The organism is Mitsuokella sp. oral taxon 131 str. W9106, from assembly GCF_000469545.1.
Taxonomy (GTDB): Bacteria; Bacillota; Negativicutes; order Selenomonadales; family Selenomonadaceae; genus AWVT01.
Genome location: NZ_KI273058.1, coordinates 114,927 through 170,815 on the forward strand (window position 1 = coordinate 114,927; position 55,889 = coordinate 170,815).

Here is a 55,889-nt window from a genome sequence, read left to right on the forward strand (position 1 = left end):
CCGGATGCGATTGCACCGTACCTCGCGGAACACGATGCCGTTCTGCTTGAGAATCATGGCGCGCTCACCGTCGGTGCGACCCTCATCGATGCTTACTATCGGATGGAAACGGTGGAACTTTTTGCCAAAATCAACCTGACCGCCTATATGCTTGGCGGCCCGAAGGAGATTTCGAGGGAGAATATCGACAAGCTCATCGAGCTGCGGAAATACTACGGCATCACAGGCAGGCATCCCGGATACAAGCATTACGCATCGGACAAATAAAGCAGTCAGAGGAGAGTGTACATTTATGAAGTCGGAATTAAACGGGACGGTTTCCCCGCCCATGGAGGCGCAGGATATGCCTGTCGTTTCGAAGGAAAACCGCGTGTATTTCATGCTTTTGGTATCGTGCTTTGCGTTATGGGGACTCCTGAACAACATGACGGATAATCTCGTCCCGTCTTTTGCGAAGATCTTTATGATCAAAGCAGTCGATTCCTCGCTCGTACAGGTTGCATTCTACGGCGCCTATGCCGTGCTTGCGCTTCCTGCCGCCTTTATTATCAAGCGCTACTCGTATCGTGTAGGCGTCCTTGTCGGACTCGGGTTTTACATGGTCGGTGCATTTGGATATATTCCGGCTGCGCTTTTGCAAAGCTATAATCTTTTCCTTGTATCGATCTTCATACTCGCAGGCGGGCTTTCCGTCCTTGAAACGACGTGCAACCCGTTCGTCCTGTCGCTCGGTGCGCAGGAGACGAGCGTGCGGCGGCTCAATTTTGCACAGGCATTCAATCCGCTCGGCTCGATGGCAGGCCTTTTCCTCGCCAAGTACGTCATTCTCGCTCATCTCAATCCCGCCACACTCGATGATCGGCTCGCGATGGGCGCGTCGGAGCTTGCCGCACTTCGCGACAGCGAGTTGTTTTGGGTCTGCGTTCCGTATGTCGGCCTGATCCTCATTGCCTTTGTCATCTGGTGCGTGTTCTTCCGCAGCAAGCTCAGCGACAAGGATGCGGCAGACGAGATGACGGTTGCCGAGGCGCTCAAGAGGCTGCTCTCGATTCCCCGTTACTACTGCGGCGTGATGGCCCAGTTCTTCTATGTCGGCGTGCAGATTGCCGTTTGGACCTGGACGATCAAGTATGCCATGACGAACTTGCATGTCATTGAAGCAGAGGCGGCAAATTTCTACATCTACTCCATCTTCCTTTTCATCGGCTGCCGCTGGCTCTGCACGTATCTCATGAAGTATATCACGCCGGCCAAAATGATGGCGGCGTTCGCCGCAGGCGGCATTGTCTGCAGCATCGGTACCGTCTACCTGCCGATTGACGTTTCCATCTACACGCTGATTGCGATTTCCGGGTGCATGAGCTTGATGTTCCCCACGATTTACGGCATTGCACTGCGCGGGCTTGGCCCAGAGGTCAAGTTCGGCGCGGCAGGGCTTATCATGGCGATCCTTGGCGGCGCGATCATCACGCCGATGATGGGCGGGCTCGTCGACAACAGCACGCTTGCCTTCCTGGTCAGCGGCTTTACGCCGGAGGAAACGGCAATCCGCTCCGCATTCTTCCTCCCTGCGTTCTGCTTTGCCGTCGTTTTCGCCTATGCACTGCGCTTCCGCCATGCACAGGAAGAGTCGTGAAGACAGGCGTAACATATCGAGATGGATGCGATTCGCAGCCGATCGCATTCACGGGGAAAACAACGCACATAAAGACGCATGCTCCATAAGAGCGTGCGCCTTTTTTTGCGTGCCAGTCTTTGTGCGGCACGCATGCCTGGGACGTTCGACCTAGGGAAAGGAGCACACACGCGTAATTCTTGCGGGAAGCGAGGGGATTTGCTATACTATGAAAGTTAGATGGAAGAACTTCGGTTATATTGAATGAAGGATCAGAGAACAAATGCGAAGAACGCGAAAGAGAAAACGTAGTTTTCGACGTGTCAGGCGAGCGGCCATCCTGCTGCTTGTCCTCGCCCTCGTGGCGGCTTGCTGCTATGCAGCATGGCAGAAGGGCGCGTTTCGCTTAGGGGATCCGGCAGGCAAGCAGGACGGCATCACGCATATCATGATCATGGGGGTCGACCGGCGCAGCGACGACGTCGGGCGCAGCGATACCTTGATGGTCGCATCGGTCGATACGGCAAAGGAAAAGGCGGCGCTTCTCTCCATCCCGCGTGACACGCGCGTTGCGATCGAGGGAAATGGGAACGACAAGATCAATCACGCTTACGCGTTCGGCGGGCATAAGCTCACGCAGAAGAGTGTCGAGGGGCTTCTCGGTGTCAAGATCGACCACTACATCCTCATCGACACGAGAGCATTTGAACGCATCATCGATGCGATTGGCGGCATAGATATCAACGTCCGGAAGCGCATGCACTATGAAGATCCGTGGGATGACGACGGGGGGCTTGTCATCGACTTTTACCCCGGCGAACAGCACATGGATGGCAAGAAGGCGATGGAGTACGTGCGCTACCGCGATGGCGAGGGCGATATCGGGCGCATTGGACGCCAGCAGACTTTTATGAAGGCGGTGCTCGCAAAGCTCATTTCGCCCGATATGCTCCCGCGCCTGCCGCAGGTCATCGAGGAGGTCCGCACTTCGATGGAGACGGATATGTCGGCGATGGAGCTTCTCGGCTTTGCCAGGGTCCTGAAGGGCGTACAGGCGCAGGGACTCGAGGCGAAGATGGTGCCCGGAAGCCCCGGCTTCCACGAGGATATCAGCTATTGGCTGCCGGATATCCCCGAACTGCGCGGCCTGCTCGCTTCCGAGATGGGGCGGACGCTCTCGGAGAAGGAGAAGGAACAGGCGCAGAAGGACGAAGACGCGTACTTCGCGGCGCTGCCGAAAGACCTCAAGGTCATCGCACAGAAATCGCAGGGAAGCGCGTCACTCGGCGAAAGCGCGGGGGATGAGCCGGCAGAAAAGCCGATGAGACCGAAGGAGATCTCCGTCATGGTCATCAATTCGAGTGGGATCAACGGTGCGGGAGCAGAGGTCGCAGCAGTGCTGCAGCGCAAGGGATTCATCATTTCGGGGGTCGAGACGGGACGGACGAGTTCGCGCGAGCAGACGACGATCACGACCGCGACGCGCAATACGGATGTATTTTACGGCATGCCGTTCCCGTGCATCATCATGGACGGAGGCAGCTCGAACCAGGCTGTCGTCAACATCGGCCTTGACTACAGGAAAACCGGCAGGAAAGACAGCAAATAGATCGGCAGGAAGGGGAGCGGCGGTTGAGTTCGCTGAAGGCAATCGGCCTCAAGAAGGCATTCGGTATCGAGACGCTTTTTCACGATGTGACGTTTGAAGTCGCGCATGGGGACAAGGTCGGATTTGTCGGCGCAAACGGCGCGGGCAAGACGACGCTCATGCGCTGTCTTTTAGGGCAGGAAGAGCTCGACAGCGGCACGGTGCAATTCGAAGGTGCCGCTTCGATCGGCTACGTCGAGCAGCAGGCGGAGTTCGGAGACGGGACGCTCTACGAGGAGTTTCTCCGCGCCTTCCGCGACGTCATCGCGCTCGGCGCGAAGAAGCGCGAGCTTGAGGTGCGCATCGCAAGCGACCACAGCGAGGAAACGATGGCGGCGTACAGCCGCGTCGCATTTCGGTTCGAGCAGCTCGGCGGCTACGATTACGAGGCGCGCATCCGCCGCGTCGCCTTTGGGCTTGGATTTACAGAAGAGGACTTGGAAAAGGAAGCCAGCTGCTTTTCGGGGGGGCAGAAGACGCGCATCTGTCTCACAAAGGCGCTTTTGCGCGAACCGGATTTCCTTTTCCTCGATGAGCCGACGAATCATCTTGACGTCCGCATGATCGAGTGGCTGGAAGGGTTCCTTCGCGCCTATTCGGGTGGCGTGCTCATCATCTCGCATGACCGCTACTTCCTGGATCGCACCGCGACGCGCATCCTGGAGCTTGCGGGGCGTACGGTCACGAGCTACGAGGGCAACTACACGTACTTCATGAAAGTCAAGACCGAGCGCCGCGCCGCGCTCCAATCCGCCTACGAGAAGCAGCAGGAGCACATCCGAAAGACGGAGGAGTACATCCGCCGCTACAAGGCGGGCATCAAGAGCAAGCAGGCGCGCGGCAGGCAGAGCCAGCTGAACCGCCTTGCGCGCATCGTGCTGCCGCCTGAGGAGGCGGCCTTCAATTCCTTTGCGTTCAGTGCCCCTCCGGCGTGCGCGCAGCGCGTCGCAGAGCTTGAAGACGTCCGTGTCGCGTTTGGCGGGCATACGGTATTCGAGCATCTTTCGCTGTGTATTCGGAACGGGGATGGCGTCGCACTCGTCGGACCGAACGGTGCGGGCAAGACGACGCTCCTTCGCCTGCTCGTCGGCGAGATCGAGCCGCAGGGCGCAGGCCGCGTGAAGATCGGCAGCCGGGTCAAGATCGGCTATTTCTCGCAGCAGCACGAAGGGCTCAACCCAGACCATACCATTCTCGAAGAGCTTCAGTCGGATTTCGGGCTCGGCGAGGAACAGGCGCGCCGTTACCTCGGGGCGTTCCTATTCCACGGCGACGAAGTGCTTCGCCGCATCGGCTCGCTTTCGGGCGGCGAGCAGTCGCGCGTCGCATTTTTGAAACTCATGCTCACGGGCGCGAATTTTCTCGTGCTCGATGAGCCGACAAACCATCTCGACATTCCCGCGCGCGAGGCAGTCGAAGAAGCGCTCATGGCGTACCCCGGCACATTTCTTGCCGTCTCGCATGACCGCTACTTCCTCGACAAAGTCGCGAATTGCACGTTTGAGCTGGAGGGAGGCAGGCTGAAGGAGTATTTCGGCGGCTACAGCTACTATCAAATGAAAAAGGAAGCGGAGCGCGAAGAGGCCGCAGAGGAAGCGGCAGAGCGGAAAGAGGCGGAGCGCGAAAAAGCGGCCAAGGAAAAGGCACGTGAAAAAGAGTGCGCACGGCGGCAGCGGGCAGAGCGCGGCGGAAGCGAGCCGCGCGGGAAAGCGCAGGCGGAAGCAGCGGCGCGCGAGGCGGCGGAAACGAGCCGCATCCAAGGCATGAGCGAAGCGCGGCGCGAGGAAATGATCCAGCGCGCCGAGGCGGAGATCGCCATGGCGGAAGCGGAACTCAAGGGGCTTGAGGTTTCGATAAACGATCCCGCCGTGCAGAAAGACCCTGAAAAGAGCCGTGAGATCGCGGCGGAATACGCGGCAAAGGAGCGGGAAATCGAGCAGCGCTACGCGAGGTGGGAAACGCTGACGGAGGCGTAACGAGTGTTGGCGCAGACCGGGCGGCGTGACGGACGATGAGGAGGGAGCAAATGCCGGACAAGCGAAATGAGCAGACGATCCTCGGATTTGGCGATGAACCCGCGCCCGAGGAGCTTGAAGGCAGCGTTGACAGCGTTGTCTTCACGAATGACGAAGGCAGCTTCTCCGTCTTTCGCCTGCGTCCGGCAGGCGGGAACAGCCGTGTCTCGGTCACGGCGCCGTGCGCTGCGCCGCTCGTGGGGCAACAGGTGCGCCTTGCGGGCACGTGGGTCAATCATCCGCGCTTCGGGCAGCAGTTCAAGGCGCGGTCGCTGCGCGTTGAGGCACCGTCGAGCGCAAAGGGCATCGAGCGCTTCCTCGCCTCGGGGGCAGTGGAGGGAATCGGCCCTGCGATGGCAGCGCGCATCGTAAAGAAGTTCGGCACGGATGCGCTGCGGATCATCGAGGAACAGCCGCATCAGCTCCAAGAGGTTGCGGGCATCGGCAGGAAGACGGCGGAGAAGATCGCCGCATCCTATCGCGCGCAGACGGAGCTGCGTGAGATCATGGTATGGCTTGAGGGACATGGCATATCGGGCACGTTTGCCGCGCGCATCTTCAAGGCCTATTCGTCCTTTTCGCTCGATGTGCTCCAGCATCATCCGTACCAGCTCGCACGCGAAATCGAAGGCATCGGCTTTCAGACGGCGGACGCGATCGCCGCGAGCCTCGGTGTCGCAGGCGATGACACGGAGCGCGTAGCGGCGGGCATTGACTACGCGCTGCAGCAGATCGCGACAAATGGGCATTGCTGCATCCCCGAAGGCCCGCTCGCCGAGAAGGCGGCAAAGCTCCTCGGCGTTCCTGCGGCGCGCGTGCGCGACGTGATACAGGCGCAGCTCGCCGCAAAGCGGCTCGCCGTCGAGTACGAGGGCGCGGACATGCTCATCTACCCATCGCAGCTCTACCGCGCGGAATGTGCCGTCGCCGAAAAGCTCCTCGATTTGCAGAAAAACGCGCATGCCGTCGCGGGCGCGGATCGTGGCGCGGCCCTTGTCGCAAAGTGGGAGCGGAAGACAGGCCTGTCGCTTGCACCAGCACAGCGCGATGCCGTCGCAAGCGTGCTCGAACACGGCGTATTTGTCCTCACGGGCGGACCTGGCACGGGCAAGACGACGGTCGTCCGCGCGATGCTCGACCTCTTGGAGGAAAAGGGGCTTTCGATCCTGCTCGGTGCGCCGACTGGGCGCGCGGCAAAGCGTCTTGCGGAAGCGACGGGGCGAAAGGCGGTGACCGTTCACCGCATGCTCGAAGCGCAGGGCATCCGCGGCACGGTACAGTTCCTGCGCAGCGAGGACGAGCCGCTCGAAACGGACGCTGTTATCCTGGACGAGGTTTCGATGATGGATATTATGCTCATGGCGCACTTTCTCGCCGCCGTTCCGATGGGCTGCCGTGTCGTCTTCGTCGGCGATGTCGATCAGCTTCCTGCCGTCGGCCCCGGCGCTGTCCTGAAGGACATCCTGCGCTCGAAAGCCGTGCCGAGCGTGCGCCTGACGGAAGTCTTTCGCCAGCAGGGCGAGAGCAGCATCGTCATGAATGCGCATGCGATCAATGCAGGACGCGAGCCCGTGGCCGTGCGCGACGTGGGCGCGGAGTTTCAGTTTTGGGAGCTTCCCGATGCCGCGACGACGGCGGAGAAGATCGTCTCGCTCTGTGCGAACTTCCTGCCGCAGAAGGGGTTCTCGCCGCTTTCGGACGTGCAGGTGCTCGCGCCGATGCATCGGCAGGAGTGCGGCGTCGACAATCTCAACCGCCTGCTGCAGGAAGCGCTCAATCCGAAGTCGCAGGCAAAGCCGGAGTACGTCGGTGCCTCGCATACGTTCCGGCTCGGTGATAAGGTCATGCAGACGAAGAACAACTACACGAAGCAGGTATTCAACGGCGATATCGGCTTTATCACGGCACTCGACGCGAGCGGGCTTTCCGTGCGCTTCGGCGAGGGGCTTGTCGTCGGCTACGAGCGCGGCGAGCTAGGCGAGCTGCAGCTCGCCTACGCGATGAGCGTTCATAAGAGCCAAGGCAGTGAGTATCCAGTTATCGTCCTGCCGCTCGTCGCGGGCCATCGCATCATGCTGCAGCGCAATCTCCTCTACACGGCCGTGACGCGCGCCAGGGAGAAGGTCATTCTGCTCGGCTCGCGCGCAGCGCTTCGGACTGCCGTCGAGAACGATCGGACGAAGCGTCGCTATACGCTGCTCGCCGAGCGTCTCGCGCGGAGAAAATGAGGAGGGCGGGCACGTATCGGCGCGCCGGCTTGATTTCTTGCGGTTTCATAGTAAAATAGTAAATTAATAGTGGTAATCATACGAATGAATGGAAAGGGAGGAGAATCCTATGAGATATGCACTTCGCCTGTTTTTCGCCGTCTGCGCCTTGGCTGTGATGCTTGCGGTGCAAATGGGCGCGGCATACGCCGCAGATGGCTGGTATTGGCTCTCGTCCGATGACAAGTACAGCAAGTTCTACGATCCGTCGTCCGTCGTCGTCACACATACGGCTTCTACTTCACGCGGCAAGATCGCGACGGAGATCGCTGCATGGACGAAAACCTCCTACAGCTACGAGGGCGCCAAGGAAACGATCGATGCGTACGGGCTGAAGGCGGTCATTCTCGATCCGTCGCAGTTCGCCTACAGCCTTGCGGAGATCGTCATCAACCCGCAGAACCGCACGCTGCAGTACGCGAAGGAAGAGTTCTGCGATGCTTCCGGCAAGGTGCTTTGGTCGCATGCCGATGGACGCGCCAAGGAGATCACGAGCCAGGAGTTTGACGAGGGATTCTACGATGCCGTTGTGGACCAAGTCTTTGCCATCGGCGAAGCAAAGCGTGCCAAGGCGGATGACCGCTGGATCACGCTTTGGGACAGTGTGGCGCCGGACGGCACGCGCATGCACGTGACCGGCGATACGACGACGATGCGCATGAAAGGCGAAAACCTCATCTTTTGGAAATGGGCGGAGACGAAGGACAGCGCAGGGCACGTCATGGAGATCCAGTTCCAAAAGGCGGCAGTCAACCTCCCGCAGGGAACGGAGCGCATCATAAAGGGGACGCGCTGGACGCCCGCTTCGGGCTGGAAGGACTTGGATGACGACATGGACGGCGCCTATCGCATGATCCCGCCTACGAGCGTCGCGTACAAGGGAATCGAGAAGCTGCGCGCCTATGCAGCAGGCTATTCGATGTGGCTCAACCGCTATAGCATTGAAGATTAAGGAAGTGCCGTATGCCAATTAAGATACCGAACAACCTGCCGGCGGCTCACGTCCTTGAGGGAGAGAATATCTTCGTCATGGATGCGGATCGCGCCTACAGTCAGGACATCCGTCCGCTTCGGCTGATCATCTTGAACCTCATGCCCATCAAGTCGGTTACGGAGACGCAGCTCCTGCGCCTTTTGGGCAATACCTCCCTGCAGGTGGAAGTGGACTTCATCTACACGGAGTCGTATGTGCCGAGCCACACGTCGCATGCGTACCTCACGGAGTTTTACGGCACGTTTGCCGAGGTGCGCCACAAAAAGTACGACGGCATGATCATCACAGGCGCGCCCGTCGAAAACATGGCATTCGAGGAAGTCGCCTACTGGGACGAAGTCGCGGAGATCATGGAGTGGAGCAAGAAACACGTCTATTCCGTCTTCCACATTTGCTGGGGCGCACAGGCGGGGCTCTACTACCACTACGGCATCAAGAAGCACGATGTGCCCCAAAAGATTTTCGGCGTTTACCCGCACCACCTCTGCGTCGAGCACGAGAAGCTCCTGCGCGGATTTGACGATATCTTCTACGTGCCGCACTCGCGCTATACGGAAAACCGGCGTGAGGATATCGAGCGCGTGCCGGAGCTTGCCATACTCGCGGAAGCGGAAGGCGAGGCGGGACCCTATATCATCGCGAACCTCGAGGCGCGCCAATTCTTCATCACGGGGCATGCGGAGTACGACCCGCTGACGCTCAAGCAGGAATACGACCGCGACGAAGCGGCGGGGCTCCATCCGAACATCCCGCAGAACTACTATCCGGATGATGACCCGCGGCAGACCCCCGTCGTCCGCTGGCGTTCCGTTGCGCATCTTCTCTTCGCGAACTGGCTCAATTACTACGTCTATCAGGAAACGCCGTATGAACTCGACAGCCTCTACAAGGAACGCGACTGATCGATTCAGCGGGATTTCATTTGCGTGCGTTACGATAACGTCGTCATTTGATAAGATCCGTTTCCTTGAATACGGTGATGGGACAGGCAGGAGTGATTGGGCATGAAGCGATGGTTCTTTGGTGTGCTGGGAGCAGCCGCAATCCTAGCGGCGATCCTTCCCAAAGGGACGGAGGCTGCGGTGCTTGTGCCCGAGTACATCTACGAGTGGGTGCAGTCGACCGCGCGCCAGAGCTACTACTTCAACAAGGCGCAAATGCACTACGGCGTCAAGGACGGCATCGTCGATCTCAATATACTTGTCGTGCCGACGCTGCGCACTTACGACGCCATCCAAATACAGGATGTCGTCTCAAAAAGGCGGTGGAAGCAGCTCTCCCTCGACGGCTACGACGGCCTCGTCGGAGCAGCAGAGTATCTGACGCTGAACCTCAAGGAGGGAACCGTGCGCATCACGCAGCACGACGACCTCGATCAGGACTGGGGCACGATCTTTTCCGACAAGCGCAGCGACGAAGAGCCCATAAGGCTCGCGAATCTTTCCGATAAGGACGTCGACGGCAAGTTCTATCAAGCGATCATCGCGTATGCGAATGCCCATCAGATCGAGATCGCTTCCCGCACGAATGGAACGCTTACGGAAGCGGACAAGAAGATACTCGAAGCGAAGCGCAAGGAATGGAGCAAGGCGCAGTATGAGAAGGATCATCCTGAGGAAGGGAACCAGCACGGCGCGAAGGATAAGAAGGATAACAAGAAGAAAAACCGAACCTAGAAAAACCGAACCTAAAAGAAGGACTGCCGCATGGGAGCAGTCCTTCTTCTATTGGAAAATCAATGGTCGTAAAGCAGCACCACATGACCGCAATTTCGCGTCTCCTTCATCGCGATGACGCGCTGGTTGCGCGAGCCGCGGAAGTGGAGCGTGAGGTCGCGCTCGGCTTCGCGGTAGTCGCCGTCGACGAGGACGTCCACGGAAGCGAGCAGTGCGTCCGTCGCCGCATCGCCTTTTGCGCGCAGTTCCTCGAAGGTGAATCCCGTGTAGCACCATACGTCAAGGCCTGCCGCATGGAGCTTTTTGGCGAGGACGGCGAGCGGTGCAGCTTGCAGGAACGGCTCGCCACCGCTGAACGTCACGCCGGTGAGCAGCGGATTCTTCCGAATTTGGGCGAAGAGCGAATCGACCGTTTCCGCCCTGCCGCCCGTGAGCGGCTGCGTCTCTTCGTTCTGGCAGCCGGGACAGTGGCGCGGGCAGCCCTGCACGAAGATCGTAAAGCGCACGCCGTCGCCGTCAACGACGGACTCGTCGACGACGCCCGCAACCTGTAGGGTTTCATTCATGGGGAGTACCTCGATAGACAGAAAGAGAGCCGTTGCCGTGGAGGGACAGGCAGCGGCTCGCAAGGGGTTGGCGATCGGTGCGGGTCAGTGGAGCCCGTGCTTGACGCGCTCGTGTTCTTCAGCCTGCTTCGCATCGTTCCAACGGTCGACGGTTCCGACGAGATAGCCTGTGATGCGGCGGATGCGCTCGAATTTCTGCGGCTGGAGCACGTACTCGATCGCGATCTTCCCATTCTCGGCCGGGGAGAGATCGAGACTGCTGACACGCTCGTTCGTCTTCTGCTCGACGCAGTCGATATAGCTTGCGATTTCCTGCTCGGAAATATGGGAAAGCCCGTTTACGGTCACGTTGATGCCGTTTACTACCATTGTGGTCACCTGTCCTTGTCCAAAATAGGGGAGGCGCTGCGCCTCCTTGTAGCCTGCATGTTTAAGCACGGATGCGACACGGATGCGATCTGCATCGCCTCGGCTAAACTCGAATCGATTATACAATATCTACTGATACCGAGTCAAGGGCACTACCATATCTTGCACTTCTGATTAGGCGTTATCCACAGGATACTATGAATAAATATCGATAATATGAATTTTTATTCTTCTCGACAAGGAGGGAAGAAGCGGTTCGCTCCCGCTGTGCAAGGCATGGGAATCCAATTGGGGAAAAAGTAATGAATAAAGATTTTCCGTAAAATCTTATCCACAGGAATGCGTGGACAACTTATTCCTTTTCCTGATTTTCCTGGATGACCGTGCGGACGGGATAGGGGATCTCGATGCCCTCGCTGCGGTAGCGCTTGATGAGCGCCTTGATGAACTCATGCTTCAAGCGGAACTGACGGTCGAAAAGGCTCGAATGCATGACGACGTTGAAGTTGATGCTCGAGTCGGCAAGCGTGTGGAAGGAGACGGCAGGCTCGGTCTTGACGTCCTCGTCCGTGCGCGCGAGCACCTCGCGCGCGACCTCAAGCGTCACGCGCTCGACCTTGTCGAGGTCGCTGTCGTAGGAGACGCCGACGGGAACGCTGATGATGATGTCGCGGCGCGGCATCGAGAAGTTCGTGATGTTCGACGAGGCGATTTTCTGGTTTGGGATGACGATCATGTTGCCGCCGCCGACGGGGATGATCGTCGTGAAGCGCCAGGTAATGTCCGTGACGCGCCCTTCCTCGCCCGTGCTCAGGCGGATGTAATCGTCGAGGCGGATCTGCTTCGAGAGGATGAGGTGCAGCCCGGCGAAGATGTTGGCGAGCGTCTCCTGCAGCGCGAGCGCGACGGCCATGCCGCCGACGCCCATCGCGGTGAGGATTGGCGCGACGGAGATGCCGTAGTACTGTAGGATGATGAGCACGCCCATCGCGTAGATGACGACGGTCAGGATGGTCGAGAGCAGCGTCGTCTTCGGCAGGTTCTCGCCACTCTTTTCGATCTGCCGCTCGATGACGCTGCCTACCGTGCGCGAGGTGACGCGTGTGATGGAGAGCACGATGACGGTGAACAGGATATAGGAAAACAGGCGGGCGAGGGAGTCGGGGATGTCGATCGTGTTGACGATCCAGTAGAGACCCGTGACGAGCGCGAGCGAGACGGGCACGCCGCGCAGGGCATTGATGAAAATGAAGCGCCAAGTGCCCTCTTCTATTTTCAAATGTTTCTTGATGCGGCGGTTGATGAGCTTGTCCACCGTGATGCCGGCTATGAGCGCACCGATCAGGATGCACAGCGGCAGGAGCATCTCCTCGGTGAGGTGCGCCCAGTCAATCCAGTCAATCTGTGGCAAGGGGATTCCTCCTTTCGCATGGGTTGAATTTACGGTCATTTCATTATACTATAGAACCGATAGAATGGAATAGCTTTTGCAGGAGGGATTTTTGTGACGGCAGTATTGCGCGAGGGTCCGCGCCTTCGGCTTCGAAAGGCGGATTTTGACGATTTGGATTTCATCATGGACTTGCAGCACGATGCGGAGAACAGCCCCTACATCGTCGCATTTGATCGGGACTTTCATACGAAAGTCATGGAGATCGGCAAGGCGTCGATGGACGTCATCGTCGAGGAAAAGGCGACGGGCGACCGCGTCGGCTACTTTCTCGTCAACGGACTCACGAATGAGGCGCACGAGATGGAGTGGACGCATGTCATCATGGCGAAAAAGGGCATGGGCTACGGGCATGAGGCGATGAAGCTCCTGAAGGCGTGGGCATTTGAGGACAAGAAATTCCACCGCGTTTGGCTCGACTGCAAGGACTACAATGCACGCGCGCTTCACCTCTACGAATCGGAGGGCATGGTGCGCGAGGGGCTTATCCGCGAGACGCTCCTGACAAATGGCGTCTACGAAAACCTTGTCGTGCTCGGCATCCTTGACCGCGAGTACGAGCAACGCAAGCGAGAGGGGAAAGAACTCTGAGAAGGCACGACAGGAGCAGCGCACGTAGGTATCGAATGGCTCAGATAGCGCATCGGCGCAAGGGACGATATCGGCGTGCCATGAACGCAATGAAAAGAAATCAGGCAAGTTTCGCGCGATGGGATGCGCGGGCAAGGAAGGACAGCATGGAAAAGATCAAGCGTGTATTCGTTATCGTACTCGACAGTCTCGGCATCGGCGCGGAGCCCGATGCGGCTGATTTTGGGGACGGCCCCGCATGCCATACGCTCAAGTCGATCGTTGGCTCAAAGCAATACAGCACACCGAATTTGCAGCAGATCGGCCTGTTCAATATCGACGGCGTCGGCTGCGGCACGCCGGCAGCGGATCCTATCGGATCCTTCGCGCGCCTGCGCGAGCTTTCGCGCGGCAAGGACACGACGACGGGGCATTGGGAGATGGCGGGCGTCGTCTCCGAGCGTCCGATGCCGACGTATCCAAACGGCTTCCCGCCGGAGGTCATCGCAAAGCTCGAGGCGGCATTTGGGAAGAAGATCCTCTGCAACAGGCCGTATTCCGGCACGCAGGTCATTTTGGACTACGGGCGCGAGCAGGAGGAGACGGGCGGGCTTATCGTCTACACATCAGCGGACAGCGTGCTGCAGATCGCGGCAAACGAGGCGGATGTGCCCGTCGAGACGCTCTACGGCTACTGCCGCAAGGCGCGTGCGATCATGCAGGGCGAGCACGGCGTCGGACGCATCATCGCGCGGCCCTACATCGGCCAGTACCCGGACTACGAGCGCACGCCGCGCCGCCACGATTTCTCGCTCGACCCGACGGGCGACACGATGCTTGACGCGCTCGCGCGAAAAGGGCTCGCGACGATCGGCGTCGGAAAGATCGCGGACATCTTTGCGGGGCGCTCCGTGAGCCGCAGCCTTGGCATCAACCGTGACAATGCCGACGGTATGAGAAAGACGCTTGCGCTCATGGACGAGGCTTTCACGGGGCTCGCGTTCGTCAATCTCGTCGACTTCGACATGGCGTACGGGCATCGGCGCGACATCGACGGCTACGCGGCGGCGATGACGGAGTTCGATGCGCAGTTCGGCGCGATGATGGAGAAGATGCAGGCGGGCGACGTCGTCATGATCACGGGGGACCACGGCTGTGATCCCGGCGCGCCCGGCACGGACCATACGCGCGAGTACGTGCCGCTTCTCGTTTACGGCAAGCCGATCAAGCAGGGCGCGAATCTCGGCACGTATCCGACGTTCGCGATGCTCGGTGCGACCGTCGCGGACATGTTCGGCGCACCGCTCACGACGAAGGGCGAGAGCCTGCTGCCGCGCCTCTTGGCGGAATGAACCGGCAAGGCGGCTGCATAGGGATGCACGGATTTGACGAATAGACGGATAGACGGATAAAGGAAGGGTTCCCCGATGCGGATGTACGATCTCATCACGAAGAAAAAACATGGAAAAGCGCTTAGCGAAGCAGAAATTTCATACATGATTGACGGCTATGTGAAAGACGCGATCCCCGACTACCAAATGGCAGCGATGCTCATGGCGATCTGTTTCTCCGGCATGACGGAGGAAGAGACGACGGCGCTGACGAAGGCGATGGCGGCGTCGGGCGACACGATGGATCTTTCCGCCATTGCGGGCGTGAAGGTAGACAAGCATTCGACGGGCGGCGTCGGCGACAAGACGACGCTCATCTGCGCACCGATCGTCGCTGCATGCGGCGCGAAGGTCGCGAAGATGAGCGGGCGCGGGCTCGGACACACGGGCGGCACGATCGATAAGCTTGAATCGATCCCCGGCTTTAAGGCGGTGATCCCGCAGGAGAAGTTCTTCGAAACGGTGCGCGCCTGTGGGCTCTCACTCATCGGGCAAACGGGAAACCTTGCGCCCGCCGACAAAAAGCTCTACGCGCTGCGCGACGTGACGGCGACGGTCGACAGCCTGCCGCTCATCGCGTCTTCCATCATGAGCAAGAAGCTCGCGGCAGGGAGCGACGCGATCCTTTTGGACGTCAAGACGGGTTCGGGCGCATTCATGAAGACGGAAGCGGATGCGATCGCGCTCGCGCGTGCGATGGTCGCGATCGGCGAGGGCGCAGGAAAGCGCACGGTCGCGCTCGTGACCGATATGGACGTGCCGCTCGGCCGTGCGATCGGCAACAGCCTTGAGGTTGCCGAGTCCATCGCCGTCCTGAAGGGCGAGGGACCGAAGGATCTCACGGAAGTATCGCTCACACTCGCGGCGCACATGCTCTTCCTTGCGGGAAGAGGCGATCTCGCAGCGTGCCGCAGGGCGGCGGAGGAGTCGGTTGCGAAGGGAACGGCGCTCGATCGCCTCTGCGCGATGGTGCGCGCACAAGGCGGCGATGACGCCGTGCTTCGAGACCCCTCGAAGTTCCCCGAGGCAATGGCCATGACGGAGATCCGCGCGAACGATTCCGGCTACATCACCGCGATGGATGCGGAGAAGATCGGCGAGACGGCCGTCGTCCTCGGCGCGGGGCGCGAGCGCAAGGACAGCGTCATCCATCCCGCCGCCGGCATCGTGCTTCGCAAAAAGTACGGTGAGCGCGTCGAAAAGGGAGAGAGCATCGCTGCGCTCTACACGGACAACACGATGGCATTCCGTGAGGCGGAGCGCATGTACCGAAGCGCGGTTGGGATCGGCGCGGAGGCGCCCGCAAGACGCCCGCTCATCTACGCGCAGGTCACAAAGGACGGTGTCGCGCGCTTTGAGGAGGCGGGCGCATGACAGACGAGAGACTCATTGAGGCCGCGCGGTCGTATCGCGAGCACGCCTACGTGCCGTATTCGCATTTCGCGGTCGGTGCAGCAGTGCTCGCAGCGGACGGCAGGGTGTTCGGCGGCTGCAACGTCGAGAACGCGAGCTATCCACTCACGAACTGCGCCGAACGCACGGCAATCCAAAAAGCAGTCTCAGAGGGGGCGCGGGAGCTTTGTGCCATCGCCGTCATCGCCGATACGGATGCGCCCTGCGCCCCGTGCGGCGCGTGCCGGCAGGTCATCGCGGAGTTCGGCATCGAACGCGTCGTCATGGCGAACTTGAACGGGGCGGTGCGCACGGTGCGCGCGGCGGAACTTTTGCCGTTCGCCTTTTCTGGGCGCGATCTCTGATGCGCCGAGCGAACGGACCATCGTTTTTGATTCGATCCCGTTCCGATTTCCAGGAGGGATTTCCATGTTTCTGTTTATGAATATGATCGGCATTTTCGTCTTTTTGGGCATCGCCGTCCTCTTTTCCAAGAAGCGCCATGAGATTCGATGGCGCAGCGCCTGCGTGCTCTTTGTTTTGAATCTTGTGCTCGCGGGATTCCTCATGGGATTTGAGGCGGGGAGACGCTGCGTCCGCTTGGCGGCGGACGGCTTCCATGCACTCATTCAGATTGCCTTTTCGGGCATCGCGTTCGTCTTTCCCGACTGGGTGAACGTTCCGCAGATGAATTTTTTTACGGCGGTACTGCTGCCGATTCTCTTCATCGTGCCGCTCTTCGATATCCTGACGTACTTTGGCATCCTGCCATTTCTGATTCGCTGGGTCGGCAAGGGCCTTTCCTGCATCACGGGAGCACCGAAGTTCGAAGCGTTTTTTTCGATCGAGATGATGTTTCTCGGCAACTCGGAAGCGCTGGCCGTCTCGAAGTTCCAGCTTTCGCGCATGAAGGCGGATCGGTGCCTTACGGTCGGGCTCATGTCGATGAGCTGTGTCACGGCGCCCGTCGTCGCATCCTACACGCAGCTGATGCCGCCTGCCTACGTGCTCGCGGCGATTCCGCTGAACGTCGTCAATGCGCTGCTCGTCTCGTCGATCCTTCACCCCGTGAAGATCGCACCGGAAGAGGATATCGCCGTGACGATTCGCACAGACGATGCGGAATGCGAGCCATTCTTCTCGTACCTCGCGAACTCCATCCTCAGTGCGGGCAGGCTTGTGCTCATCATTGGCGCGAACGTCATCGCGTTCGTCGCGCTCGCGAAATTCCTCGACGTATGCCTCGGTGCGGTCTATGCGGGGCTCTCGCTCGAAACCATTCTCGGCTGCATCTTGTTCCCGTTCGCATGGCTCATGGGGCTAAGCGCGAGTGAGGCATTTCAGATTGCACAGTACATGGGCGAAAAGCTCATCACGAACGAATTTGTCGTCATGCTTAGCCTGAAGGACGTCATCCATACGTACAGCCCGCACGTGCAGGCCGTGCTGACCGTCTTTTTGACCTCGTTTGCCAACCTCACGACGATCGGCATCCTGCTCGGCACGTTCCGCACACTTGTCGACACGAGCCGGCATGAGCTCATCGCACGGAACGTCGCCTATCTCGCACTCGCAGGCCTCCTGGTATCGCTTCTTTCGGCAGCTATGGCGGGACTTTTCGTGTGGTGAGGAGAAGGGGTGCAATGCACGTCATATAAAGGGGGAAGAAATTCGGCTCAGAAGCTCGAAGCATGGATTACGGCTGATGCGCAGCTTCTGCGCAGGAAGCTGCGCAAAGAGATGGACGCCTTGGACTGCGAGGGTCTCGAGGTGGGAAACAGGGAGGACGTCATACTCGCTGCAGACGTCTTCATCCTATGCAAATCTGGTGAAAACGCCATGCTTGAGGGATTGACACCGACTGGCTATTGATGATATAATCCATCCTGTTGCGGGCGGCTGTTGGCGTGCGCATAAAATTGAATTACCTTTATGGGTAGAGCATTTGGAGAGTTGTCCGAGTGGTTGAAGGAGCACGCCTGGAAAGCGTGTGTACGGTGATACTGTACCGAGAGTTCGAATCTCTCACTCTCCGCCATGACATGACACGCCTGTTACGAGGTAGCAGGCGTTTTCCTTTTGCTGCATTTTACAGATGGGTTCGTACGTAATATACGGTATATACTGTCCTTGGTCTCAGGTACGTTTTAGGAAGGATGTTTTCATGGGAAAGCAAGAACAGCAGGCGAATTGGATCGGAAGGTTTCGCGCCTTCTTGCCTGCGCTCGTCATCACGCTCCTTTGCTCCTTGCTCGGCAAGGAGCTTGCGGGGCTTCCTGGGCTTTCGCTCGTCGGCCACTTGGTGCTCGCGCTGCTCCTCGGCATGCTCGTCCAGCTCGTGCGCGCCATCAAGGCGTCGGCGCGCGCGAGCGGCACGGGCTTTATTGCGAATAAGTTCCTGCGCGCGGGCATCATTCTGCTTGGCTTCAAGCTCAATTTGGCCCTGCTCCTCCACGAGGGGCTGAAGGGACTCGAAGCGGCGGTCTTCATGGTGACGGTCATGCTGGTCCTGAACTACGCGCTCGCGCGTCTCTTCAAGGTCGACCATACGCTCGCGATGCTTACGGCATGCGGCTGCAGCATATGCGGCGCGGCAGCGGTCATGGGCGTTTCGGCGCCCTTGAAGGCAAAGGCGGACCAGTCTGTCCTCGCCGTCGCGATCGTCGCGATCCTCGGCACGCTCTTCACGCTCGTCGAGGTTGGGCTGCTGCCCGTGCTGCACTTTACGAACGCACAGTTCGGCACGATGGCGGGGTTAAGCCTGCATGAGATCGCGCACGCTGTCGCAGCGGGAGGCAGTGCGGGACAGGCTGGCACGGATTCCGCGATCATTGCGAAACTCTCTCGCGTGCTGCTCCTCGCGCCCGTTGCGCTCATCATCGGTCTCATCGAAATGAGACGCAGCGCGAAGGCAGAGGGCGGCAAGCTCTCCGTTCCCATCCCGTACTTCATGGGGGGATTTATTCTCGCGAGCGCCGTCGGCTCGTATCTCGGTCTTTCAGCGGATTTTTTAGGCACTCTTGTGAATCTTGCCTATCTCTTGCTTGGGATGGCTATGGCAGCGCTTGGCATCAACGTCAATTTCGACGTCATCGCGAAGAGCGGCGCGCGCCCCTTTGCGAGTGCGGCAATCTGCTCCTGCATCATGCTCGCTCTCGCCTATGCGGTTGTGAGCCATTTCTTCTAAGGCGGCCGCATGCATTACGGGGGATCGCAAGTTGACGGGCCTAGGCAAAGATGGTAAGATGTGGGCAGTTTCAAGAGGGACGTTTTGACCGAAAGAGAGAGGCGTGAAGGCAGTCGTCTCGCGCGCCGTGATGGCATGGAAGCTGCGTTTGGCGCGCATAAGGGGAAATGGAAATGCGGCCTGCTTGGCCCGATGCGCCGATGGACGGTCCGCCTGCGCTGCCTGATCGGCCGTTTGCCGCGACGTGAAGTTGACGAATCGCCTTGGAAATGATAAGATAGCAATAGGTTCAAGAAGGAGTTTTGAAATCAAAAGTTCCTTTTCCAGGTCGGGCTGCAGTGTTCGGGTCTTGCGCAATGGGATCTCATGAACCACGTCAGGTCCGGAAGGAAGCAGCGTTAAGTGAATCGTCTCATGTGCCGTGAGGGTGCCTGGGGACTGCGGTTCGACGTGAAAAAGGAAGGCAGCTTCGCGTTCGCGGGGCTGCTTTTTCTGTATGCGGCAGTCGGCGAGCCGATGAAAGGAGAAGGGCTATGGCTTATGTTGCGCTGTATCGCAAATGGCGTCCGGGAACGTTTTCCGATCTCGTCGGGCAGGATGCCGTGAGCCGCACGCTCGCAAACGCGATCGAAAGCGGGCGCATCGGCCATGCCTACCTCTTCTCTGGTCCGCGCGGCACGGGCAAGACGAGCACGGCAAAGATTCTCGCGAAAGGGCTCAACTGCGCGCATGGACCGACGGCGGAGCCATGCGGGACCTGCGAAGCGTGCAAGCGCATCGCAGACGGCTCTTCGATGGATGTCTTTGAGATCGACGCGGCGTCGAACCGCGGCATCGACGAGATTCGCGATCTGCGCGAGAAGGTGAAGTTTGCACCCGTCGACGGGCGGTATAAAGTCTACATCATCGACGAGGTGCACATGCTGACGATGGAGGCGTTCAACGCGCTCCTGAAGACGCTCGAGGAGCCGCCAGCGCACGTCGTATTCATCCTCGCGACGACGGAGGCACATAAAGTTCCCGCGACGATACAGTCGCGCTGTCAGCGCTTCGATTTCCGCCGCATCACGGCGGAGGAGATCCGCGCACGCCTCGCCTATGTCGCAAAGGAGAGCGGCATCGAAGCGGAGGAGCCGGCGCTCGCGCTCATCGCCGTACAGGCGGACGGCGGCATGCGGGATGCGCTCTCGATCCTCGATCAGTGCTCTGCCGTCGCGGGCGGCAAGGTCACGGCAAAGAGTGTGAGCCGCGTGCTCGGGCTCATCGGGCACGAGTGGATATTCCGCATGACGCGTGCCGTTGCGGAAGGCAGGACGCAGGAGATCCTGGCGGGGCTCGCGCAGCTCATTCAGGGCGGCAAGGATCTCAGGCAGGTGCTCGTCGAACTCACGCTGCACCTGCGGAGCCTCATGATTTTTCAGGCGGCGGGGACGGTAGAGGAGATGGATCTCTACGCGGAGCCAGAAGATGTGCTGAAAGCACAGAGCGCATGCTTTTCGACGGCGCGCATCATGCAGATGATCCGCCGCCTTCACGAGGCGCTTGCGGAGCTCAAGTGGTCGCCGCAGCCGCGTATCACGGTCGAGGTCGCGCTGCTCGCACTGGCGCAGCCCGAGATGGAAGGGCATGTGCCGCCCGTAGCATCTGCTGCTCCTGCAAAAAGCGGAGCGCAAGACGGCGCGCGCCTGGCTGAGCTTGAGGCGAAGGTTGCCTCTCTTTCAGCGGCGCTTTCCGCGATTCCTGCACCGAAAGCGCGTGCGCCGCAGCGCGTGCGCATGGAAAAGGCAGCAGAAGAGAGCGGACGCATCCCACCCGCATTGGCGCCTGCCTCCCCGATGGCACCTGCCGCTTCGCATGCGGTTCGCCGAGCACCTGCCTCAGCGGAAGCGAAGGAGGTCTACGCGCGGCTGCTCAAGCGGCTCGAAGGCAATCCCTCTGCGCATGCCTGCTTTCAGGACGGGAAGCCTGCGGGCATGACGGAAAGCACCTTCACCGTCGCGTTCAACAGCTCCATGCGGCCGTCGCTCGCACGGATTTTCAGCCGGACGGTAGAGCGCATCCTGCACGAGGAAACGGGATATGCACTGCGCCTTATCTGCACGGGCGAAGACGATTCGCCGGTCCTGCCGCGCAGGACCGGCGAAAAGCGGCGGGGAAAGAAGGCGATGCCGGCTGCGCCGAAGAAGGAGTTCGATCTCGATTCGGTCGCGCCGGAGGAGCGCGCGCCGCTTCAAAATGCGATGCACATCCTAGGCGGCACGGTGGAGGTCGTCGAAGTGCCGGACGATGATGCGCCAGATGCGCCGCATGGCGCCGACGCACACTGCGATGTGCCGCTACCAGACGATCCGCCGCCGCTGTCGGACGCAGACGCGCCGAAGGACGAGCCGAGCGGTTGACGATAGAGGGCAATTTTGATAGGCTAATAGGTGGATGCTGTAGATAAGACCGAAAGGGGCATTGTGATGTTTGGTGGAATGGGCAACATGGGCAATATGGCCGGCATGATGAAAAAAGTCCAGAAAATGCAGAACGAAATGAAGAAGATGCAGGACGAGTTAAAGCGGAAGACGGTCGAGGTCACGGCGGGCGGAGGAGCCGTCAAGATCGTCATGGACGGTGAGAAGCAGGTGCAGAGCCTTCGGATCGATCCGGCAGCGGTCGATCCGGAGGACGTGGAGATGCTGCAGGATCTCGTCTCGGCCGCATTCAACGAGGCGGTCAAGAAAGTCGACGATATGATGGCGTCTGAGATGGGCAAGCTCACGAGCGGTCTCGGCCTGCCGCCGGGACTTCTCTGATGCAGTACATCGCGCCGCTCGCCCGTCTCATCGAGCACTTTCGCACCTTGCCGGGCATCGGCAGCAAGACTGCCGTGCGCCTTGCCTATCACGTTCTTGACATGGATGCCGGGAAGGCGCGCGCGCTCGCTTCGGCGATCCTTGAGGCGAAGGAGAAGATCGGCCTTTGCAGCGTCTGCCAGAACCTCAGCGATGAAGATCCGTGCGCGATCTGCAAGTCGGAGGCGCGCGACCACTCCGTGATCTGCGTTGTCGAGCAGCCGCAGGACGTCGCGGCGATGGAGCGCATGCGGGATTTTCGTGGAACATACCACGTGCTCCACGGCGCGCTGTCCCCGCTCGAAGGCATAGGCCCCGGCGACATCCGGATCAAGGAGCTGCTCGCGCGTCTTTCCGGTGATACGGTCAAGGAAATCATCATGGCGACGAACCCGAATGTCGAGGGCGAGGCGACGGCGATGTACCTCGCGAAGCTCATCAAGCCCCTCGGGATCACGGTCACGCGCATTGCGCATGGGCTTCCCATCGGCGGCGATCTCGAGTACGCCGACGAGGTCACGCTCGCGAAGGCCATGGAAAATCGGAGGGAAATCTAATGCTTGAAATCATCGTGGCATTTGCCATTGGACTCATCGTTCTCGGGCTCATCGGAAAGATTGTATCGCTGCCCTTTCGCCTCGTGTGGAAACTCGTGACAAACAGCGTTGCCGGCGCGGTCATTCTCTTCGTGGTCAAGCTCGTCGCGACCAAGGTCGAAATCACCTTTTTGAGCGCGCTGATCGTGGGTGTGTTCGGCGTGCCGGGCGTCGTTGCCGTGCTGCTCTACACGTACCATGGGCATTGAGAGCCGTGCCGGCACGGCCCGTCTTTGGCCCGCCATTTGATTTTGGGAAATCCCTTTACATTTCAAGTGGAATTTTTTACAATAGAGTCAGAACGTTTTAATCCAAGCGAAAAGCTATTGCAACCATAGGAGATGTTCGCATGATTAAGAAAGCGATTGCCGTAATGACATCTGGTGGCGACTCGCCGGGCATGAATGCCGCAGCACGTGCCGTCGTCCGAACGGCGCTCTACGAAGGCGTCGGGGTCTACGGTATCCATAACGGCTATCAGGGCATGGTCGATGACGACATCGAGAAGCTTACATCGCGCAGCGTCAGTGACCTCATCCAGCGCGGCGGAACGTTCCTCGGAACGGCGCGATGCATGGAGTTCAAGACGCCTGAGGGACGCAAAAAGGCGTTTGACAACCTCGTGAAGCACGGCATCGAAGGGCTTGTCATCATCGGCGGCGACGGCTCGCTCACGGGCGGAAGCCTCCTATCGAGGGAGACGGGACTTCCGATCGTCGGGCTTCCAGGCACGATCGACAACGACGTTTGGGGCATGGATTACACGATCGGCTGCGATACGGCAGCGAACACGATCGTCGACGCGATCAACAAACTGCGCGACACGGCATCCGCACACCGCCGCATCATCCTCGTTGAGGTCATGGGGCGCAATTCGGGCTGGCTCGCCATGATGAGCGGAATCGCAGGCGGCGCCGAGTACATCCTGGTGCCGGAGGTGAAGTTCAACGTCGATACGATGTGCAAGGAACTCAAGGAGATGTACGAAAAAGGCAAGCGCTACAGCATTGTCGTCGTTGCGGAGGGCGCCGGCTCTGCCGTCGAGATCGGCAAGGAAGTCGAGAAGAAGACGGGCATCGATACGCGCGTTTCCGTGCTCGGCTACATCCAGCGCGGGGGCTCGCCATCCGTGCAGGATCGCATGCGCGCGTCCATGCTCGGCGAAAAGGCGGCGCTCGCGATCATCTCCGGTGCGACGAATATCGTCTTCGGCTTCAACGAAGGACGGGTTGTCGGCGTCAACCTCTTTGACGCAGTCAACAACAAGAGAACGCTCAACCCGGAGCTCGTGCGCCTCTCGCGCGTGCTCGCATGATCCTAGGGAACCCAAAAGCTCCCCTGCGGAATGTGCTGGTTCCGCAGGGGAGCTTTCGTCTGCCGCCAAACGTGTGAAATGCGTTTACATGATGCTGCCGGGGAAGCGGAGCGTCGCGAAGTAGTCCTCGACTGTCTGCGCGCGGCGGATGAGCTCGACGCTTCCATCGGTCTGGAGCAGGAGCTCGGCACACCAAAGCTTTCCGTTGTAGTTGAAGCCCATCGCGCTGCCGTGCGCGCCTGTGTCATGGATGATGACGCGGTCGCCGATGTCGATCTTCGGCAGCTTGCGATCGATCGCAAACTTATCGTTGTTTTCGCAGAGCGAGCCCGTGATGTCGTAGACGTGGTCGCAGGGCTCGTTTTCCTTGCCCGCGATCGTGATGTGGTGGTAGGCTCCATACATCGCGGGACGCATGAGGTTTGCCATGCAGGAATCGAGCCCGATGTAATGCTTGTAGGTGTCCTTCTCGTGCAGCACGGTCGAGACGAGCCAGCCGGCATTTCCCGTGATCGCGCGGCCGCACTCGGTCATCATATGGACGTCGCCGAGACCTTCGGGCACCATCATCTCATCGTAGAGCTTGTGGATGCTATCGCCGATTGCGGGAAGATCGAGCGGCTCCTCTTCGGGGCGGTAGGGGATGCCGAAACCGCCGCCGATATTGACGAACTCGACATGGATGCCGCAGCGCTTCTTGAGCTCGATGGCGAGGGAGAAGAGGAGCTGCGCCGTGAAGCGGAATGCCTCGGGGCGGCGCTCATTCGATGCGACCATCGTGTGGAGGCCGAAGCGGCGAACGCCCATCTCCTTCGCGCGGCGGTACCCCTCAAAGAGCTGATCGCGCGTGAGGCCGTACTTCGCCTCGGTCGGCTTGCCGATGATTGCGTTGCCCTCCATGAGGTCGCCTGGATTATAGCGGAAGCAGAGCACTTCGGGGAGTCCTGCGACGCGCTTTAGGAAGTCGAGGTGCGTGATGTCGTCGAGGTTGATCGTCGCGCCGAGCTCGATTGCTTTCTGGAACTCGTCAGCGGGCGTGTCGTTCGATGTCAGCAGGATCTCGCTTCCCTTGACGCCCGCTGCATCCGAGATGAGGAGCTCGGCGATGCTGCTGTTGTCCGTGCCGGCGCCTGCCTCATGGAGAAGCTGCACGATGCGCGGGTTCGGCAGCGCCTTGACGGCAAATTGCTCGCGGTACTTTGGCGCCCACGCAAAGGCATTCTGAAATGCGTGGAGATTGCCGAGAATCGTGCGCTCGTCGTAAAGGTGGAACGGCGTCGGATAGGTTCGGATGAGTTCCTCAAGCCGCTCCCTGGAGAGGGGGAAGGTCTTCTTGCTCATAAAATTCCTCCGGATAAACTTTCATCATAGAGAATGATTCTCTCAACTTAAATGTCGACTTATTATAACAAAATAGGAATACTACTGTCAATTCCTATAATAAAACCACATGGGCGCATGCTTTTGCAGGAGGCCTGCATATTGACAGTGCATAGGGCGTGATGTAGAATGATTACACTGTGAGCGTTTGCGATAAAGTACGGCACTTTGCCGCAGGCGGTTCTTGTGAAATCCGAAATATCCTACAAATTATCCTAATACTAATATGTTAAAAGGAGTGCGACTTTCATGCCGGATTACGTATTGGCCTTCATGATCGCAGCAGTCGTGACGCTTCTCGTCACGCCGGCCGTGATTGCGCTTGCGGCAAAAACGGGAGCGATGGATGCGCCTGACGCGCGCAAGGTGCATAAACATCCGATCCCGCGCATCGGCGGAATCGGCATATACTTTGCCTTTATGGTCGCCGTCTGCATCGTGCTCAGTCTCATGGAGCTGACGACGGAGGCGAAGGGCGAAATGATTGGGCTTCTCGTGAGCGGATCGATCATCGTGCTCGTCGGCATCATCGACGACTATAAGAACCTCCCTGCGAAGGTCAAGCTGCTCGGGCAGATCATGGCGGCTTCTGTCCTCGTCTTCGCCTTTGATGTGCGCATCGATTTCGTCACCGATCCGTTCGGCGACTACATTTTCCTCGAGGCGTTTGCGGCGCCTGCGACGATTTTTTGGCTGGTCGGTCTTACGAACACGGTCAACCTCATCGATGGGCTTGACGGTCTTGCAGCCGGCGTCTCGATGATTGCCGCGATCACGATTTGCCTCGTCGCGCTGCAGCAGGGCATTCTCCTTGTCGCCATTTTGACGGCAGCGATTGCGGGCGCGGCGGTCGGCTTTCTCTACTATAACTTCAATCCGGCGCGCATTTTCATGGGCGATTCAGGCAGTATGTTCCTCGGCTTCATGCTCGCGGGCATTTCCGTCATCGGCGCGGTGAAGAGCGCGGCGACGATCGCGCTCATCGTGCCGATCCTCGCGCTCGGGCTTCCCATCCTCGACACGACGTTTGCGATCGTGCGCCGCTATCGGGGCGGCGTCCCGATCTTCAAGCCGGACAAGGGACACCTCCATCATCGCCTCTTGGATCTCGGCTTTACGCAGCGGCAGGCCGTCCTTCTCATGTACGTCATCAGTGCGCTCTTGGGACTCAGTGCTGTCGCGCTCACGGAGGTCAGCAACCAAGCGGCGGCTCTCATCGTGCTCATCGTTGTCGCAGCCGTCCTGCTCGGCGCGAAAAAGCTCGGCATTTTCCGCCTCAACGATTCCGCACATCAGCATTAAGGCTTCGGCTTTCAAGGAGGCTTTTGCATGGATAAGAAGATCAAGGTCATGACGGTGTTCGGCACGCGGCCGGAGGCGATCAAGATGGCGCCGATCGTGTTGGAGCTGCAGAAGCATCCCGATACGATCACGCCCGTCGTCGCCGTGACGGCACAGCACCGTGAAATGCTCGATCAGGTGCTTCGCCTCTTTAAGATCAAGCCGGACTACGATCTCGATATCATGGCGGCGGGGCAGACGCTCTTCGACATCACGACGAAGGTCATGCGAGGCCTCGACGACGTGCTGACGAAGGAGAAGCCCGACATCGTCCTCGTTCACGGCGACACGACGACGACGTTCGCGGGCGCGCTCGCGGCATACTACCATCAGACGCCTGTCGGTCACGTCGAAGCGGGGCTTCGCACAGGCGACAAATACGCGCCGTTCCCCGAAGAGATGAATCGCAGGCTCACGGGGTGCATCGCAGATCTCAATTTCGCGCCGACGGAGACATCGGAGGCGAATCTCCTCGCTGAGAACGTGCCGCCTGAGACGATTTTCGTGACGGGCAACACGGTCATCGACGCGCTCCACCATACCGTGCAGGATGCGTTTTCATTCGATGATGACCGCTTGAAGCAGGTCGAGTTTGGCAAAAAGCGTGTCATTCTCGTGACGACGCACCGCCGCGAGAACCTCGGCGAGCCGATGCGCCACGTTTACAGGGCGCTCCGTCGGCTCGTGAACGAGTTCGACGATGTGGAGATCGTGTTCCCCGTCCACAGGAATCCGAAAGTGCGCGAGATCGTCAACGAGGAGCTCGGCGGGCTCCGCAACGTCAAGCTCATTGATCCGCTCGACTACGAGCCGTTTGCGAACCTCATGCACCGCGCGCATATCATCCTGACGGATTCGGGCGGCGTGCAGGAGGAGGCGCCTGCGCTCGGCAAGCCCGTCCTCGTCCTGCGCGACACGACGGAGCGCCCCGAAGCCGTTTCGGCGGGCACGGTGAAGCTTATCGGAACGGACTGCGCGCGCGTCTACGAGGAGACGAAGCGCCTCCTCGTGGACGAGGCGGCGTACAGCCGTATGGCGGAGGCGGTCAATCCCTACGGAGACGGGCAGGCGGCGCGCCGCATCATCGAGGCGATCCTCTATCATTTCCACTTGGCAGAAGATCGTCCCGACGTGTTTATGGCATGAGGTCATGCCCGTAAGGCCTCGCTGCAGTGCACGCATGGACATGGGCGCGCTGCAGCGAGGCCGCATGCAAGAAAGCCCTCTGATGATCCGGCCGGGTCGTTTTGCCCAAATGAATGCGTTTGGCAAGCGGATGCCTTTAGGAGAATCGGAGGGCTTTTGGCTTTTGGCAACGGGAGCACAAAGAGATGGAAGAAAAAACGAAGCACGAGGGCCTGCTGCAGGCCGTCAAGGCGTTTTCCGTGCTCGGCGGCGTTGGCATCTACCTCGTCGTCTTTGTCGGCATCTGCGTCTATTTGGGCAATCTCGCCGACGAGACATTTGCGCTTGGCGCGAAGGGAAAGTTCACGGGGATTCTCGTAGGATTCCCATGCGCGATATACACGCTCTTTCGCCAGCTCAAGCGGATGGGTTTGGTTTAGGCCGTTTATGATGATAAATGTAATTTATTATATAAGATAAAGGCAGTTTATCATAAAAATGAAACGAATAAGCGAAAATATTTTTAGGATTTGTTAAAAAAAGGTTTTCTTTTTCTCCGTGTCGAAGTATACTTTTTACATGGGGGTGCCGGTGATTGCCGGCAAGCCCTATCCGAATATTCGTCTGCGGCGGTCATGAACGCCGAAGGAGGAATATGAGACAATTTTTTTCAGGATTCATGCGCCGGCTCGCGCTTGCCCTTTTCGTGGCAACGGTGATGATGGGAAGCATGCTCCTCGCAAGGGGAGAGGCGAAACTCATCCCCCTGCTTGCGTTTGGGTATGCGGTCGCGCTGGTGTTTGTCTGGGATATGGCGATGCGGCTATGGCGGCTCACAGCAGTGCCTGGCCGCGCGAAGCGGCAGATGATGCGGGGGCTTGCCTTTCGGCTGCTCGTCCTCTTTTTGCTCTTCTCCGTCGCTGCGCGGATTTCCGAGCACGCCTTTCTTGTCGCGGCGCTTGGCTTCCTCGTCTGCTACGGGCTCGCCTTTTCCGTGCTCGCCTACATGAATCTTGCAAAACGATGACCAGACGTTTGTCTGGGAGGGAGGTTGAGGTAAATGCATGAAATCGGTGTTCGCGAAACAGTGCAATTTGCCGGCTATACCTTTAACTGGGAGACGCTGACCATGACATGGCTCGCCATGGCAATCGTCCTGCTGATCGCATACCTTGCAACGCGCAAGCTCAGCCTTGTGCCGTCAGGCTGGCAGATCGTAGTGGAGATGGCTGTCGAGTGGGTGGATGGACAGATCGACGCGATGATGGGAGAGCGTGGCCGGTTCTTGGCACCGCTTATCTTCTCGCTCTTTTTGTTCCTGCTCGTGTCGAACTGGCTGGGGCTCATCCCATTCTTGGCATCGCCGACGAATGACTGGAACACCACGCTGGGGCTTGCGCTCCTCATCATCGTGATGGTGCATGTGCTCGGCGTTGTCAAGAAGGGCGGCCATTACATCGGCCACTTCTTCCAGCCAACGCCTGTATTCTTCATCATCAATCTGATCGAGGAACTGGCAAAGCCACTCACGTTGTCCTTGCGTCTGTTCGGCAATATCATTGCGGGCGAGATCCTGATCATCGTCCTCTTGAAACTCGTGCCGATCTGGATGCCGATTCCCGCCGTCCTTTGGCTCGCGTTCAGCGTGTTCATCGGCGGGGTGCAGGCCATCGTCTTCACGATGCTTTCGATGGCGTATCTGTCCAACGCAGTGAAGAAAGAGGAAGAGTGATTTCCTCTGCCCAACCCATTCTTATGTACTTACTTTAAGGAGGATTTTTCATGGAAAACGCACATGCAATTATGGTTCTCGGCGCACTTATCGGCGCAGGCATTGCAATGGGGCTTGCAGCAGTCGGCGCAGGCATCGGCGATGGACTCGTAACGGCTCGCTTCATCGAAGGCATTACACGCCAGCCGGAAGCGAAGAACACGCTCTTCACGAATACGCTGATTTCCGTCGGCCTCATCGAGGCAATGGCGATCATCGCGACGGTCATCGCGCTCATCCTGCTCTATGCGAACCCGCTCCTCAAATAAGCTTGTTCCATCGAGTACCTTTGAAGGGGGCATAGCAAATTGATAGAATTAAACGCGACTTTTTTCGCGCAGATCTTAAACTTCGTGTTGCTCGCCATTCTTCTTCGTGCTGTGGCATATAAGCCGGTCGTAAAGATGCTCAAAGCGCGCCAGGACAAGATCCAGGAAAGCCTCGACAAGGCGGATGCGGATGTGGCGGAGGCAGACAAGCTCCTCACGCAGTACAAGGAGAAGCTCGCACAGGCGAATGCCAAGGCGGAGGAGATCGTGAAGAACGCCGAACGCCGTTCGGGCGAAGAGCGCGAGGCGCAGCGCGCCGCCGTCAAGACGGAGATCGAGCAGATGCGCAGCTCGGCAAGGGCTGAGATCGCGCGCGAGCGCGAGCAGGCCGTCACGCAGCTTCGCGCCGAGGTCGTTGCGCTTTCGATGGCAGCGGCAGGCAAGATTATCGCGAAGAACATGGACGAGAAAGAGAATGAGAAGCTCGTCGCCGAATTCGTCGATAGGCTCGACAAGGATAAGATTGGGGATCTGCCATGCTAAACGTACAGCTTGCACGCAAGTATTCCAATGCGATCTTCGAGATCGCACAGGAGGAAGGCAAACTTGAGGCGTATGGCGAGGAGCTGAAGAGCGTGCGCGAAGGGCTTGAGTCCGTCCCGCAGGCGATCGCGTTCCTCACCAATCCGCAGATTGAGACGAAGACAAAGAAGGATCTGCTGAAGAAGCTCTTTGACGGCGAACTCTCACGGAATGTCTACCATTTCCTCCTCCTCTTGGTGGATAAGCACCGCTTTGCGCTCATTGGCGCAATCGAGGACGAGTACCGTGCGCTTTCCAATAAGGCAAGGGGAATCCTGATTGCAGACGTGACGACGGCAAGCCCGGCATCCGCTGCGCAGCAGAAGCGCATCCGAGAGAAACTCGCGCAGGTGACGGGCAAGAAGGTGGAGCTTCGCCTCCACGAGAATGCCGCGCTTATCGGCGGCGCCGTCGTCAAGATCGGCGATCGCCGCATCGACGGCAGTGTGGCAGGCCGTCTCGAAACCATGCGCAAGGAACTGCTCGTGAAAACCATGTGATGAAACTGGGGTGACAGTGAAGTATGAAAATGAATCCGGAAGAAATAACGGCCATCATCAAGCAGCAGATCAAGAACTACGATGTGGACTTGAACGTCGATGATGTTGGCACGGTTATCGAAATCGGTGACGGCATCGCGCATATCCACGGCCTCGATAAGGCCATGGCGGGCGAGCTGCTCGATTTCGGCAACGATATATACGGTCTCGTCCTGAACCTAGAGCAGGACAACGTCGGTGCCGTTCTCTTGGGCGGCGAGACGGAAATCAAAGAAGGATCGCAGGTCAAGCGTACGGGACGCATCATGCAGGTTCCCGTCGGCGAGGCCATGATCGGCCGCGTCGTCGACGCGCTCGGGCGTCCGATCGACGGCAAGGGCGCGATCCAGACGACGGAGTCGCGTCCGGTCGAGTACCCCGCACCGGGCATCGCGGACCGCAAGCCGGTCAAGGAGCCGCTGCAGACGGGCCTCAAGGCGATCGATGCACTCGTCCCGATCGGCCGCGGACAGCGCGAGCTCATCATCGGCGACCGCGGCATCGGCAAGACGGCAATCGCCGTCGATACGATCCTCAACCAAAAGGGGCAGCACTGCATCTGCGTCTACGTTGCCATCGGACAGAAGGCGTCGACGGTCGCACGCGTTGTCAAGACGCTCGAAGAGCGCGGTGCCATGGAATACAGCATCGTCGTCGCGGCAACGGCAGCGGACAGTTCGCCGCTGCAGTACCTCGCACCGTATGCGGGCGTTGCGATGGCAGAGCACTTTATGTACCAGGGAAAGGCTTGCCTCTGCGTATACGACGATCTTACGAAGCACGCGGCCGCATACCGCGCCATGTCGCTTCTGCTCCGCCGCCCGCCGGGACGTGAGGCGTATCCGGGCGATGTCTTCTACTTGCACTCCCGTCTCCTCGAACGCGCGGCAAAGCTCAGCGACGAGCTCGGCGGCGGCTCGATCACGGCACTGCCGATCATCGAGACGCAGGCAGGCGATCTCTCGGCATACATCCCGACGAATGTCATCTCCATCACCGATGGCCAGATCATGCTCGAGTCGGATGCGTTCTACTCCGGCATCCGCCCTGCCATCAACGTCGGTCTTTCCGTCTCGCGTGTCGGCGGCTCGGCGCAGATCAAGGCGATGAAGCAGGTCGCGGGCACGATGCGCCTCGATCTTGCGCAGTACCGCGAGCTCGCAGCGTTCTCGCAGTTCGCTTCCGACCTCGATGCCGCAACGAAGGCACAGCTCGACCGCGGCGCTCGCATGGTCGAGACGCTCAAGCAGGCGCAGTACAGTCCGTTGCTCGTCGAAGAGCAGGTCATGATCATCTTCACGGCGGTTCGCGGGTACCTTGTGGATATCCCGGTCGAGAGAGTCGTCGAGTTCCATGCGGAATTCCTGAAGTTTATGAAGGCGCAGCATCCTGAGATCCCCGCGAAAATCCTCGAGCAAAAGAAGCTCGACGATGCGCTTGAGGCAGATCTCAAGAAGGCAATCGAGGAGTTCAAGGAAACGCTGACGTATAAAATGGCTTAAAGGCGAGGTGATTCTTTTTGGCTAGCTTACAAGACATCCGCCATCGCATCCGAAGCGTAAAGAGCACCAAGCAGATTACGAGCGCCATGAACATGGTCGCGACCTCGCGCCTGCGCCACGCAAAGGAAATGGCACAGGCCAACCGTCCCTACGCGGAAAAAGTCATGCAGGTCGTGCAGGACATCGCAGGGAAGGCGGGCAGGGATTTGAAGCATCCGCTTCTCGAGACGCACGCCGAAGGCAAGGGACTCGTCCTGCTCATCACGAGCGACAAAGGTCTGGCGGGCGCGTATTCGAGCAATGCCTGCAAGGCGGCACAGGCCGTCATTGCGGACAAGGCAGACGCCGATCTCATCGTCTGCGGACGCAAGGGCACGAGCCATTTCAAGAACCGTGGCTACAACGTCGTCGCGAGCTACATCGGCATCAGCGAGCGCCCGGACTTCGAGAACGCCCGCAGGATCGCACTCGATCTCATGAAGCGTTACGAGAGCGGGGCTTACCGCGAGGTCGTCATGATCTACACGAAATTCATCTCTGCGATCAGCTGCGAGCCGCAGACCGAAAAGCTCCTGCCATTCGTGGCGGAGGGGCAAAAGGCCGAAGGGCCGCAGGCAGAGTACATCTATGAGCCGGATGCAGCGACGGTGCTTGGCGCGCTCCTGCCGCAGTACATCTGCACGGCCCTCTATGCGGCGCAGCTTCAGTCCGCCGCAAGCGAGCTCAGCTCCCGCATGAACGCCATGAGCAATGCGACGGACAATGCCGAAGAGCTCATGGGCAAGCTGGATCTCTACTACAACAAAGTTCGCCAGGCCGGCATCACGCGCGAGATTACCGAGATCGTGGGCGGCGCCGAAGCGCTAAAGTAAGGAGGCTTACCATTGGCAAAAGGGAAAGTCGTACAGGTCATCGGACCTGTCGTAGATATTGAGTTTCCGGCGGGCGAGCTGCCGGAAATCCTAAATGCAGTCACCATCAAGGGCAAGACGAGCGTCGACATTGACCTCGTCGTCGAAGTCATGCAGCACCTTGGCGACAGCGTCACGCGCTGCATCGCCATGAGCTCGACGGACGGTCTCATGCGTGGCATGGAGGCAGAAGACACGGGGGCACCGATCAAGGTTCCCGTTGGCCAGGAATGCCTCGGCCGCGTGTTCAACGTCCTCGGCAAGACGGTCGATCACAATCCCGCACCGGTCGGCAACAAGGAGTTTTGGCCGATCCATCGCCCCGCACCGAAATTCGACGAGCAGGAAACGAGTGCCCAAGTCTTGGAGACAGGCATCAAGGTCGTTGACCTCATCGCGCCGTACTCCAAGGGCGGCAAGACGGGGCTCTTCGGCGGTGCAGGTGTCGGCAAGACGGTCCTTATCATGGAGCTCATCCATAACATCGCAACGGAGCATGGCGGCTATTCCGTATTCGCGGGTGTCGGCGAGCGTACGCGTGAGGGCAACGACCTTTGGGGCGAAATGACGGAGTCGGGCGTCATCGACAAGACGGCGCTCGTCTACGGGCAGATGAACGAGCCGCCGGGAGCGCGTATGCGCGTTGCGCTGACGGGGCTTACGATGGCAGAGTACTTCCGCGATGTGCAGCATCAGGACGTGCTGCTCTTTGTCGACAATATCTTCCGTTTCATTCAGGCAGGTTCGGAGGTCTCCGCACTGCTCGGCCGCATGCCGTCCGCCGTTGGCTACCAGCCGACACTCTCGACGGATATCGGCGCCCTGCAGGAGCGCATCACTTCGACGAAGGAAGGTTCGATCACGTCCGTCCAGGCCGTCTACGTCCCTGCCGACGATCTTACCGACCCGGCGCCTGCCGGCACGTTCACGCATCTCGATGCGACGACGGTCCTTTCGCGCCAGATCGCAGAGCTCGGCATCTATCCTGCCGTCGATCCGCTCGATTCGACGAGCCGCATCCTCTCGCCGGAGGTCATCGGCGAGGAGCACTATCAGGTCGCGCGCGGCGTGCAGGCGGTCCTGCAGAAGTACAAGGAACTGCAGGACATCATCGCGATCCTCGGCATGGAAGAGCTCTCCGATGAGGACAAGCTGACCGTCTCGCGCGCGCGCAAGATCCAGCGTTTCCTCTCACAGCCGTTCTTCGTCGCAGAGGTGTTCACGGGCTCGCCGGGCAAGTACGTTCCGCTCAAGGAAACCGTGCGCGGCTTCAAGGAGATCCTCGAAGGCAAGTACGATGACCTGCCGGAGAACGCGTTCTATATGGTCGGCAACATCGATGAGGCTGTGGAGAAAGCGAAGAAGATTCAAGAGGAGGGATAATCTATGGCGACGATCAAGCTAGAGATTGTCTCTCCCGACAAAGTGGTCTATTCGGCGGATATCGGCATGCTCATCGTCCGCTCGACGGGCGGCGAGCTCGGCATCCTGCCGAAGCATGCGCCGCTCGTCACGGGGCTTGAGCCGCACGTCATGCGCGTGCGCTTCGGCGCGGATCGCGACGAGCAGCTCATCGCAGTCGCCGGCGGCTTCATGGAAGTCACGCCTGAGAAGATCACCGTCCTCGCGACGGCAGCCGAGCAGCCGATCGATATCGACATCAACCGCGCGAAGAGCGCGATGGATCGCGCGAAACAGCGTATCGCCGAGTTCCATCAAGGCTCTCCCGCGTCGGAAGACATCGATATCACGCGCGCACAGCTCGCGTTGCGCCGTGCCCTGACGCGCCTTCGTGCGGCAGGCATGAATTTCGAGGAATAACATATTGCTTTGCGCATAAAAAGGCGCTGCATCGTAGGCTTCTGCGGTGCAGCGCTCTTTTCATGGCTGCGATTTTATGTCACGCTTGGTTCGCGAGCGTGTAAATCGCGATCGCCTCTTTCTTTGCGATAGGGTGGAACGAGCCGAGCTTCTTTGTGCCGCCTGCTGTCGCGTCGTCTGCGAGCCGTTCGATGTCCGCTTTGCCGAGCGGATGGCCGAGCAGCGCCGGAAGGTTTGCCGGCATCCCGAGTTCCTCGAAGTACGCCTTCATGTGCGCGATCCCCGCGCGGGCGCGTTCTTCCTCCGTGCCGTCCGTGATGCCGAAGAGCCGCTTCGCAAACTGCGCGAAACGGCTCGCATCGTCCTTGTAGACGTACGCTGCCCAGCTCGGCCAAAGCGCCGTGAGCGTCGCGCCATGCGTCGCGTCGTAGCGGGCGCTCAAGGGATGGCCGAGACGGTGCACGGTGAAGTCTTTTCCGCGTCCGAGCTCGGTGAGATTGCAGTGCGACACGCTGCCGCACCACATGATTTCGCTCATCGCGTCGTAGTCATGCGGATTCTTAACCGCAGTGTGCGAGGCGTCCATGACGGTCGTCAGAAGCGATTCGGCGACGCGATCGGAAAAAACGTTTGGCTGTTTGACGTTTGTGAAGTAGCGCTCTATCGTGTGCATGAGGATATCGCTGATGCCGCAGACAATTTGGCGCTTCGGCGCAGTGAACGCGAGCTCCGGATTTAGGAAGGCGATGACGGGACGGTTGAGTGCGGTATTGAGCCCGAGTTTCTGCTGCATGTCCTCATTCGTGAGCACGGCGCTGTCGCTCGTCTCGCTGCCCGCTGCCGCAAGTGTCAGCACAGAGCCGAATGGCATCGTCTTTTCGAGCTTTGCGCGGCCCGTCCAGAAATCCCATACATCCGTCTCGGGGTTGCTCGCACCGTGCGCGATTGCCTTTGCCGAGTCGATGACGCTGCCGCCGCCGACGGCGAGGATGAAGTTCGCCCCGAACGCGATCGCCTCGCGCACGCCCTCGCGCACGAGCGAGACGCGCGGGTTCGGCTGTACGCCGCCGAGCACGCGGAAGGCGAGCCCGCCTGCCGTGAGCAGGCGCTCGATGTGCGAAAGCAGCCCCGTCCTGATGACGCTGCCGCCGCCGTAGACGATGAAAACGCGCGCTGCGCCGTAGGCGCGCAGCTTTTCGGCAATACGTTCCTCGGCGTGTGCGCCGAAGACGACCTCCGTCGGACATTTGAAATCAAAACCCTGCATGGCAATTCCTCCTCCATGTATCGAAGCTATAGCTCTATTATACACGAATGCCTAATTTTCACAAAGTTTTTGGGAAAAGATGTTCGATGCTTGCATGAATTACGGTAGTCTAGTAAAATAAAGAAAATAGGTATTGGTTTGGGGGGCTATTATTGCAACGTCAGACAACCATAAAGAAGGACGTCTCCTACCGAGGGATCGGGCTGCACTCCGGGCGCGAGGTCTCGATGCGGCTCTTGCCTGCGCCTGCGGATACGGGGATTGTATTCGTGCGCACGGATGCAGGCGGCAGGCAAATCCACGCGCGCGCGGCGAACGTCACGTCGACGCTTCGCGCGACGACAGTCGAAGAGAATGGGGTCAAGGTCTTTACGATCGAGCACCTCATGAGTGCGCTTCATGCGCATCGCATCGATAACGTATGCGTCGAGCTCAATGCGGAGGAACCGCCTGTCGCGGACGGCTCGTCGCTCGCGTATTTCGACCTTATCGAATCGGCGGGCATTGAGGAACTCCGCTCCGAGCGCCATGAAATCGTCATCGACCGCGTCTGCCGCATCGACGATGAGGCGACGGGCCGCTTCGTCATGGCGCTTCCGTACGACGGGTTCCGCGTGAGCTTCATCTCGCTCAACCCGCATAAGCTCATCGGAACGCAGTACGAGGACTTTCACATTGACGCGCAGACGTACCGCAGGGAAATCGCACCCGCCCGCACGATCGCCTACGAGAAAGAGATCGACCAGCTCCGCGAGATGGGGCTCGGGCTCGGCGGATCGCTCGAAAACGTCATCGTCTACAACGACGAGGGATGGATCAACCCGCTTCACTTTGCAGATGAGCTCGTGCGCCATAAGATCCTCGATGTGATCGGCGACCTGCGTCTCGCGGGGATCATCCGCGGGCACGTCATCGCGGCGGCTTCGGGCCATGCGCTCAATACGGCGCTCGCAAAGCAGATCGCCGCATCGCTCGGCTGACTTTGGCAAGGCACCTGCAAGGCAGATACGATAAAAGGGAGAAGTTTGCTATGGTATTGGACATCAATGAGATCAAAAAGATTTTGCCGCATCGCCCGCCGATGCTCCTCGTCGACCGGATCACGGAGATCGAGCCGTTCAAGTCGGCGACGGGCATCAAGAACATCACGATGAACGAGCCGCAGTTTCTCGGCCATTTCCCCGATCATCCGATCATGCCGGGCGTCCTGATCCTCGAGGCCATGGCGCAGGTCGGCGGCGTTGCCATGCTCTACCCGGAGGAACACCGCGGCAAGATCGCGCTCTTCGGCGGCATGGAGCACGTCAAATTTAAGCGTCCCGTCGTGCCGGGCGACCAGCTCGTGACGAAGGCGGAGATCGTGCGCGTGCGCGGCGATTTTGGGATCCTGCACTGCGACGGCTATGTCGACGGTCAGATCGTGGCATCGGCAGATTTCAAGTTCGCCTTGAAAAAGGACGAAAACATCTGAAAATGCATGGATTTTGGCATATAACGGAGGATAATTTTAGCTTAGCTTGAAAGACGTCCGGATTTGCTGGCAAACGATATACGAAAAACGGAACTCGTTTCGAGAGTATAGAAAGAAGGACATAGCTGCCGGACTGCATCGAGCGCTTGGCTTGATGCTAGAGTTAAGGAGTTGGAGCAGATGAGCATAGATAGCAAGGTCGTTGCCTACATACACGAGACGGCCGTCGTCGCGCCAGGCGCCCACATCGCAAAGAATGTGGAGATCGGGCCGTACTCCGTCATTGGAGAGAACGTGGAGATCGACGAGGGTACGGTCATCGGGCCGCACGTCGTCATTACGGGCTGGACGCGCATCGGCAGGGACTGCCGTATTTACCAAGGGGCATCGATCGGCGAAGAGCCGCAGGATCTCAAATTCAAGGGCGAGAAGAGTTACGTCTTCATCGGCGACCGCACGAAGATCCGCGAAGGCGCGTCGGTGCACCGTGCGACGGGCGAGGGCGAGGAGACGCGTGTCGGGAGCGACTGCCTTCTGATGGCGCTCACGCATGTTGCGCACAACTGTGTCGTTGGCAATCACGTCATCATGTCGAACGTCGCAAGCCTTGCGGGGCACGCGATCATCGAGGACCGCGCCGTCATCGGCGGCATGGCGGGCATCCACCAGTTCGTCAAGGTCGGCCGCAATGCGATGGTCGGCGGCATGGCGAAGCTCACGCAGGACGTCGTGCCGTACACGATCGTGGACGGGCATCCGGCGAAAGTCGTCGGTCTCAACGCCGTCGGCATCTCGCGTGCCGGCATCAGCAGCGAATCGCGCCGCTCGATCAAGCAGGCGTACAAGCTGCTTTACCGTTCGGGACTTACGCTGCAGCAGGCGATCAAGCTCATTGAGCAGGAGGTCGATCCGTGCGAGGAAGTCGAGCACTTCCTGCGCTTTTTGCGCAACGCTGACCGCGGCATCTGCCGCGAGCGGCGCGACCGGGAATAATCGTAAATGCGTTATCGCGTGTTCGGAGGAATGGGCATGGAGAAAATCGGACTGCTGGCGGGCGCCGGCAAACTGCCTGTCGCGTGTGCCGAGGCGGCGCGCGCCATGGGCATCGAGGTCGTAGGCATCGCACTGCTGCCGGAGACGGACAAGGCGCTTGCAGGCGTTGTGGCGGATTACGCAGAGATCAGCATCGGGCATATCGATGCGATTTTGAACCATTTGAAGGAAAAAGGCGTCCGCAAGGTCACGATGATCGGCAAGGTCACGAAGGAGATCCTGTTTTCGGGCAGGATCCAGCCCGACGCGCGCATGCTCCAGCTCATCCTGTCGCTTCCCGACCGCAACGACGATACGATCATGATGATGTTCGTCCGCGAGCTCGCGAATGCGGGCATTGAGGCGGTCGACCAGACGGCGCTCATCCGCCCCCTGATGCCGGCGAAGGGAACGATCTCGAAGCGTGAGCCGACGGCTGAGGAAAAGGCGGATATGGCGTACGGATTCGACGTGGCGAAGGAACTTGGACGGCTCGATATCGGACAGACGGTCGTCGTCAGGAACGCGGCGGTCATGGCGCTCGAGGCGATCGAGGGAACGGATGCCTGCATTCGCCGCGGCGGTGCGCTCGCGCACGGCGGCGCCGTCGTCGTCAAGACGGCAAAGCCATCACAAGATGACCGCTTCGACGTGCCGTCGGTCGGCGCACAGACGATTCGCTCGATGGCAGGGAGCGGCTGCACGGCGCTCGCCATCGAAGCGGGGAAGACGCTCCTCGTCGAGCGCGAGGAAGTCCTGAAGCTCGCGGCGGAGCACGACATCGCGATAGCGGCAATCTGAAAACGCGGAATGAAAAGGCGCGGCGCTGGTGTAAACGCCGCGTCTCTTTCGGCTTTTGGTGGGAAAGCAGGGGAAGAGATGAAGATCATGCTGTCGGCGGGCGAGGTCTCCGGCGACCTGCACGGCGAGCGCCTCGCGCATGCCATCCATGAAAAGGAGCCGCGTGTGGAGCTCATTGGGTTCGGCGGCGCGCGCATGGAACGTGCCGGCGTCCGCCTCTTTCGGAATTTTGCCGATTACAACGTCATGGGCGTTCTCGAGGTCATTCAAAATTTCTGCCGCATCATGAAGCTGCTCGATGCCCTCACAGCCTTCATGAAGCGCGAGCGACCTGACCTCCTCGTGATCATCGACTACCCGGATTTTAACTGGCGGCTTGCCAGGCGTGCGAAGGCGCTTGGCATTCCCGTATTTTCCTACATCCCGCCTTCGGCCTGGGCGTGGCGCAAGGGGCGCGCGAAGGACTGCGCAAAGATCGCGGACGAGTTCGTCGCGATTTTCCCGCACGAGCTGCCGCCGTACGAGGCGGCGGGTGCCAAGATCGCATTCGTCGGCAATCCGCTCGTCGATACCGTGCGGGCGGAGATCCAGCCGGAGGCGGCGCGGGCGTTTTTCGGCGCGCCGGAGGGCGAGCACATCGTGCTCCTCATGCCGGGAAGCCGCAGGCAGGAGATTACGATGCTGCTCGGCCCGATGCTCGGTGCGGCGAAAATCCTCTTGGCGCGCCGCGCGGACACGCGTTTCTTTCTGCCGGTCGCAGACGCTTCCTATGAGAACGTGATCCAAGCGAAAATCGAGGCGGCAGGCGTTCCCGTCACGCTCGTCCGCGAGAACCGCTACGCGCTCATGGCGATTGCCGACGCGGCGGTCGCAGCGTCGGGGACGGTCGTCATGGAAGCGGCGCTCATGGGCATGCCCTGCGTGACGGTTTACCGCCTCTCATGGCTCAATTACTGGATCGGACGCGCACTCGTCCACATCGATCACTTCACGCTGCCGAATATCCTCATGGGGGAGCGGATCCAGCCTGAGCTTTTGCAGGATGAAGTCGAGCCGAAGCGCATCGCGGATGAGCTGGAGCGCCTTTACCGCGGCAATCCGAACCGTGCTGCGGTCACGGCAAAGCTCAGGAAGGCCGCCGCACGACTCGGCGCACCGGGCGCAGCGGGGCGCATCGCGGAGCGGATCCTCGCGGCGGCGCGGCACAGCAAGACGGGAACGAAAGATTAAAACAAAAGACTGGTCGAAGTCGATTCAGGAGCAAAGATGAAAAACTACAAGCGGCTGCTCAAGTACATGCGGCCTTACCTCAGGCAGTTCGTCCTCGCCGTCATCTGTATCATCCTCGCGGCAGGCGCGAATCTTTACCTACCGTGGATCATCAAGGACATGATCGACAAGGTACTCGCAGAAAAGGATATGATGATGCTCAATGCGATCTGCATCGGCATCGTCGTCGTGTTTTTCCTGCGCGGCATTTTCTTCTACGGGCAGTCGTATCTCGTTTCCTTTATCGGGCAGAAGGTCATCATCGATGTGCGCGAGGTCATGTTCCGCAAGTTCCAGCGCATGCCGATGGCGTACTTCGACAAGCACCAGACGGGCGAGACGATGAGCTACATCACGAACGATGTCGCCGCGATCCAATCGGCGCTCGTCGACCAGCTCATCGAGCTCGTCACGGAGGGCTCGATCCTCATCGGCTCACTCGTCCTCATGGTCGTGCTCGACTGGAAGCTCTCGCTCCTGACGCTCGTCGTCATACCGCTTGTCGGACAGGCGATGAAGATATTCGGACGCAAGATCAAGCGCAACGGCACGATCATACAGGAGCGCATGGCGGACATTACATCGCTGCTGCAGGAGAGCATCTCGTCGATTCGCGTCGTGAAGTCGTTCGTGCGCGAGGACTACGAGATCAAGCGCTTCTGCAGGCAGAACGAGCTCAATTTCCAGGCGGCGATGAAGAACGTGCAGCTCACGAGCCTTTTGACGCCGTCGGTCGAGTTTCTCGCGGCGATTTCCGTCACGGTCATCGTATGGTTCGGCGGATACGAAGTCGTCGAGGGCACCATCACGGCAGGTGCGCTCGTCGCGTTCCTGACGTACGCCGTCAACCTCGCGAACCCCGTCAAGCGCCTCTCGCGTGTCTACGGCAACATGCAGCGCGCGATGGCAGCCGTCGACCGCGTCTTTGCGGTCATCGATTTGGAGGAGACGATCGCCGACCGCCCCGACGCAAGGCCCATGCCCGAGACGCACGGGCACGTCGAGTTCGATCACGTGTCGTTCGGCTACAAGGAAGGCGTGCTCGCGCTCTCGGACGTCAGCCTTGAGGCGAAGCCCGGTCAGATGATCGCGTTTGTCGGACCTTCTGGCGCGGGGAAATCGACGATCGCGAACCTCATTCCGCGCTTCTACGAGGTGACGTTCGGTGCCATTTTCATTGACGGACGGGATATCCGCGACGTGACGGTCGGCTCGCTTCGCGAGCAGATCGGCATCGTGCCGCAGGAGACCATGCTGTTCTCGACGACGGTGCGCGAGAATATCCGCTACGGCAGGCTTGATGCGACGGATGCGGAGGTCGAAGCGGCGGCGCGCGCGGCGAATGCCGACGCCTTTATCCGGGAACTCGATGCGGGCTACGATACGGAGATCGGCGAGCGCGGGCTCTCGCTCTCCGGCGGACAGCGCCAGCGCATCGCAATCGCGCGCGCGATCCTCAAGAACCCGCGCATCCTCATCCTCGATGAGGCGACGTCGGCACTCGATACGGAGAGCGAGAAGATCGTGCAGGCTGCGCTCGACCACCTCATGGTCGGGCGCACCTCGTTTGTCATCGCGCATCGCCTCTCGACGATCTTCCATGCCGATCAGATCTTCGTCATTGACGACGGCCACGTCAGGGAGCATGGAACGCATGAGGAGCTGCTCGCGATGGGCGGACTCTACAGCAACCTATACAACATCCAGTTCAAACAGGACTGAGAAGGGAACGCAGCAATGCAGATACTCTACAACGTAGCGGGGCTTTTGATCGTGCTGCTGATCATCCCGATGTTTCTCATCCGCGCCGTCCGGGAACGCGGCTTCGTCGAGCGCATACGGCAGAGTTTCGGCTTTTTCCCGGAGCATGCGCTCGACAAGGCCGAGAAGACGGACTGCATCTGGGTGCACGCGGCATCCGTCGGCGAGATCGTCGCGACGAGCCCGCTCATCAGGGAATTCCGTAAGGAATTCCCGAAGCGTCCCATCCTCGTTTCCGTCGTCACGACGAGCGGCTACGAGATGGCAAACCGCATCATCAAGGACGCGGATGCGATCATCTACTTCCCACTTGACCTGCCGTGGCTTGCAGGGCACGTTCTGAAGCGGATCCGGCCGCGCGTATTCCTGCCCGTTGAGACGGAGCTTTGGCCGAATTTCCTGAAGACGGCGCGCAAGCTCCACATCCCCGTCATGATGGTCAACGGGCGCATCAGCGACAAGAGCGTGCGCCAGTACAAGTACCTGCGCAGCTTGCTGCGCGACATGATCGGCACGGTCAAGGTATTCGCGATGCAGTCGCCGATCGATGCGGCGTACATCAAGCGCCTCGGCGCGCCGGAAGAACTCGTGACGGTCACGGGCAATACGAAATTCGATCAGACGTATACGGATGTGAGCGCCGAAGAAAAGGAAACGCTCATCGAGGCGATGCAGCTCGCAGGCAGTGACGGCATTTTCCTTGCGGGTTCGACACACCGCGGCGAAGAGGCGTTCGTCCTGCAGGCATTTCGTGCGGTAAGGGAGACGCATAAGAAGGCGCGTCTCGTCATTGCGCCGCGCGAGCTCCTGCGCGTGGCGGAGGTCAGCCATATCTGCAGGAATGCGGGCTTTTCCGTCGCGCGGCGCACGGAGCTGCAAAAAGGAGAAGGCAAGGCGAGCGATGTCGTCATCCTCGACACGATCGGCGAGCTCGGCCGCATCTACAGCATCGCCGACGTCGTCTACGTCGGCGGCAGCCTCGTGCCGCACGGCGGCCATAATATTTTGGAACCGGCGGCGCACGGCAAGGCGATCGTCGTCGGGCACAATATGTTTAACTTCAAGGATACGCACGCGCTCTTCATGAAGCGCGACGCCTGCATCACGGTACACGATGCGGCGGAGCTTTCGCGCGAAGTCGCGCACCTCTTTGATGATCCATCCCATCGGCGCCGCATGGAGAAAGAGTCGCTTGCCATCGTGCGCGAGAACAAGGGGGCGTCGCGCAAGTCCGCGATCCTCCTGCGCGAGATGCTCGACGCCTACGAGAGCCAGGCGGAGAATCTGCACCGCGTGCGCGCGACGCAGAAGCTTACGAACTTCCAGACGTATTTCATTGACCTCGTGCACAGCAAGAACGTCGATGGCTTCTTCAAGAACGTGCTGCTCCTCGTCTTGTACGCATTCTCGATTCTCTACCGCTTGCTTTTGAATGCGCGGCTCGCAGGCTATCGTCACGGGCTCTTTGCACGGAAGCACCTCGATTGCTTCGTCATCAGCCTCGGCAATGTGACGGTCGGCGGCACGGGCAAGACGCCGACGGCGCAGCGGCTCGCGCGCGATATCCGCAGCATGGGCTACCGCGTCGTCATCCTGAACCGCGGCTACCGCGCGAAGTGGCGCGGCGAGGTCGGCATCGTCTCCGACGGCGGGAAGCTCCACATGGACGCAGCGGAGGCGGGCGATGAGGCGTACATGCTCGCAAAGCACCTGCCGGACGTTCCCGTGCTCATCGGCACGGAGCGTGCCAAGACGGGACGCTACGCGATCGAGCACTTCGGCGCACAGGTCGCAATCCTCGATGACGGCTACCAGCACTGGCAGCTCGCACGCGATCTCGACATCCTGCTCATCGACGCCGTCAACGTCTTCGGCAACGGGCATATCCTGCCGCGCGGCACGCTGCGCGAGCCGATCTCGCATATCGACCGCGCCGACGTCTGCCTGCTCACGAAGGTGGATCAGGCAGAGGACGGTGCGTGCGCCTACATCAAGGAGACGGTGAAACGGTACAACGCGCGCGCGCAGATTGTCGAGAGCGTTCACCATCCGCGCTGCTTCGTTCCGCTTGCCGAGTGGTATACGAATATCGCGGGCGAGGGCATCGACGTCTCACACATCAAGGGCAAGCGGATCATGGCGGTCTCCGCGATCGGCAACCCCGCTTCCTTTGAACAGACGCTCGCTTCGCTCGGCGCCGTCATCGTCGAGAGCCTGCGCTATCCCGACCATCACGACTACACGATGTCGGAGATGACGGGCGTGTTCGGTCAGGCGGAGCGGCGCGATGTCGAGGCGATCGTCATCACGGAGAAAGATGCCGTCAAGATCCCTGCCGATGTCGCGCGGCAGAAGTGGTCGGTCCCCGTCTACGTCATCAGCGTCGAAGTCGCCTTTGGCGAGGGGGCGCAGGCGTGGGACGCGCTCCTGGAGGAGAATCTCACGGCGTGGTCAGCGCAAAAGAGCGCAAAAGAATGAAAAGAAAGGATAGGAAGGCTATGGAAAAGCGAGCAACAGTCCTCTGTGTGATTCCCGCGCGGTATGCGTCAACGCGCCTTCCGGGAAAGCCGCTTAAGGACATACAGGGAAAGCCGATGGTCGTCCGCGTCTACGAGCGCGCAAAAAAAGCGCAGCGCGTCGCAGATGTCATCGTCGCGACGGACGATCATCGCATCGCGGACGCCGTCAAGTCGCATGGCGGCAAGGCAGTCATGACGCGAGTGGATCATCCGACGGGAACCGATCGCCTCGCCGAAGTCGCCAAGCAGTTCCCGGACGTCGACGTAATCCTAAACGTACAGGGGGATGAGCCGCTCATTGATCCAGCCGTCATCGATGCGCTCGCGTCGGCGTTTGACGGCGACGCCGATCTGCAGATGGCGACGGCCTGCACGGAGATACGTTGCCGCGATGCGCAGGATGACCCCAACAACGTCAAGGTGGTCATGGACCAAAAGGGATATGCGCTCTATTTCTCGCGCTCCCTCATACCGTATCCGCGCAAGGCGGGCGGGCACGTATTCAAGCACATCGGCATCTACGCCTATCGTCGCGGCTTCCTGCTCGCCTACGCGAAGATGGAGCCGACGCCGCTCGAGCAGGCGGAGAGCCTGGAGCAGCTTCGTGCGCTTGAGAATGGCTGCAAGATCAAGGTCATCGAGACGGACCATGAGTTCGTCGGCGTTGACACAGCGGAAGACCTCGCAAAAGTCAACGCGATCTACGCCGCGATGAAGTAATCATTTGGAGAGAGGAGCATTCGCATGAACAAGGTACAGGTGGGAAATTTCCATATTGGTGCAGGCGAGCCGCTCGCCCTGCTCGCAGGCCCGTGTGTCCTGGAGGGGCTGGATCGATGCCTTTTGATCGGGCGCACGATCAAGGGAATCTGCGCGCGTCTCGGCATCCACTACGTATTCAAGGCGTCGTTCGACAAGGCGAACCGCTCTTCGTTCCACAGCTTCCGCGGGCCAGGGCTCCAGAAAGGTGTTGAAATGCTCGCGGCGATCAAGGAAGAGCTCGACGTGCCTGTCGTGACGGACATTCACGAGACACAGCAGGCGAAGCCCGTCGCACAGGTCGCGGATATCCTCCAGATCCCCGCATTCCTCTGCCGTCAGACGGATCTTCTGCACGCCGCGGCGGAGACGGGGCGCGTCGTCAACGTCAAGAAAGGACAGTTTCTCGCGCCGGAAGACATGCGCAACGTCGTCGACAAGCTCCACGAGTGCGGCTGCGACCAGATGCTCCTGACGGAGCGCGGCGCCTCATTCGGCTACCACAACCTCGTCGTCGATATGCGCAGCCTGCCGATCATGCGAAGCTTCGGCTACCCCGTCGTCTTCGACGGCACGCACAGCGTCCAGCTCCCCGGCGGCGGCGGAACGGTATCGACGGGCAACCGCGAGTACGTGCCGTATCTCGTGCGCGCGGCGGCTGGCGCGGGCATCGATGCGCTCTTTCTCGAGGTGCATGACAATCCGGAGGAGGCACTCTCCGATGGGGCGAACATGGTCTATCTCGACCAGCTCGAGGACTTGCTGAAATCGGCGCTCGCCATTCATCAGATCGCGAGCAAGGTGGACTAAGAGGAGGATTGGCATGATTCGGGAAAAAGCGATTGAGACTTTGGAGATTGAGGCAGAGGCGGTCACGCGCCTCAAGGAGCGCATCGGTGACGAGTTTGAAGCGGCGGTGAACTGCATCCTCCACTGCCATGCGCGCGTCGTCGTGACGGGCATGGGGAAAAGCGGCCACGTCGGGCGCAAGATAGCGGCAACGTTTGCGAGCACGGGCACGCCTGCGTTCTTCATGCATCCAGCCGAGGCGTTTCACGGAGACCTCGGCATGGTGACGGAGCACGATGTCGTCATTGCGATCTCGAACAGCGGCGAGTCGTCGGAGATCGTCAACATCCTGCCGGTTATCCGCCGCATCGGCGCGAAAATCATCGCGATGTGCGGCAGGCGCGAATCGCAGCTCGGACGATTCAGCGATTACTTCATCGACGTCGGTGTTGAGCGCGAGGCGTGCCCCTTGGGGCTTGCGCCGACGGCGAGCACGACGGCGACGCTCGCGATGGGCGACGCGATCGCAATGGCGCTCATGGCGGTACGAAACTTCACGAGCCAGGATTTCGCCCTCTTCCATCCAGGCGGCGCGCTCGGACGCCGCCTGCTGCTGAAGGTTGAAAACGTCATGCACAGCGGCAAGGACAATCCAGTCATCCACGCGGGCAAGACGGCGAAGGACGCGCTCTTCGTCATGACAGAGAGCGGCCTCGGCGCGGTGTCCGTCGTCGACGATGCGGGCAAGTTCATCGGCATCATCACGGACGGCATTATCCGCCGTGCGCTCGCGAAGGACTACAAGTTCCTTGACGAGGCGGTCGAGGCGATCATGTTCCGAGAGGCACTGACGATCGCACCGGAAAAGATGGCGGCAGAGGCGCTCTCCGTCATGGAGAAGCACAAGCCGCGCCCCGTGACGGTACTGCCCGTCATCGACAGCGCGGGCGTGCCCGTCGGCATTGTCCATCTGACCGATCTTTTGCGGCAAGGAGTGGTTTGAATGGAATTTCGAGCAGAGGCTATTGAGCGCGCCAAGCGCGTGCAGTGCGTCATCCTCGACGTGGACGGCGTTTTGACGGACGGCAGCATCTATATCGGAGAGACGGGCGAGTGCTTCAAGCCGTTCTTCTGCCGCGACGGGCTCGCGATCACGCGTGCCGCCAAGGTCGGCCTATCGGCAGCAATCATTACGGGACGTGCCTCGAAGCACGTCGCCGTCCGCGCGAAGGAGCTTCATATCGAACAGGTCTATCAGGGCGAGCTCGACAAGCGCGCGGCGTATCGCGCGCTCAAAGAGAAGCTTCGCCTTTCCGATGACGCGTTCGCGTACGTCGGGGACGACATCGTCGACCTGCCCATCATGCTGCAGGTCGGATTCCCCGTTGCCGTAGCGGACGCCGTGGCGGAGGTGCGCGAGACGGCGCAGCTCATCACGGACAATCCGGGCGGACGCGGCGCGGTGCGCGACGCGTATGAATTTATCTTAAAAGGGCAGGGAAAATGGCAGAGGATCATCAATGGGTTCAAAGCGTCGGAGGATATGACGGGAATCGCGCAGTGACGCATGCCCGTAACATGGACGTAGCTCCGAAATACATGGACACGCAGACAATGGAGGCCTTGGTATGCACTACAAGATGGTCATGTGCCTGAGCTGGCTCGCCTGCCATACGCCGTATCGCGTCTTGATGGCTGTCGGATGGGTGCTCGGCAATCTCTACTACCTGCTGATCAAAAAGCAGCGTGAGCTTGCCGTGCGGCAGATGATGCCGGCGCTCGGCATGACGGAGGCGGAAGCGCGCCGCACGGTTCGCGCGTCGTTTGTCAACCTCGGGCGCAACGTGCTCGAAATCCTCTACATGCCGCGCCTCAATGAAACGAATTTCTCGGACTTCATCGAGATCGACCATTTGGAGCGCATGAAAGACGCGCTCGCCGAAGGACGCGGCGTCGTCGTATTGACGGGGCATATCGGGACGTGGGAGTGGCTCTCCGCCGCCTTCACGATGAACCATCTGCCCGTCACGGCGATCGCGAAGCCGCAGCCGAACATGCAGTACACGTACGCGCTCGACGACCTCCGCAAGACGATACACGTTGAGATCTTCTCACGTGGCACGAGCGAGCTCCTCGCGGCGGCACGCGCGCTCAAATCCGGCAAGATACTCGGCTTTCTCGCCGACCAGGACGGGGGCCCTGGGGGCGCATTCCTGCCATTTCTCGGGCGCATCGCGTCGACGCCGATGGGACCTGCCGTTTTTTCGCGGAAGTTCCGCTCGCCCGTCCTGCCCGCATTCATCCTGCGCCAGCCGAACGGCAAGCACAAGGTCGTCATCGGCGAGATCATGCGCTATAAGGATACGGGCGATACGGATCAGGACTTATTCGACTTTACGGCGCGCATGACGAAGATCGTGGAGCAGGTCATACGCGAGAACCCGACGCAGTGGCTTTGGTTCCAAAAGCGGTGGAACACGCCGCCGGAGAAGCGGAAGACAGGCAAGCATCACACGGTGAAGGCGGAGGGGAACAAGGGATGAACAAGAAGGCAAAGGCGCTCATAGGCGCCGGCGTATTGCTCCTCGCCGCGCTCATCGTATGGACGGTGCGAACGATACCCGACCCGCCGCTGGCGCACGAAGAGAAGGATACGCCGCGCGTCATGCGCTACGACGGCAACGTCCTCTCCGAGCAGAAGGACGGGCGGGTGCTTTGGGATCTGACGGCCGACCATATCGAAGTCGATATTGACACGCAGAACGCGCAGCTCAAGGATCTCACGGCACACTTTTATCAGGAAGACGGGCGCACGGCAGAAGTCAAAGCGCAGGAAGGCGCGTACGATGCGGCGACCCATGACATTGAGGTCAAGGGGGAGGTCACGGTCACGACGAGCGACGGCGCGCAGCTCACGAGCGATAAGCTCGTTTGGAAGGCGGCGGAGGAAAAGCTTTCCGCCATCGGAAATGCGTACGCGCAGCGAGACGACATGCACGCGACGGGCGACTGCATCGAGAGCACGGACGGATTCCATCGGATTCGGATTATCGGCAAGGCACACCTTGCACGGGGAGGAAGCCATGAATAAGAAACTGGGCAAACGCATTGCAGCGGCATTTTCGTGCGCTGCGCTGCTGAGCTTCGGCGCGGCGCAGGCGGCAGACGAGCCAGCGAGCCTCGATGCGGACGAAGTCACCTACAACATGGAATCGGGCGAAGCCGTGGCGGAGGGCAATGTGCTGATGAAGCGCGGCGCGTCGGCCGTGACGGGGGCGAAGGCGACCTACAACGCAAAGACGATGGAGGGAACGGTCGAGGGCGGCGTCATTGCCGTGCACGGCGCGACGCGCCTCACGTGCAGCTTCATCCGAAGCGACGGGAATGGGCACTACTTCGCGCAGGGCAGCGTCCGCGGCACGCAGGAGGACAAGACGTTTTCAGGGGAGCGCGTCGACTACTATCCGAACCAGAATGAATACGTTCTCATCGAGTCGGGCGGCACGCTCACGAGCGCGGACGGCACATTCACGGCGGACCGTCTCGAAGGCTGGCTGAATGACGAGCACTATATTGGCACCGGCTCGGCTCATCTCGTCTCGCCGCCGCGCAGCCTCGAGGCGGGCGGCGACCGGCTCGATTACTACGGCAAGGAAAATGGGAAAGCCGTCCTAACGGGCAATGCATGGGCGTATCAAGGCAACAATACGATGCGCGGCAACCGTTTGACGCTCTACCTTGCAAATGATGGAGCGACGAAGTAAACTATAGGGAGCAGGCCGCGGGGGATACGGTTCGGGGTTTGGAGGAAACGCTTTGCATATCGAGGCAAGAAACCTAGTCAAGACGTTCAAGAAGCGCACGGTGGTGGATCGCGTCTCCCTGCGCGTCGAAAAAGGCGAGATCGTGGGGCTCTTGGGACCGAATGGTGCCGGAAAGACGACGTCCTTCTACATGATCGTCGGACTCGAACGTCCCGATGCAGGGCAGGTCTTCCTCTCGGATGTCGACATCACGAATCTTCCGATGGATCGCCGTGCTGCGCTCGGCATCAGCTACTTGACGCAGGAGGCTTCGATCTTCCGCAAGCTGACCGTCGAGCAGAATATCATGGCGATCCTCGAGACGACGAAGCTCTCGAAAGCGGAGCAGCGGGCGAAGTACGGGGAACTCCTGAAGGAATTTCGCATCGAGCACGTCCGCGAGCGCAAGGGGACGGAACTTTCAGGCGGCGAACGCCGCCGCGTCGAGATCGCGCGGTGCCTCGCGCTTGAGCCGGAGTTCATCCTGCTCGATGAGCCGTTCGCCGGCGTCGACCCGCTTGCCGTCGCCGATATCCAAGAGATCATCCAGTACCTTCGCCAGCGCGGCATGGGCATTCTCATCACGGATCACAACGTGCGCGAGACGCTTCAGATCGTTGACCGCGCCTACATTTTGAACAACGGCAAGATCCTGCTGGAGGGGGACAGCACGACGATTGCGGGCAGCCCGCTCGCAAAGAAATTCTATTTGGGGGACAACTTCACGCTTTGAGGTAGCAGGTACTATGCAAATCAGGATTTTGGATCGATACATCTTTCGGGAGGTCTTATTGACCTTTGCGTTCAGTGTATGCGCATTTTCTGCTGTCTTCATCGGGTCGGGCACGCTTTTCCGCATCGCCCAGTACATCACGGAGTACGGTGCGAGCTTTTCTGCCGTCGTGAAGATCTTTGTGCTCGGCCTGCCGAATATCGTCGTTTGGACCTTTCCGATGTCCATGCTCCTCGCAAGCCTTCTGACCGTCGGGCGCCTTTCGGGCGCGAGCGAGATCACAGCGATGAAGTCGTGCGGAATCGGCTTTTCGCGCATAGCGGCGCCCGTCATTTTCCTCGGACTCCTGGTCAGTCTCTTTTCCATGGCGTTCAACGAGTACGTCGTGCCGTGGGCGAATACGGCGTACCGCAACGTGCTTTACTACGAGATCCAAGGCAATACGGCGATACAGTCGCAGGAGCACGTCATCCTAAAGGACATCAAGGAGGGCAAGATCCAGCGCCTCCTATACGCGCGCAGCTACGATGCGAGCACGGAGCAGCTCATCGGGCTCACGATGCAGGACTTCGATTCGGAAGGCGCGCTGAGGCACGTTGAGAATGCGGAGTACGCGAAGTGGCAGGGGGATGAGTGGACGATGTACAACGGCATGATCTACGACATCAACGGCGGCGAGAGCGAGCATACGATGCGCTTTGACAAGCAGATCCTGCCGATTCAGGTGACGCCGAAACGCGTTGTCAGCGAACAGAAAAAGCCCGAGGAGCTCACGATGAAGGAGCTTCGGGCCGAGATCGAGATCATGAAGACGCAGTACGTCGACACGAAGAAGCTCGAAACGGAGCTTTACCAGCGCGTGACGATCCCGCTGGCGAGCCTTGTCTTCGCGCTCATCGGCGTGCCGCTCGGCATGCAGCCGACGCGAAACGCATCGTCCGCGGGCTTCGCATTCAGCTTGCTCATCATCTTCATCTACTATTCGACGATGACGATGGGCAACGCATTTGCACAGGGCGGCATCCTGCCGCCGATGCTCGCCGTTTGGCTCCCCGATATCATTGGATTCATCGCGGGCGGCATACTCATCCGCAGGGCGTCGCGCTGAAAAATCGGGAAACGCTCTATGAGAAAGAAGGATTGCGGTGTACGGCGTATTTTTGATTCTCGTTTTGGTGCTGACGGGCGGCGGGATCGCCTTTATCGGCGACCGCCTCGGCACGAAGATCGGCAAAAAGCGGCTTTCGCTCTTTGGGCTGCGCCCGCGTCATACCTCGATCCTCGTTACGATTGTCACCGGTTTTTGCATCACGGCGGTTACGTTCGGCATCATGGCAGCAGTGAGCGAGAACGTCCGCACGGCGCTCTTCGGCATGGAGCAGCTCAATGCAAGCATGCACCAAACGGAAGCACGTCTCGCACAGGCGACGGGCGACCTCACGGCGGCAAACGAACAGAAAGAGCAGGCGGCAGCCGATCTTGCCGCATCGAAGAAGGACGTAGACGCGCTCAAGGAGCAGCAGGAGGAGCTTCGCGCCGAATCCGAGCGCCTGGAGGAGGGCAACCGCGCGCTCGAACGCGCGAAAGCCGAGCTCATGGCGCGGAATGACACGCTGCAAGGGCAGAATAACAATCTGATGCACCAAAATGACAGCCTGCTGTCGAAGAATGAATCGCTCGGCGAGAAAAATGACGCATTGGCAGCGACGAACCAAGAGCTCGGTGCGCGCGCAAAAGCACTTCGCGAGGGGCTTATCACGATTCGCGAAGGCGACATCGCGTTCCGTGCGGGCGAAGTCATCGCGAGCGGCGTCATTCGCGGCAATCGCCCGGCAAGCGAAGTCAAAAATGATATGGAATCGCTCGCACAGCTCGCGGGACGCAACGTCTCGGCGCGTCTCGGCACGAACGTCTCCGATGATGCGATTTGGATCTATCAGCCGGAGTATGAAGCGGCTGTCGAGGAAATTGCGAAAAGCCCGCAGGATATGGTCGTGCGCATCGTCGCTGCCGGCAATCTCGTGCGCGGTGAAGACGTGCGTACGTCGCTTCAACTCTACAAGAACAGCATCATTTACCGCGACAAGGAATTCATCATTGCAAAGCCCGTACAGGCGGGAACGAGTGAGAACAATGAGGAGAACGTCATGCGATTCCTCAAGGACGTAAACAGTGCGGCGTCGGCAAAGGGCATTCTGCCCGATCCGATCCGCGGCTCGATCGGCGTCATGGACGGTGCGCAGTTCTACGACATCGTCAATCGACTCAGCCTCATGCACGGAACGGCAATTCTGTCCGCCTATGCGAACGGCGCGACGGATGCGCTCGGACCGCTGCGTCTCTTTATCCGTGTCGAGCCATCGGAGGGCGGAACATGATGTGCGTTGCGGCGGTCGACCCCGGCCGTGACAAGTGCGGCCTTGCCATCGTCAAAGAAGATGACGCGACGCTCTTCCGAAGGGTCATCCGTACGGCAGAGCTCGAAGCGGAATTGTCTGCGGCGCAAAAGACGTACGCTTTTTCCGCGCTCGTGCTCGGAAACGGGACGACGAGCAAGCAGGCGGAATCCCGTATTCGAAAGGCGCTCTGCATGCCCGTCCACGTCGTCGACGAATATCGAACGACGGAGCTCGCGAAACGCGCGTATTGGCGCATCCATCCGCGTACGGGCTGGCGCAGGTTCCTGCCGGCAACCATGCTCGTGCCGCCGGAACCCGTCGACGACCTCGTCGCCGTCATTTTGGCACGGCGCTATCTCGCGGCAAAAAAAGAATCCCAGGAAATGCGTTCCACGGAGGAATAGGATACATGGCAGAGCCACAGGACCGTCCGAGCTGGACGGAGTATTTTCTCGATATCGCACGGGCGGTCGGACGCCGCGCCACGTGCCTGCGCCGCCGCTACGGTGCGATCATCGTCAAGGACAAGATCATTATCAGCACGGGATACAACGGCGCGCCGCGCGGCGAGACCAACTGCATCGACACGGGAAACTGCGAGCGCGAACGCCTGCACGTGCCGAAGGGGCAGAACTACGAGCTCTGCGTCGCCGTCCACGCCGAGCAGAACGCCATCATAAACGCTGGGCCCGCCGACATGGAGGGCGCGACGATCTACATCGTCGGCATCAATGCCGACGGCACGCTCGCCTCGGGAAAGCCCTGCCTGCTCTGCCGCCGCATGCTCCGCAACGCGAAGATCGGCGAGGTCGTCTACTTGGAGACGGACGGAAGCGTCGTCTCCTGCACGCCGGCAGGGATACAGGACTGAAGGCGAATGGAGTATTTTTTGATAATTGCTATCGTTTTTATTGAGCTTTCTGCAGATTTGCGTTATACTACAGTAGGATGAATGGTTCCTAGAGTGAATGATTCCATAGTAGGAACGTTCCGATTTCTGTCGATATGTAAGGAGGAATCCGTTATGGATCAGAAGCAGCTCAGCCGCATGGAGCACGATCCAGGCTTTATTGCCGCACTCGACCAGAGCGGCGGTTCAACGCCAAAGGCACTGAAGGCGTACGGCGTCGACGAAAGCGCCTACCATGGGGACGAGGAGATGTTCACGCGCGTGCACGAGATGCGCACGCGCATTATCAAGAGCCCGTCCTTTGACAAGAGCAAGATTCTTGCCGCCATTCTGTTCGAGAATACGATGGACCGCAAGATTGACGGTTTCTACACGGCGGACTACCTTTGGGAGAAGAAAGGGATCATCCCCATCCTGAAGGTCGATAAAGGACTTGCGCCTGAAGCAAATGGCGTCCAGCTCATGAAACCGATCGAGGGACTGGGAGCGCTTCTTGACCGAGCGAAGGAGCGCCATATCTTTGGAACGAAGATGCGCTCCGTCATCAAGCAGGCGAATCCAGATGGCATCCGTGCAATCATCGACCAGCAGTTTGCCTTCGGCAAGGAGATCATCGCGAAGGGGTTCGTTCCCATCTTAGAGCCAGAGGTCGATATCCACTGCCCGGATAAGGCAAAGGCGGAAGAGATCATGCTCGCCGCCGTCAAGGAGAATCTTACAGGACTCCCTGCGGATGCGAAGCTCATGTTCAAGTTCACCATTCCGACGGTTGATGATCTCTATGCTGCGATCATGAAGGATCCGCACGTCGTCCGCATCGTAGCCCTAAGCGGCGGTTACTCCCAGCGCGAGGCGAACGAGAAACTCGCGCGCAACCACGGCCTCATCGCCAGCTTCTCGCGCGCCCTCGCCCAGGATCTGCGCGTGAGCCAGAGCGACGCTGAGTTTGACGCCGTGCTGAAAAAGGCAATTGACGGCATCTACGCCGCCTCCATCACCTGATCGACTACCTGCTCATTTCCCCTATATGGAGAATCCCCCGCCATGGCAGCGGGGGATTTTCATTTTCGTATCGAAAGGCGGAGCAGGTATGATTTGTTTTCATCAAATGCCGTTTCGGTGTCGAAGACGTATTTTTCATCATCGATATGCGTGATGATGCCGCGTGCGGTGCGGTCAACCAGTGCGCGTATGTGGTTGAGGATGGGACTATGATGCGCAGGGTCGAGTTCATTGAAGCGGTC

57 protein-coding genes, 1 tRNA gene and 1 other RNA gene (2 of these 59 cut by a window edge) are annotated in these 55,889 nt (G+C 59.7%); 53 read left to right on the top strand and 6 right to left on the bottom strand.

The features are described 5' to 3' along the window. From HMPREF1985_RS04855 to HMPREF1985_RS04890, 8 genes are all read left to right on the top strand, one after another. Positions 1 to 267 carry the final stretch of a class II aldolase/adducin family protein gene (locus HMPREF1985_RS04855; RefSeq protein WP_021771384.1) on the top strand. Its footprint begins 420 nt before the window's first position, so 267 of the gene's 687 nt are visible here — the last part of the coding sequence; its start codon lies off the left edge, out of view; the stop codon is at positions 265 to 267. Between the two features lie 25 nt (positions 268 to 292). Next, positions 293 to 1,636, top strand: coding sequence for an L-fucose:H+ symporter permease (gene fucP / locus HMPREF1985_RS04860; protein ID WP_021771385.1), 1,344 nt, complete (start codon positions 293 to 295; stop codon positions 1,634 to 1,636). Positions 1,637 to 1,898: 262 nt separating this feature from the next. Continuing rightward, the gene (locus HMPREF1985_RS04865) at positions 1,899 to 3,224 is read left to right on the top strand and encodes an LCP family protein (RefSeq protein ID WP_021771387.1); all 1,326 of its coding nucleotides are present in this window, start codon (positions 1,899 to 1,901) and stop codon (positions 3,222 to 3,224) included. A 23-nt stretch (positions 3,225 to 3,247) separates the two neighbouring features. Beyond that, on the top strand, positions 3,248 to 5,239 hold the full coding sequence (locus tag HMPREF1985_RS04870; protein ID WP_021771388.1) for an ABC-F family ATP-binding cassette domain-containing protein: 1,992 nt from the start codon (positions 3,248 to 3,250) through the stop codon (positions 5,237 to 5,239). A gap of 50 nt (positions 5,240 to 5,289) precedes the next feature. After that, positions 5,290 to 7,506 carry an SF1B family DNA helicase RecD2 gene (locus tag HMPREF1985_RS04875; protein ID WP_040637115.1) on the top strand — a complete coding sequence of 739 codons (2,217 nt, stop codon included), beginning with the start codon at positions 5,290 to 5,292 and terminating at the stop codon, positions 7,504 to 7,506. A gap of 109 nt (positions 7,507 to 7,615) precedes the next feature. Beyond that, entirely contained in the window at positions 7,616 to 8,497 is an 882-nt protein-coding gene (locus HMPREF1985_RS04880) for a hypothetical protein (RefSeq protein WP_040637117.1), read from the top strand. Positions 8,498 to 8,508: 11 nt separating this feature from the next. Further along, entirely contained in the window at positions 8,509 to 9,441 is a 933-nt protein-coding gene (gene metA / locus HMPREF1985_RS04885; protein ID WP_021771391.1) for a homoserine O-acetyltransferase MetA, read from the top strand. A 102-nt stretch (positions 9,442 to 9,543) separates the two neighbouring features. Continuing rightward, complete coding sequence (locus HMPREF1985_RS04890; RefSeq protein WP_021771392.1) at positions 9,544 to 10,215, top strand: hypothetical protein; 672 nt, start codon at positions 9,544 to 9,546, stop codon at positions 10,213 to 10,215. Between the two features lie 59 nt (positions 10,216 to 10,274). Here the strand turns inward: HMPREF1985_RS04890 and nrdG are convergent, their stop codons facing one another. From nrdG to HMPREF1985_RS04905, 3 genes are all read right to left on the bottom strand, one after another. After that, a complete protein-coding gene (nrdG, locus tag HMPREF1985_RS04895; RefSeq protein WP_021771393.1) occupies positions 10,275 to 10,781 on the bottom strand; it encodes an anaerobic ribonucleoside-triphosphate reductase activating protein in 507 nt (168 codons plus the stop codon). An 84-nt stretch (positions 10,782 to 10,865) separates the two neighbouring features. Next, complete coding sequence (gene nrdD, locus HMPREF1985_RS04900; RefSeq protein WP_040637119.1) at positions 10,866 to 11,150, bottom strand: anaerobic ribonucleoside-triphosphate reductase; 285 nt, start codon at positions 11,148 to 11,150, stop codon at positions 10,866 to 10,868. A gap of 352 nt (positions 11,151 to 11,502) precedes the next feature. Then, positions 11,503 to 12,516, bottom strand: coding sequence for a mechanosensitive ion channel family protein (locus HMPREF1985_RS04905; RefSeq protein ID WP_231385171.1), 1,014 nt, complete (start codon positions 12,514 to 12,516; stop codon positions 11,503 to 11,505). A gap of 138 nt (positions 12,517 to 12,654) precedes the next feature. Between HMPREF1985_RS04905 and HMPREF1985_RS04910 the strand changes: the two genes are divergently transcribed. From HMPREF1985_RS04910 to pfkA, 13 genes are all read left to right on the top strand, one after another. Continuing rightward, positions 12,655 to 13,191: a GNAT family N-acetyltransferase gene (locus HMPREF1985_RS04910; protein WP_021771396.1), complete on the top strand. Its 537-nt coding sequence runs from the start codon at positions 12,655 to 12,657 to the stop codon at positions 13,189 to 13,191. A gap of 146 nt (positions 13,192 to 13,337) precedes the next feature. Beyond that, positions 13,338 to 14,522: a phosphopentomutase gene (locus HMPREF1985_RS04915; protein ID WP_040637123.1), complete on the top strand. Its 1,185-nt coding sequence runs from the start codon at positions 13,338 to 13,340 to the stop codon at positions 14,520 to 14,522. A gap of 75 nt (positions 14,523 to 14,597) precedes the next feature. Further along, entirely contained in the window at positions 14,598 to 15,935 is a 1,338-nt protein-coding gene (locus HMPREF1985_RS04920; protein WP_021771398.1) for a pyrimidine-nucleoside phosphorylase, read from the top strand. Further along, positions 15,932 to 16,318, top strand: coding sequence for a cytidine deaminase (locus tag HMPREF1985_RS04925; protein ID WP_021771399.1), 387 nt, complete (start codon positions 15,932 to 15,934; stop codon positions 16,316 to 16,318). Before HMPREF1985_RS04920 ends, HMPREF1985_RS04925 begins: the two co-directional genes overlap by 4 nt. Before the next feature lie 64 nt (positions 16,319 to 16,382). Then, entirely contained in the window at positions 16,383 to 17,582 is a 1,200-nt protein-coding gene (locus HMPREF1985_RS04930) for a NupC/NupG family nucleoside CNT transporter (protein WP_021771400.1), read from the top strand. A 318-nt stretch (positions 17,583 to 17,900) separates the two neighbouring features. After that, positions 17,901 to 17,991, top strand: a tRNA-Ser gene (locus tag HMPREF1985_RS04940). 126 nt (positions 17,992 to 18,117) lie between these two features. Further along, a complete protein-coding gene (locus tag HMPREF1985_RS04945) occupies positions 18,118 to 19,140 on the top strand; it encodes a YeiH family protein (protein ID WP_040637126.1) in 1,023 nt (340 codons plus the stop codon). 216 nt (positions 19,141 to 19,356) lie between these two features. Then, positions 19,357 to 19,609: signal recognition particle sRNA large type (gene ffs / locus HMPREF1985_RS10995), an RNA gene on the top strand. A 64-nt stretch (positions 19,610 to 19,673) separates the two neighbouring features. Continuing rightward, positions 19,674 to 21,539: a DNA polymerase III subunit gamma/tau gene (gene dnaX, locus HMPREF1985_RS04950; RefSeq protein WP_040637127.1), complete on the top strand. Its 1,866-nt coding sequence runs from the start codon at positions 19,674 to 19,676 to the stop codon at positions 21,537 to 21,539. A gap of 66 nt (positions 21,540 to 21,605) precedes the next feature. Then, on the top strand, positions 21,606 to 21,941 hold the full coding sequence (locus HMPREF1985_RS04955; protein WP_040637128.1) for a YbaB/EbfC family nucleoid-associated protein: 336 nt from the start codon (positions 21,606 to 21,608) through the stop codon (positions 21,939 to 21,941). Further along, positions 21,941 to 22,537 carry a recombination mediator RecR gene (gene recR / locus HMPREF1985_RS04960; protein WP_021771406.1) on the top strand — a complete coding sequence of 199 codons (597 nt, stop codon included), beginning with the start codon at positions 21,941 to 21,943 and terminating at the stop codon, positions 22,535 to 22,537. Before HMPREF1985_RS04955 ends, recR begins: the two co-directional genes overlap by 1 nt. Next, a complete protein-coding gene (locus tag HMPREF1985_RS04965) occupies positions 22,537 to 22,785 on the top strand; it encodes a pro-sigmaK processing inhibitor BofA family protein (RefSeq protein ID WP_021771407.1) in 249 nt (82 codons plus the stop codon). Before recR ends, HMPREF1985_RS04965 begins: the two co-directional genes overlap by 1 nt. 140 nt (positions 22,786 to 22,925) lie before the next feature. Further along, a complete protein-coding gene (pfkA, locus tag HMPREF1985_RS04970; protein ID WP_021771408.1) occupies positions 22,926 to 23,891 on the top strand; it encodes a 6-phosphofructokinase in 966 nt (321 codons plus the stop codon). 84 nt (positions 23,892 to 23,975) lie between these two features. Here pfkA and HMPREF1985_RS04975 read toward each other — a convergent pair whose 3' ends face one another. Continuing rightward, positions 23,976 to 25,232 carry a diaminopimelate decarboxylase family protein gene (locus HMPREF1985_RS04975; RefSeq protein ID WP_021771409.1) on the bottom strand — a complete coding sequence of 419 codons (1,257 nt, stop codon included), beginning with the start codon at positions 25,230 to 25,232 and terminating at the stop codon, positions 23,976 to 23,978. Between the two features lie 288 nt (positions 25,233 to 25,520). On the opposite strand from HMPREF1985_RS04975, the gene HMPREF1985_RS04980 reads away from it, so the two are divergent. The 12 genes from HMPREF1985_RS04980 (at position 25,521) to HMPREF1985_RS05035 (ending at position 35,132) form a co-directional block, all read left to right on the top strand. Further along, positions 25,521 to 26,573 carry a glycosyltransferase family 4 protein gene (locus tag HMPREF1985_RS04980; protein ID WP_021771410.1) on the top strand — a complete coding sequence of 351 codons (1,053 nt, stop codon included), beginning with the start codon at positions 25,521 to 25,523 and terminating at the stop codon, positions 26,571 to 26,573. A gap of 27 nt (positions 26,574 to 26,600) precedes the next feature. Beyond that, positions 26,601 to 27,758 (top strand): non-hydrolyzing UDP-N-acetylglucosamine 2-epimerase, encoded by a 1,158-nt coding sequence (gene wecB, locus HMPREF1985_RS04985; protein ID WP_021771411.1) that lies wholly within the window; start codon positions 26,601 to 26,603, stop codon positions 27,756 to 27,758. Positions 27,759 to 27,943: 185 nt separating this feature from the next. Then, entirely contained in the window at positions 27,944 to 28,177 is a 234-nt protein-coding gene (locus HMPREF1985_RS04990; RefSeq protein ID WP_021771412.1) for an AtpZ/AtpI family protein, read from the top strand. A 215-nt stretch (positions 28,178 to 28,392) separates the two neighbouring features. Then, positions 28,393 to 28,764, top strand: coding sequence for a hypothetical protein (locus HMPREF1985_RS04995; RefSeq protein WP_021771414.1), 372 nt, complete (start codon positions 28,393 to 28,395; stop codon positions 28,762 to 28,764). 33 nt (positions 28,765 to 28,797) lie between these two features. Further along, entirely contained in the window at positions 28,798 to 29,469 is a 672-nt protein-coding gene (gene atpB / locus HMPREF1985_RS05000) for a F0F1 ATP synthase subunit A (protein ID WP_021771415.1), read from the top strand. A 50-nt stretch (positions 29,470 to 29,519) separates the two neighbouring features. Next, positions 29,520 to 29,777, top strand: a complete 258-nt coding sequence (atpE, locus tag HMPREF1985_RS05005; protein ID WP_021771416.1) for a F0F1 ATP synthase subunit C — start codon at positions 29,520 to 29,522, stop codon at positions 29,775 to 29,777. Between the two features lie 39 nt (positions 29,778 to 29,816). After that, on the top strand, positions 29,817 to 30,320 hold the full coding sequence (atpF, locus tag HMPREF1985_RS05010) for a F0F1 ATP synthase subunit B (protein ID WP_021771417.1): 504 nt from the start codon (positions 29,817 to 29,819) through the stop codon (positions 30,318 to 30,320). Then, on the top strand, positions 30,314 to 30,859 hold the full coding sequence (gene atpH / locus HMPREF1985_RS05015) for an ATP synthase F1 subunit delta (RefSeq protein ID WP_021771418.1): 546 nt from the start codon (positions 30,314 to 30,316) through the stop codon (positions 30,857 to 30,859). The genes atpF and atpH overlap by 7 nt, the downstream gene beginning before the upstream one ends. 23 nt (positions 30,860 to 30,882) lie before the next feature. Further along, the gene (gene atpA, locus HMPREF1985_RS05020) at positions 30,883 to 32,400 is read left to right on the top strand and encodes a F0F1 ATP synthase subunit alpha (protein ID WP_021771419.1); all 1,518 of its coding nucleotides are present in this window, start codon (positions 30,883 to 30,885) and stop codon (positions 32,398 to 32,400) included. 17 nt (positions 32,401 to 32,417) lie between these two features. Then, positions 32,418 to 33,272, top strand: a complete 855-nt coding sequence (atpG, locus tag HMPREF1985_RS05025) for an ATP synthase F1 subunit gamma (protein WP_040637132.1) — start codon at positions 32,418 to 32,420, stop codon at positions 33,270 to 33,272. 12 nt (positions 33,273 to 33,284) lie between these two features. Beyond that, positions 33,285 to 34,694, top strand: a complete 1,410-nt coding sequence (atpD, locus tag HMPREF1985_RS05030) for a F0F1 ATP synthase subunit beta (RefSeq protein ID WP_021771421.1) — start codon at positions 33,285 to 33,287, stop codon at positions 34,692 to 34,694. 3 nt (positions 34,695 to 34,697) lie between these two features. Then, positions 34,698 to 35,132 (top strand): F0F1 ATP synthase subunit epsilon, encoded by a 435-nt coding sequence (locus HMPREF1985_RS05035; RefSeq protein WP_021771422.1) that lies wholly within the window; start codon positions 34,698 to 34,700, stop codon positions 35,130 to 35,132. Between the two features lie 79 nt (positions 35,133 to 35,211). Here the strand turns inward: HMPREF1985_RS05035 and HMPREF1985_RS05040 are convergent, their stop codons facing one another. After that, a complete protein-coding gene (locus HMPREF1985_RS05040) occupies positions 35,212 to 36,399 on the bottom strand; it encodes an iron-containing alcohol dehydrogenase (protein WP_021771423.1) in 1,188 nt (395 codons plus the stop codon). Between the two features lie 152 nt (positions 36,400 to 36,551). Here HMPREF1985_RS05040 and lpxC point away from each other — a divergent pair, with 152 nt between their 5' ends. The 20 genes from lpxC (at position 36,552) to HMPREF1985_RS05140 (ending at position 55,647) form a co-directional block, all read left to right on the top strand. Next, positions 36,552 to 37,379: a UDP-3-O-acyl-N-acetylglucosamine deacetylase gene (gene lpxC / locus HMPREF1985_RS05045; RefSeq protein WP_021771424.1), complete on the top strand. Its 828-nt coding sequence runs from the start codon at positions 36,552 to 36,554 to the stop codon at positions 37,377 to 37,379. A 50-nt stretch (positions 37,380 to 37,429) separates the two neighbouring features. Then, positions 37,430 to 37,870 (top strand): 3-hydroxyacyl-ACP dehydratase FabZ, encoded by a 441-nt coding sequence (gene fabZ / locus HMPREF1985_RS05050; RefSeq protein WP_040637134.1) that lies wholly within the window; start codon positions 37,430 to 37,432, stop codon positions 37,868 to 37,870. Positions 37,871 to 38,050: 180 nt separating this feature from the next. Further along, entirely contained in the window at positions 38,051 to 38,863 is an 813-nt protein-coding gene (gene lpxA / locus HMPREF1985_RS05055) for an acyl-ACP--UDP-N-acetylglucosamine O-acyltransferase (RefSeq protein ID WP_021771426.1), read from the top strand. 36 nt (positions 38,864 to 38,899) lie between these two features. Then, complete coding sequence (locus HMPREF1985_RS05060; RefSeq protein ID WP_040637254.1) at positions 38,900 to 39,703, top strand: LpxI family protein; 804 nt, start codon at positions 38,900 to 38,902, stop codon at positions 39,701 to 39,703. 78 nt (positions 39,704 to 39,781) lie between these two features. Further along, positions 39,782 to 40,933: a lipid-A-disaccharide synthase gene (gene lpxB, locus HMPREF1985_RS05065; protein ID WP_040637136.1), complete on the top strand. Its 1,152-nt coding sequence runs from the start codon at positions 39,782 to 39,784 to the stop codon at positions 40,931 to 40,933. A 36-nt stretch (positions 40,934 to 40,969) separates the two neighbouring features. Further along, a complete protein-coding gene (locus tag HMPREF1985_RS05070) occupies positions 40,970 to 42,694 on the top strand; it encodes an ABC transporter ATP-binding protein (protein ID WP_021771429.1) in 1,725 nt (574 codons plus the stop codon). A gap of 15 nt (positions 42,695 to 42,709) precedes the next feature. Beyond that, positions 42,710 to 45,211 (top strand): tetraacyldisaccharide 4'-kinase, encoded by a 2,502-nt coding sequence (lpxK, locus tag HMPREF1985_RS05075; RefSeq protein ID WP_021771430.1) that lies wholly within the window; start codon positions 42,710 to 42,712, stop codon positions 45,209 to 45,211. Between the two features lie 20 nt (positions 45,212 to 45,231). Then, positions 45,232 to 45,972, top strand: a complete 741-nt coding sequence (gene kdsB / locus HMPREF1985_RS05080) for a 3-deoxy-manno-octulosonate cytidylyltransferase (RefSeq protein ID WP_040637138.1) — start codon at positions 45,232 to 45,234, stop codon at positions 45,970 to 45,972. Positions 45,973 to 45,996: 24 nt separating this feature from the next. Then, a complete protein-coding gene (gene kdsA / locus HMPREF1985_RS05085) occupies positions 45,997 to 46,821 on the top strand; it encodes a 3-deoxy-8-phosphooctulonate synthase (RefSeq protein ID WP_021771432.1) in 825 nt (274 codons plus the stop codon). Positions 46,822 to 46,834: 13 nt separating this feature from the next. Further along, on the top strand, positions 46,835 to 47,803 hold the full coding sequence (locus tag HMPREF1985_RS05090) for a KpsF/GutQ family sugar-phosphate isomerase (protein ID WP_021771433.1): 969 nt from the start codon (positions 46,835 to 46,837) through the stop codon (positions 47,801 to 47,803). Next, positions 47,804 to 48,364: a KdsC family phosphatase gene (locus HMPREF1985_RS05095; RefSeq protein WP_021771434.1), complete on the top strand. Its 561-nt coding sequence runs from the start codon at positions 47,804 to 47,806 to the stop codon at positions 48,362 to 48,364. It begins immediately after the preceding gene. A gap of 64 nt (positions 48,365 to 48,428) precedes the next feature. Further along, on the top strand, positions 48,429 to 49,343 hold the full coding sequence (locus tag HMPREF1985_RS05100) for a lysophospholipid acyltransferase family protein (RefSeq protein WP_021771435.1): 915 nt from the start codon (positions 48,429 to 48,431) through the stop codon (positions 49,341 to 49,343). Continuing rightward, positions 49,340 to 49,891, top strand: a complete 552-nt coding sequence (gene lptC, locus HMPREF1985_RS05105) for an LPS export ABC transporter periplasmic protein LptC (RefSeq protein WP_021771436.1) — start codon at positions 49,340 to 49,342, stop codon at positions 49,889 to 49,891. Before HMPREF1985_RS05100 ends, lptC begins: the two co-directional genes overlap by 4 nt. Beyond that, positions 49,884 to 50,564, top strand: a complete 681-nt coding sequence (locus tag HMPREF1985_RS05110; RefSeq protein ID WP_021771437.1) for an LptA/OstA family protein — start codon at positions 49,884 to 49,886, stop codon at positions 50,562 to 50,564. Before lptC ends, HMPREF1985_RS05110 begins: the two co-directional genes overlap by 8 nt. A 52-nt stretch (positions 50,565 to 50,616) precedes the next feature. After that, positions 50,617 to 51,336 carry an LPS export ABC transporter ATP-binding protein gene (gene lptB, locus HMPREF1985_RS05115; RefSeq protein ID WP_021771438.1) on the top strand — a complete coding sequence of 240 codons (720 nt, stop codon included), beginning with the start codon at positions 50,617 to 50,619 and terminating at the stop codon, positions 51,334 to 51,336. Between the two features lie 13 nt (positions 51,337 to 51,349). Further along, entirely contained in the window at positions 51,350 to 52,444 is a 1,095-nt protein-coding gene (locus HMPREF1985_RS05120) for an LptF/LptG family permease (protein ID WP_021771439.1), read from the top strand. Positions 52,445 to 52,481: 37 nt separating this feature from the next. Continuing rightward, positions 52,482 to 53,714: a DUF3084 domain-containing protein gene (locus HMPREF1985_RS05125; protein WP_021771440.1), complete on the top strand. Its 1,233-nt coding sequence runs from the start codon at positions 52,482 to 52,484 to the stop codon at positions 53,712 to 53,714. Next, the gene (locus HMPREF1985_RS05130) at positions 53,711 to 54,139 is read left to right on the top strand and encodes a hypothetical protein (protein ID WP_021771441.1); all 429 of its coding nucleotides are present in this window, start codon (positions 53,711 to 53,713) and stop codon (positions 54,137 to 54,139) included. Before HMPREF1985_RS05125 ends, HMPREF1985_RS05130 begins: the two co-directional genes overlap by 4 nt. Positions 54,140 to 54,144: 5 nt before the next feature. Continuing rightward, on the top strand, positions 54,145 to 54,606 hold the full coding sequence (locus HMPREF1985_RS05135) for a deoxycytidylate deaminase (protein WP_021771442.1): 462 nt from the start codon (positions 54,145 to 54,147) through the stop codon (positions 54,604 to 54,606). A gap of 153 nt (positions 54,607 to 54,759) precedes the next feature. Then, on the top strand, positions 54,760 to 55,647 hold the full coding sequence (locus HMPREF1985_RS05140) for a fructose bisphosphate aldolase (protein WP_021771443.1): 888 nt from the start codon (positions 54,760 to 54,762) through the stop codon (positions 55,645 to 55,647). A gap of 59 nt (positions 55,648 to 55,706) precedes the next feature. Here the strand turns inward: HMPREF1985_RS05140 and HMPREF1985_RS11305 are convergent, their stop codons facing one another. Continuing rightward, positions 55,707 to 55,889, bottom strand: the 3' portion of a protein-coding gene (locus HMPREF1985_RS11305) for a hypothetical protein (protein WP_021771444.1). The gene runs 54 nt beyond the window's last position; 183 of the gene's 237 nt are visible here — the last part of the coding sequence; the start codon falls outside the window, past its right edge; it ends in the stop codon at positions 55,707 to 55,709.

Excerpts from the sequence above, each read along its gene's own strand:
- HMPREF1985_RS05060 (WP_040637254.1), top strand. The coding sequence starts at position 38,900 with ATGGAGAAAATCGGACTGCTGGCGGGCGCCGGCAAACTGCCTGTCGCG.
- lptC (WP_021771436.1), top strand. The coding sequence starts at position 49,340 with ATGAACAAGAAGGCAAAGGCGCTCATAGGCGCCGGCGTATTGCTCCTC.
- HMPREF1985_RS04915 (WP_040637123.1), top strand. The coding sequence starts at position 13,338 with ATGGAAAAGATCAAGCGTGTATTCGTTATCGTACTCGACAGTCTCGGC.
- atpB (WP_021771415.1), top strand. The coding sequence starts at position 28,798 with ATGCATGAAATCGGTGTTCGCGAAACAGTGCAATTTGCCGGCTATACC.
- atpE (WP_021771416.1), top strand. The coding sequence starts at position 29,520 with ATGGAAAACGCACATGCAATTATGGTTCTCGGCGCACTTATCGGCGCA.
- fucP (WP_021771385.1), top strand. The coding sequence starts at position 293 with ATGAAGTCGGAATTAAACGGGACGGTTTCCCCGCCCATGGAGGCGCAG.
- lpxK (WP_021771430.1), top strand. The coding sequence starts at position 42,710 with ATGCAGATACTCTACAACGTAGCGGGGCTTTTGATCGTGCTGCTGATC.
- fabZ (WP_040637134.1), top strand. The coding sequence starts at position 37,430 with ATGGTATTGGACATCAATGAGATCAAAAAGATTTTGCCGCATCGCCCG.
- HMPREF1985_RS05090 (WP_021771433.1), top strand. The coding sequence starts at position 46,835 with ATGATTCGGGAAAAAGCGATTGAGACTTTGGAGATTGAGGCAGAGGCG.
- nrdG (WP_021771393.1), bottom strand. The coding sequence starts at position 10,781 with ATGAATGAAACCCTACAGGTTGCGGGCGTCGTCGACGAGTCCGTCGTT.
- dnaX (WP_040637127.1), top strand. The coding sequence starts at position 19,674 with ATGGCTTATGTTGCGCTGTATCGCAAATGGCGTCCGGGAACGTTTTCC.
- atpA (WP_021771419.1), top strand. The coding sequence starts at position 30,883 with ATGAAAATGAATCCGGAAGAAATAACGGCCATCATCAAGCAGCAGATC.
- wecB (WP_021771411.1), top strand. The coding sequence starts at position 26,601 with ATGGATAAGAAGATCAAGGTCATGACGGTGTTCGGCACGCGGCCGGAG.
- HMPREF1985_RS04880 (WP_040637117.1), top strand. The coding sequence starts at position 7,616 with ATGAGATATGCACTTCGCCTGTTTTTCGCCGTCTGCGCCTTGGCTGTG.
- HMPREF1985_RS04930 (WP_021771400.1), top strand. The coding sequence starts at position 16,383 with ATGTTTCTGTTTATGAATATGATCGGCATTTTCGTCTTTTTGGGCATC.
- HMPREF1985_RS05100 (WP_021771435.1), top strand. The coding sequence starts at position 48,429 with ATGCACTACAAGATGGTCATGTGCCTGAGCTGGCTCGCCTGCCATACG.
- HMPREF1985_RS04945 (WP_040637126.1), top strand. The coding sequence starts at position 18,118 with ATGGGAAAGCAAGAACAGCAGGCGAATTGGATCGGAAGGTTTCGCGCC.
- HMPREF1985_RS04975 (WP_021771409.1), bottom strand. The coding sequence starts at position 25,232 with ATGAGCAAGAAGACCTTCCCCCTCTCCAGGGAGCGGCTTGAGGAACTC.
- HMPREF1985_RS04865 (WP_021771387.1), top strand. The coding sequence starts at position 1,899 with ATGCGAAGAACGCGAAAGAGAAAACGTAGTTTTCGACGTGTCAGGCGA.
- metA (WP_021771391.1), top strand. The coding sequence starts at position 8,509 with ATGCCAATTAAGATACCGAACAACCTGCCGGCGGCTCACGTCCTTGAG.
- HMPREF1985_RS05135 (WP_021771442.1), top strand. The coding sequence starts at position 54,145 with ATGGCAGAGCCACAGGACCGTCCGAGCTGGACGGAGTATTTTCTCGAT.
- HMPREF1985_RS04890 (WP_021771392.1), top strand. The coding sequence starts at position 9,544 with ATGAAGCGATGGTTCTTTGGTGTGCTGGGAGCAGCCGCAATCCTAGCG.
- HMPREF1985_RS05140 (WP_021771443.1), top strand. The coding sequence starts at position 54,760 with ATGGATCAGAAGCAGCTCAGCCGCATGGAGCACGATCCAGGCTTTATT.
- recR (WP_021771406.1), top strand. The coding sequence starts at position 21,941 with ATGCAGTACATCGCGCCGCTCGCCCGTCTCATCGAGCACTTTCGCACC.
- HMPREF1985_RS04980 (WP_021771410.1), top strand. The coding sequence starts at position 25,521 with ATGCCGGATTACGTATTGGCCTTCATGATCGCAGCAGTCGTGACGCTT.
- HMPREF1985_RS05095 (WP_021771434.1), top strand. The coding sequence starts at position 47,804 with ATGGAATTTCGAGCAGAGGCTATTGAGCGCGCCAAGCGCGTGCAGTGC.
- HMPREF1985_RS04995 (WP_021771414.1), top strand. The coding sequence starts at position 28,393 with ATGAGACAATTTTTTTCAGGATTCATGCGCCGGCTCGCGCTTGCCCTT.
- HMPREF1985_RS04875 (WP_040637115.1), top strand. The coding sequence starts at position 5,290 with ATGCCGGACAAGCGAAATGAGCAGACGATCCTCGGATTTGGCGATGAA.
- atpH (WP_021771418.1), top strand. The coding sequence starts at position 30,314 with ATGCTAAACGTACAGCTTGCACGCAAGTATTCCAATGCGATCTTCGAG.
- nrdD (WP_040637119.1), bottom strand. The coding sequence starts at position 11,150 with ATGGTAGTAAACGGCATCAACGTGACCGTAAACGGGCTTTCCCATATT.
- lpxA (WP_021771426.1), top strand. The coding sequence starts at position 38,051 with ATGAGCATAGATAGCAAGGTCGTTGCCTACATACACGAGACGGCCGTC.
- kdsB (WP_040637138.1), top strand. The coding sequence starts at position 45,232 with ATGGAAAAGCGAGCAACAGTCCTCTGTGTGATTCCCGCGCGGTATGCG.
- HMPREF1985_RS05110 (WP_021771437.1), top strand. The coding sequence starts at position 49,884 with ATGAATAAGAAACTGGGCAAACGCATTGCAGCGGCATTTTCGTGCGCT.
- HMPREF1985_RS05120 (WP_021771439.1), top strand. The coding sequence starts at position 51,350 with ATGCAAATCAGGATTTTGGATCGATACATCTTTCGGGAGGTCTTATTG.
- lpxB (WP_040637136.1), top strand. The coding sequence starts at position 39,782 with ATGAAGATCATGCTGTCGGCGGGCGAGGTCTCCGGCGACCTGCACGGC.
- HMPREF1985_RS04905 (WP_231385171.1), bottom strand. The coding sequence starts at position 12,516 with ATGCTCCTGCCGCTGTGCATCCTGATCGGTGCGCTCATAGCCGGCATC.
- HMPREF1985_RS04955 (WP_040637128.1), top strand. The coding sequence starts at position 21,606 with ATGTTTGGTGGAATGGGCAACATGGGCAATATGGCCGGCATGATGAAA.
- HMPREF1985_RS04925 (WP_021771399.1), top strand. The coding sequence starts at position 15,932 with ATGACAGACGAGAGACTCATTGAGGCCGCGCGGTCGTATCGCGAGCAC.
- kdsA (WP_021771432.1), top strand. The coding sequence starts at position 45,997 with ATGAACAAGGTACAGGTGGGAAATTTCCATATTGGTGCAGGCGAGCCG.
- HMPREF1985_RS05035 (WP_021771422.1), top strand. The coding sequence starts at position 34,698 with ATGGCGACGATCAAGCTAGAGATTGTCTCTCCCGACAAAGTGGTCTAT.
- HMPREF1985_RS05040 (WP_021771423.1), bottom strand. The coding sequence starts at position 36,399 with ATGCAGGGTTTTGATTTCAAATGTCCGACGGAGGTCGTCTTCGGCGCA.
- pfkA (WP_021771408.1), top strand. The coding sequence starts at position 22,926 with ATGATTAAGAAAGCGATTGCCGTAATGACATCTGGTGGCGACTCGCCG.
- HMPREF1985_RS04990 (WP_021771412.1), top strand. The coding sequence starts at position 27,944 with ATGGAAGAAAAAACGAAGCACGAGGGCCTGCTGCAGGCCGTCAAGGCG.
- HMPREF1985_RS04920 (WP_021771398.1), top strand. The coding sequence starts at position 14,598 with ATGCGGATGTACGATCTCATCACGAAGAAAAAACATGGAAAAGCGCTT.
- HMPREF1985_RS05070 (WP_021771429.1), top strand. The coding sequence starts at position 40,970 with ATGAAAAACTACAAGCGGCTGCTCAAGTACATGCGGCCTTACCTCAGG.
- HMPREF1985_RS05130 (WP_021771441.1), top strand. The coding sequence starts at position 53,711 with ATGATGTGCGTTGCGGCGGTCGACCCCGGCCGTGACAAGTGCGGCCTT.
- HMPREF1985_RS04965 (WP_021771407.1), top strand. The coding sequence starts at position 22,537 with ATGCTTGAAATCATCGTGGCATTTGCCATTGGACTCATCGTTCTCGGG.